The organism is Leifsonia sp. 10N434 (assembly GCF_056394405.1).
In genome coordinates this window covers 958408-1012145 of record NZ_JBFTHV010000001.1, presented here as the reverse complement: position 1 = coordinate 1012145, position 53738 = coordinate 958408, and the positions used below count along the sequence as shown (strand labels likewise).

The following is a 53738-nucleotide window of genomic DNA, read 5'->3' as shown; positions in this document are numbered from 1 at the left end:
CGTCCGTCGAGGCGGCCGCCTCGGTGGCCTCCTGATTGGCCTCGGTGATCGCCCGGATGACCTCGTCGCGCTGGATCCGGACGCCGCGTGGGGCGTCGATGCCGATACGGATGCCGTCGCCGCGCGCATCCAGGATCGTCACGACGATGTCGTCGCCGATGAGCACGCGCTCCCCGGGTTTCCTCGTCAGTACCAGCATTCGCTCAGCCTATCCCGACCGGCGCACCGCCGACGGGTGAACCGTCGAGCCAGCCGATCGGGATGCCGAGCCCGCGTGCAGAAGACGGGGTCGCGGTGAAGGCCGAACCCGAGACGACGAGCGCATCGACGGCCAGGATGCCGTCGACGGCGCGGACCCAGGCGGCGGTGTCCTCGGTCTTGCGGGAGACGTCGACCGCCGCCCAGACCTGGTCGGGGGCGATCGAGGCGAGCGCCTCCGCGAGCCCGGCGACCTGCTCCGCTCCTCCCGCCACGCCGAACGCGGCGACGATCGGCCGTTCGCGTCGCACGCCGTCGGCGCGTGCGCGGAGGGCGCCGCGCCGGTCGTCGACCCGCGGTGCCGCGGCGCGCGAGCATCCGCCCGGTCGCACCTCCGCATCGCCGATCGCTTCGGCGAGCATCCGGGCGGCGGTGAGCGCGTCGGTTCCGAGTCCGATGACGAGGGTGAGGTCGCCGCGGCCGCGGAGCAGAGCGGGCGGCGGCGCGACAGGTGCGGCCGGGGCGGCCACCGGACTAGCCGGCGCAGCCACCGCAGGAGCGGGCACCGCGACCGGATGGGCGGGCTCAGCGACCGTCGCCGGCCATTCGTCTGCGGGAGTGAGGCCGCCGACCGCGGGGGACGCGGGAGGCACGGGGAGATCGGGCTGCGCCGCGACGGACCCCGAGGCGACGGACGCCGCGAGCTCATCGTCGCCGACCGTCTTGACCAGGTCGTCGAGGATCGCCTGGAACGCCGAGCCCGACGTCGACACCGCCGGCAGCACGTCGTCGGGTTCCGCGAACTCCGCGGCGATCAGGCCCGCCGCGATCGACATCGACCCGAACTCGGCCGCCGCCTGCGCCGCCGCGTCGGCTTCCGCATCCGTCCCGCTCAGCCACTCAGGCTGCGATCGGTTCCGCAACGCGGACCACCCCCACCGTCTCGATCGCTGCCTGCACAGCCGTGACCTCCTGGTACGACAGCACCGGCAGCCCGCTCAGCTGCCCGGCCACGAGCCGCCGCACCGACGGCCGCAGCGCGGGAGCGCACACCAGGATCGCGCTCACCCCGGCGTCGTCGAGCATCGTCGCGGTCTGCTTGAGCGACCCGAGCACCGCCTCCAGGCGCACCGGATCGAGCACGATCTGCGTGCCGACCTCCGACGGGCGCAGCCCTTCGAGCATCGCCTGCTCGAGGCCCGGATCGATCATGATCACCCGCAGCGCGCCGCCGTCGAGGTGCGGCGCGACGATCGCGGGGCCCAGCGCCGCCCGTGCCGACTCCACCAGCCCCTCCGGATCGTTCGAGACCTTCGCCCGCAGCGCGAGCGCCTCCAGGATGCGCGGCAGGTCGTTGATCGGAACCTGTTCGACGAGCATCCCCTGCAGCACGCGCTGCACCTCGGCGAGCGTCAGCAGATTGGGCACGAGCTCATCGACCGCCGAGGGGTTCACCTGCTTGACGCCCTCGGTCAGCAGACGCACGTCCTCGCGGGTGAGCAGCCGTGCGGCGTTCGCGGTGATGATCGACGACAGGTGCGTGATCAGTACCGAGACGCGGTCGATCACGGTCGCGCCGCCGAGTTCGGCGCTGTGCCGCATCTCAGAAGGAATCCACTTGGCGCCCAGCCCGAACACTGGCTCGACGGTCGGGGTGCCGGGCAGGGCATCCAGGCTGTCGCCGAGCGCGAGCACCCGACCCGACGGTGCCTGCCCGCGGCCCGCCTCGACGCCGGCGATCTTGATCACGTAGGTCGACGGCGGCAGGTCGGCGCTGTCGCGCGTGCGCACCGGTGGGACGATGATGCCGAGGTCGAGCGCGATCTTGCGGCGCAGGGCGCGCACCCGGGCGAGCAGGTCGTCGGAGGCGCCGCTCACGATGTCGACGAGGTCGGGGGCGAGCGTGATCTCGAGGGCGTGCACGCGCATCTGCTCGAGCAGGTCGTCCGTGGTCTCGGTGCCGCCGGCCTTCGCCACCGCGGCCTTGGCGGCCTCCGCCTTCTTCGCGGCCGCCTGCGACGTCTTCAGTCGCTGAGCCGCCAGGATGAGGAACGCACCGACCAGCACGAACGGGATGGGCGGCATCCCCGGGATCAGGGCCATGACGATGGCCGCGCATCCGGCGATCGTGAGGGCGTTGCGCGACTGGCTCAGCTGGCCGCTCGCGGTGGTCCCGATGTCGCTCTCGGCATTGGACCGGGTGACGATCATGCCCGTCGACACCGCCATCAGCAGCGCCGGGATCTGCGTGACCAGGCCGTCGCCGATCGTGAGCAGCGTGTAGGAGTTGATCGCGTCGCCGATCGGCATGCCGCGCTGGATCATCCCGATGGCGATGCCGCCGACCACGTTGATGACGATGATCAGGATGCCCGCGATCGCGTCGCCCTTCACGAACTTCGACGCGCCGTCCATGGCGCCGTAGAAGTCGGCCTCCGCCGACACCTCTGCGCGGCGCGTGCGCGCCTGGTCCTCGGTGATCAGGCCGGCGTTGAGGTCGGCGTCGATCGCCATCTGCTTGCCCGGCATCGCGTCGAGGGTGAAGCGGGCGCCGACCTCGGCGACGCGCTCGGCACCCTTGGTGACCACGATGAACTGGATGACGATGAGGATGAGGAACACCACTGCGCCGATGATGATCGAACCACCGACCGCGACGTGGCCGAACGCCTGGATGACCTGGCCCGCATAGCCGTCACCGAGCACCAGTCGCGTCGAGGCCACGTTGAGGCCCAGCCGGAAGAGCGTGGCGACCAGGAGCAGCGACGGGAACACCGAGAAGTCGAGCGGCTTCTTGACGAACATCGTGGTGAGCAGGATGACCAGCGCCAGCATGATGTTGACGATGATGAGCGTGTCGAGCAGCCAGGCGGGCACCGGCACGACGAGCAGCATGATGATGCCGACGACGCCGATGGGAACGGCGACCTTCGCGGTGGTCGATTTCATTGCAGTCCTCCCAGAACGGGCGTCATCGTGTGGAATCCGTGTGCGGAGCCGCGTGCCTTCAGCGACATGACGAAGGCGAGCACGCGGGCCACCGCACTGTAGAGGTCGATCGGGATCTCGTCGCCGAGCTGGCAGCTCGCGTGCAGAGCGCGGGCGAGCGGAACGTCCTTGACCACGGGCACGCCCTCCTCCTGCGCCTTCTCGCGGATGCGGAGCGCGATCGCGCCAGCACCCTTCGCGACGACGCGCGGCGCCGACTTGCCCGGCTCGTACTTGATCGCGACCGCGATGTGCGTCGGGTTGACGAGCACGACATCCGACCCGCCGATCGCGGCGATCATGCGGTTGCGGCTCATCGCCAGCTGCCGGGAGCGGCGCTGCGACCGCACGAGCGGGTCGCCCTCGGCGTTCTTGTTCTCGTCGCGCACCTCGCGCTTGGTCATGCGCGTCTGCTTGCGGTTGCGGCGCATCACCACGAGCACGTCGAGGCCGGCGAGCACCAGGCCGGCGCCGACGGCCGCCTGGATCAGCCCGACCGCACCCCCGGATGCCGCGGCGAGTAGCGAGTTCAGCGACATGCTGCCGGCGGTCAGCAGCACCGGCATCAGCCCCTGCACGACGAGGTACAGGCCGACGGCGACCACGGTGGACTTCAGCAGCGTCTTGGCGCCCTCCCAGAGCGCGCGCATCCCGAAGATGCGGCCGAGACCGGTGACGACGTTGAACTGCTCGTACTTGCCTTCGAACTTCTTGAAGTGGATACCGCCCTGCACCGCCGCGCCCGCGATCACGGCGAGCGCGGTGACGACGAGCATCGGGGTGATGGTGGTCATGATGCTGCCGAAGGCCTCGCCGAACGCGGTCAGCGCCACGGCGGGATCCGGGTTGCGGATGACGGAGGTCACGGTGAACATCTGGTCGACGCCGGCACGGCTGGCGAGATCGATCGTGACCGGGAGCATCACCGCTGCGGCGCCGACGCCGATCCAGGCGGTGAGGTCGGTCGACTTGCCGAGGCGGCCCTTGGAGCGGGCCTCCTTCATCCGTTTATCGGTCGCCTGCTCGGTGCGTTCCTGCGCGTCGCTCATCGGCCCACCCCCAGCATCGTCTTGACCGCCGTGCCGGTGAGCCCCTCGACCACGCCGGGCAGCGCGACGAACAGCACGCCGGAGAGCACGACGGTGAGCATGATCTTGAGCGGGAAGCCGAGCGAGAAGGCGTTGAGCGCGGGCGCGACGCGGGTCAGCAGGCCGAGGCCCACATCGGCGAGGAAGAGCACGACGATGAGCGGTCCCGCGATCTGCACGGCGGCGAGGAACATCTGGCCGACTCCCGACACCATCTGCTTCACCGGATCGGCCAGATCGATGCCGGCCGCGAGCGGGATCGCGTCGAACGAGCGCACCAGGCCGCCGATGATGAGCTGGTAGCCGCCGGAGGCGAACAGCAGGGCGAGGGCGGTCATCTGGAACATCCGGGTGAACTGCGCGCCGTTGACCATCGACTGCGGGTCGTAGGCCTGCGCGAGCTGGAAACCGCCGAACAGGTCGACGAGGTTGCCCGCCGACTGCACGGCGGCGAACACCAGGTACACGAGGAAGCCGAGCGTGGCGCCGACCGCCAACTCCTTGAGGAGGTCGAGCACGAAAGCGCCGGTGTCGGCGGAGCGGTAGCCGGCGGCGACGTTGGGCGCGACCGCGATCGCGAGGCCGATGGCGAGCATCCCCTTGATCTGCGCCGGGATGCCGTTGTACGAGAACGGCGGGGCGATCACCAGGAAGGCGATCATCCGCAGCGACGCCAACGCGACCGCCTCGATCGTGCCCAGATCGATCGGGATGTTCATCAGCCGCCGCCCAGCAGCGAGGGGATCTTCTCGAACAGCACGTTCGTGAAGGTGATCATCTCGGAGATCATCCAGTGCCCGCAGATCAGCAGCGCCACCGCGACGGCCGCCGCCTTCGGGACGAACGAGAGCGTGACCTCCTGGATCTGCGTGATCGACTGCAGCAGCGAGATGGCGAAGCCGACGACGAGCGCGGTGATCACGATGGGCGCGGCGAGCTTCGCGGTGACCAGGAGCCCCTGCATCGCGATGTCGAGTACGGCATTGGCGTCCATCAGCCGCCGCCCTTGTAACTCGAGATGAGGGAGGTGATGATGAGCCCCCAGCCGTCGACGAGGATGAACAGCAGGATCTTGAACGGCAGCGAGATCATCACCGGCGGGAGCATCATCATGCCCATCGACATGAGCGCTGCCGACACCACCATGTCGATCACCAGGAACGGCACGAAGATCACGAAGCCGATGATGAACGCGGCGCGCAGCTCGGAGATCATGAAGGCCGGGATGAGCGTGAGCATCGGCACCGCGGCGGGCGTCGCGGGGTTGGGGCGCCCAGCGGCGCGGGTCATCAGCGCGATGTCCTCCTCGCGCACGTGCGCCAGCATGAAACCGCGCAACGGTGCCTCCGCCAGTTTCACCGCGGCCGTGAAGTCGATGTGACCGTTGAGGTACGGCTGCACGGCATGGCTGTTGATGTCGATCAGCACCGGGCTCATGATGAACAGCGACAGGAACAGGGCGAGGCCCGCGAGCACCTGGTTCGGCGGGATCGACGGGAGCGCGAGCGCGTTGCGGGTGAGCGCGAGCACCACGAAGATCTTCGTGAACGACGACATCATCAGCAGCAGCGCCGGGGCGACCGAGAGCAGCGTGATCCCGAGCAGGGTCAGGATGGCGGCCGACGGCGTGCCGTTCGGCCCGTTGATGTCGATGGTCACGCCACCGGTGCCACCGGTGCCGGGGCCGGCGGGGCCGCTCGGCGTCGGAACGGGGCTCGGCACCATCGGCAGCGGCGACGCGTGCGCGACGTTGACGCTGATCAGCACCATGGCGACGGCGGCGACCACTCCGAGGAGGATCATCACGCCGAGGCGCGGGGAGCGGGCGAGTCGCCCGACGGCCGCCCTCACTTCTTCGCGCGCACCGCCGAGCTCGCCTGTCTCCACGTGGCCGGTGACAGGATCGAGCCCTTGAGGGCCTCGTCGAAAACGGATGCGCGTCCGTGCGCACTCAGGTAATCGGCATCCTGCCTGTCTGACGTTCCGGGCTTCACGGCCCCGGAGACCGATACTGCTTCGCCCTCGACGACTGCGGGCTCCTCGACCCGGTCGAGGGACTTGGCGAAGGTCTGACGCACCGGCGCGAGCCGGGTGACCTCTGCATCGACGGGGCGGTCCCCGGAGTGCAGCACGTTGACCGCGCGCTCGGTGACGCCGAGCACGAAGCGGGTTCCATCGACGTCGACCACGACGACCGACGCCTTGGCGCCGACGCCCTGGCGGCCCACGACCGTCACCGCGTTGCCGCGTCGGGCGCCGCGCTTGCCCTTGGTGACGCGTCGCTGCACGTACCAGAGCACAGTGACGATCACGCCGAGTACGACGAGTACTCGGAGGGCGACGAAAACGGTATCCACGAAGAGGTCAGTCCAGGTCTTCTGCGGCGTCGAGGATCTTGGTGATGCGCACCGCGTAGTCCTGGTCGATGACCACGATCTCGCCGTGCGCGATCAGGCGTCCGTTGAGCAGCACATCGGCGGGCGAGCCGGCCGAGCGGTCGAGCTCGATCACAGCGCCCGGCTCCATGGCGAGCACGTCGCGCACGGGCATCCTGGTGCGGCCGATCTCGACGGTGAGCGCCATCTCGACGTTGCTGATGCGGCCCAGCTTGCCCGCGAGGCCGCCGGCGAGCGAGGCGCGCTCGGTGGTCGACTGCCGGATGCGCACCGCGAACCAGCCGGCGATGCCTGCCGGCGCGGCCAGTTCGAAGACGACGGTCTCCGGGTCGGAGAAGAGGTCGGTCGCGTCGTCGACGCGGGCGTCGTCGAGCACTCCGGCGCCCAGCGCCTCGCTGGCGGCCTCGAGCGCCGGCTGCAGCACGTCCTGGAGGGCGACGACCGGTGCGCCGTCGGTGGTGTCGTCGACCAGCTCGGGGGCGTCGAGCAGCACGACCGCGAGATCCGCGGAAACCGATCCGACGAACGTTGCGACGACGGCGCGCGCGGTCTGTCCCGCGAACCCGTCGGTCGTGTGCAGGCGCGGCGTCAGCGGCGCCCCGGTCGGAAGCACCCCGGCGAGGGCGCGCGCGGCCGCCAGGGGCAGCACGGTCGAGGTGGTGGTCATGCTCATCGTGGTCAGTCCTCTGTCTTCACGATCACGCAGGCCAGGCGGGAGCCGTTGGCTCCGAGCGCGGCGCCGGCGACGGGGTGGCCCCCGACGGCGAGATCGAACGGTCGGTGTTGCGGGTGCGGGATCGACAGCACGTCGCCGACGGAGAGCCCGAGCACGACGCTCGGCTTCACCTGGGCGGGCGTGAGGCGCAGCGACACGTCGACGGGGACGTGCGCGAGCTGCGCGTCGATGAGTTCGCGCGCGTTGTCGGCGCTGCTCGTGGGGTTGGTCTCGCCGAGCTGCGGCAGCAGCGCGAGGGCCGGGATCGCGACGGTGGCGGTCGACACGTTCTCGCCGACCCGCAGGTCGAAGCTCGCGACGATCATCAGCTCGGTGGTGGAGGCGGCCTGCGCGAACTGCGAGTTGTACTGGATGGCGTCGACGGCGATCGGCGCCACCAGCAGAGCGCCGAGCGAGTACCGCAGGTCTTCGAGTGCGTCGTCCATGAGGCGGCGGACGAGCGCGTGCTCGATCTGGGTGAACGTGCGCTCGATCGTGGTCGGCGTTCCCTGACCGCCCAGCATCGTGTTGACCCACGACAGGGCGGCGGTGGTCGGGAACTGGATGACGCCCTTCGGCGCCAGTCCGTCGAGCTCGCAGAGCACCATCGCGGTCGTCTGCGGAAGCGAGGCGGCGTACTCGTCGTAGGTCTGCATCGCGACCAGTCCGCACGTGACCTGGCTGAGCACGCGCACCTTGGCGGTCAGCTGGGTGGCCCACTGGCGGGCGAAGGTCTCGAACGCGAGCTCGAGCACGCGCGAGTGCTCCCTGGCCAGGGTGGTCGGCCGGCGGAAGTCGTACACCTGTGCCTCGGGAGCGCTGGTGTCGGCGAACAGGGTGGTCACGAGCCCGACTATCGGCCGCGTCGCCCCCCGCGTTAGGGAAAACCTGCGCGACTTGATGCGACTCCGAGTCTCCGGAGCTAGGCGGGGCGGACCTGCGTGTCGCCGGAGGCTTCCGGAGCTGCGACGGCCGGTGCGGCGGCCCGCGCGGGAGCGGCCGCCGGGGGCGTCGCCGGTGGACGTCCGGGGAGGAAGAACGAGAGCCCGATCGCGACGACCGTGAACCCGACAGCCCACCAGAACGCCACGTCGAACGCGTCCGCGATCCCCTCGAGACCGTGCGCCCCGATCGCCGCCGACTGCAGGATGACCGCGAGCAGCGCCACCCCGAAGGAGCCGCCGATCTGCTGGGCGATCCGGGTCAGGATGCTCGCGTGCGGCACATCCGCCCGGTCCAGCCCGATGAACGCGACGGTCATGAGCGGGATGGTCACCGCCCCGAGTCCGAACCCCCGCACGAGCAGCGCCGCCATCAGGATCCACTCGTTCGTCGTCGCGCTCGCGAGTGCGAACGGAACGGTGGCGGCACCGACGATCGCGAACCCGACCAGCGCCACCCAGCGGGCGCCGATCGTGTCGGTCAGCCGGCCGGCCGTCGCGCGGCTGATCAGCGTGCCGATGCCCTGCGGCACCAGCAGCAGCCCGGCTCCGAGGGCATCCGTGCCCCGCACCTCCTGGAAGTAGAGCGGCATCAGCAGCATCGCGCCGTACAGCGAGGCGCCGGAGAGGAACAGCAGGGCCGACGACGAGGCGACCGGACGGTGCCGGAAGAGCCGCACATCCACCAGCGCACGCTCGCCACGGCGGATGCCCCACACGACGAAACCGGCGAGCAGCAGCGCTCCGGCGATCAGGGGGATGAACACGTCGGCCCGGGCGAAGCCGCCGTCGCGCGCGACGTTGGAGAGACCGTAGAGGATGCCCACCATGGCGGGTGAGAGCAGGAGCAGCCCGACGACGTCGAGGCGTGCGCGCGTCCCCGGCGCATCGCGCGGGATCAGCCGCATCGCGAGGATCAGCCCCAGGATGCAGAACGGCACGTTCACCCAGAACAGCCAGCGCCAGTCGAACGCGCTGAGGATCGCTCCCCCGACGACCGGGCCGAGGATCGGCCCGAGGACCGCAGGCAGGCTGACGACCGACATGATGCGCCCGAGGTTCTGGCCGTGCGCCGCCTGCATCACGAGGGTGGACATGAGCGGCAGCATCATGCCGCCGCCGATCCCCTGCACCACGCGGAACGTGATCAGGCTCGGGGCGTCCCAGGCGAGACTGCAGAGGATGGAGCCCAGCAGGAAGATCGTGAGCGCCAGCATCCAGAGGCGCCGGCCCCCGACCCGTTGCTGCGCCCAGCCGACGATCGGGATGGTCACACCGAGGGCGAGCAGATAGCCGGTGCTGACCCACTGGATGGTGTCGACCGAGGTGTGCAGATCCGTCGCGAGCGTGTGCAGAGCCACCGAGACGATCGTGGTGTCGAAGATCACGGCGAGAGCGCCGGCGATCACGGCGATCGAGATCCTGAGCACTGCCGGATCGATGCGTTCCTTCTCGGCCATCGCCACTCCTTAAGATACGTGGATGTATCTTGTGATGCTACGCCGTCACGATAAGATACACAAATGGATCTCATCGACGAGGCGCCCGCCCGGCGCCGACGCGGGCAGGAGCTCGAGGACGCCCTCCTCGACGCCGCCTGGGACGAGCTCGTCGAGGCCGGCTACTCCGACTTCACGATCGACGGCGTCGCCTCGCGGGCCGGCACGAGCCGGCCCGTCGTCTACCGCCGCTGGCCGACGAAACCCGAGCTCGTGCGCGCCGCCATCGCCCACGAGAGCGCGAAGAGCAGGCGCCCGCTTCCCGACACCGGCACGCTGCGCGGCGATCTGGTCGCCCTCATGCAGCAGGCGAATGAGACGCGCCTCGGCTTCGCGGCCGTGCTGAGCGCCCACCTCGGCAGCTTCTACCGGGAGACCGGGAGCAGCCCGTCCGATCTACGCGACATCGTGCTCGCCGGGCGGGAGTCCACCATCGACACCATCTACGACCGGGCCATCGCGCGCGGCGAAGTGGATGCCGAGCGCCTGACACGCCGCATCCGCTCCCTGCCGAGCGACCTCTTCCGGCACGAAGTCCTGATGACGCTCAAACCGGTGCCGCAGCAGACGATCGACGCAATCGTCGACGAGGTGGTCATGCCGCTCTTACGATCCGGGCGCAGCGGCCGATAGTCGCCCTGTGACGGCTCACCCGGAGCCGAGACCAGGATTCGCGCCCATGATCGTCGTCACCCGATTGAACGACACCCAGTTTGCGGTCAACCCCGACCTCATCGAGCGGATCCACGCCAGCCCCGACACCACGCTCGTCATGGTGGACGGCGCCAAGTTCATCGTCACCGAGAGCATGGGAGAGGTGATCGAGAAGATCGCCGCCTACCGGGCACGGGTCATCGCGCTCGCCCACGACCTCCCGGCGTCGGGTCCGCGCCCCGTCGGCACCCCGCAGCTCGGTCTCGTCCCGCCCGCGGAGGGCGACGACGGCGAAGGCGACGATCTGGGCAGCACCCGTCGTCCCCTCACCGACCCCTCCCGCACCGTCCCCCTGCGCGCAAGGAAGAAGTGATGGATCCCGCAACCATAATCGGCATCGTCGTCGCGTTCGCCTCCGTCGTCGCGATGGTGACGATGGAGCACGCCCAGCTGAGCGCGCTGCTGCTGCCCGCCCCGATGGTGCTGGTCTTCGGCGCGACCATCGCCGTCGGCATCGCGAGCGGAACGGTCAAGGACTTCCTCGTCGCCGTGAAGGCGCTCCCGCGCGCCTTCCGCGGCAAGATCGACCCGCCTCAGAAGGTCATCGACCAGGTCGTCGGGCTCGCCGAGAAGGCCCGCGCGAACGGACTGCTGGCCATGGAGCAGGAGGCCGACGGCGTCAACGACCCGTTCCTCAAGCGCGCCCTGCAGAACATCGCCGACGGCACCGACGGCGACGAGCTGCGGGTCCTGCTCGAGGACGAGATCGCGACGCGCTCCAAGAGCGACCGCGTCGCCGCCAAGTTCTTCAGCAGCATGGGCGGCTACGCGCCGACGATCGGAATCATCGGAACCGTGGTGTCCCTGACGCACGTGCTCGAGAACCTGTCGCAGCCGGGTGAGCTCGGCCCGATGATCGCCAGCGCGTTCGTCGCGACCCTCTGGGGACTCCTCTCCGCCAACTTCCTGTGGCTGCCGATCGGCGCCCGCCTGCGCCGGCTCTCCGAACTCGAGGTCGACCGCATGACGCTCCTCATGGAGGGCGTGCTCGCCATCCAGGACGGCAGCCAGCCGCGCCTGCTCGGTGAGCGGCTGCGCGCGATGGTCCCGGATGCTCCGGCCAAGCTCAAGACGGACAAGCCGAAGGCCGACAAGCTCAAGGAAGCCGCCTAGCGATGGCCGCGTCCCGCCGGCGCAAGCACGAGCCCGAGGAGGAGCACGAGAACGAGGAGCGCTGGATGGCCTCCTACATGGACATGGTCACCGTGCTCATGTGCATGTTCATCGTGCTGTTCGCCATGTCCACGGTCGATCAGAAGAAGTTCGCTGAGCTCAAGGACTCGCTCGCCACCGGCTTCGGCCAGGTGAAGTCGCAGAAGATCGACACGGCGAGCGGCGTCATCGTGCCGCCGTCGCAGGTCGACGACAAGGGCGACAACACCGATCTGGCGCTGGCCGAGCAGGAGGCATCGAACCTCAAGGCGCTCCGCGACCGCATCATGCTCGCGCTGGGCCGTGACGGCCTGCAGACCGACGTGACGATGAAGATCGACGCCCGAGGTCTCACGATCGGCCTGGTCGGCAACGAGACCTTCTTCGCCTCCAACCGCGCCGAGCTCAGTGCAACGGCGGTCGCAGTGCTCAACGACATCGGCCCGGCGATCACGGGTGCGCCCTACCAGGTGTCGATCGAGGGGCACGCCGACCTGCGCCAGCCCGGCGCGCCGTACCCGACGAACTGGGAGCTGTCGGCCGGGCGCGCGACGAGCGTGCTGCGTCATCTCGTCGAGGTCAACCGCTTTCCGCAAGGGCGCATCGCGGCGGTCAGCTACGGCTCGGCCCGGCCGCTCGCCAACGCCACGGGAACCTCCGACCGCGATCTCGCTGCGAACCGCCGCGTGGACGTGGTGGTGCTGTCGAACCAGCCGGACAAGGTGCGCGCGCTCATCCCGCAGGCTCTGAAGACCCCCGCCGTCGGCGCCGGCTGATCTCCCGGAGTCAGCTGAGACGGACCGGACGCACCTTCACCGGCGCGAGCCAGTACGCGACCAGCACGGCGGTGATCGAGCCGGCGGCCATGATCGCGGCGAGCACGACCACCTGGAAGCGTCCGGCTTCGAGCGGCGATACCCCACCGAAGATGGCGCCGACGAACGCGCCGGGAAGCGTCACCAGACCGGTGGTCTTGGTCTGGTCGACCGACGGGATCAGCGCTCCGTAGACGGCCCCGCGCGCCAGCTCCAGCGTCGACTGCCGCGGCGTCGCTCCCAGCGCGAGCCAGCCCTCGACCTCGTCCCAGTGGTCGTTCACCCCCTCGGTGAAGCGGCGCCCGGCGAGGGTCGCGATGCTCATCGAGTTGCCGATGATGATGCCGCCGATCGCGAGCACGTAGCGCGACGAGAACGCGATCGCCCCGGTGGTGAACACGATCACGAGCGTCACGGCGATGCCGGCCGCCATCGCGGATCCCATCATGAGCGCGTGATCGCGGCTCCAGCCGATGCGTCGCGTCGCCGTCGCGGCCGCCACGCAGAACATGACGAGCAGGGCGGCGGCCACCCAGAGCGGGTTGGTGATGACGCCGGCCAGGATGAGGCTGATGACCGCCAGCTGCAACGCTCCGCGCAGGATGGCGAGCAACGGCGCCCACCGTCGCGGCACGCGGTAGGCGGCGAGCACCGCTGTCGCGACCGCGGCGAGCAGGAGCACGCCGAGGAGGGTCGGAGCGAGCTCGCTGAGAATGGGCATGCTCCGACCCTACGGTCGCGGAACGGTGAGTCGCATCAACTCGGCCTTCGCGGCGGATCGGAGCGCCGAGTCGATGCGACTCAGGCGGAGCGTCGAGCGTCGGCGTAAAGCGTCAACGCAAAGCGTCAGCGCTCGGCGATCGCGTCGAGGCGGGCGAGGGCCTCGACGGGCAGGGTCAGCTCGGCGGCCGCGACGTTCTCGCGCAGGTGCGCCACCGACGAGGTGCCCGGGATGAGAGCGATCGCCGGCGAGCGCTGCAGCAGCCAGGCGAGAGCGACCTGCTGGGCCGACGCACCGAGATCCGCCGCCACCTCGTCGAGAGTCGACGACTGCAGCGGGGAAAAGCCGCCGAGCGGGAAGAACGGCACGTAGGCGATCCCCTCCCGTTCGCAGCGCTCGATCAGCGCATCATCTCCGCGCCGCACCAGGTTGTAGTAGTTCTGGATCGTCACGACCGGAGCGACCGCGAGCGCCTCGTCGAGCTGCGCCTCCGTGACGCCGCTGAGCCCCAGGTGCCGGATGAGCCCCTGCTGCTGCAGGTCGGCCAGCGTCTCGAACTGCTCGGTGATCACCTCGTCCGTCGTCCCCTCGGCCGAGCTGAGGCGGAGGTTCACGACGTCGAGCGAGTCGAGCCCGAGGTGTTCGAGGTTCTCGTGCACCTGCAGCCGGAGGTCCTCGGGGTCGAGCACGTGCATCCAGGAGCCGTCGGGCCCACGGCGAGCGCCGACCTTGGTGACGATCCGGAGCTGCTCCGGGTACGGATGCAGCGCCTCGCGGATGATCTCGTTGGTCACCACCGGTCCGTAGAAGTCGGCGGTGTCGATGTGAGTGATGCCGAGCTCGACGGCCTCGCGGAGCACGGCGATGGCGGCGTCACGGTCGCGCGGCGGTCCGAAGACGCCGGGACCGGCGAGCTGCATGGCGCCGAACCCCATCCGGCTGATGGTGAGGTCGTCGGCGAGGGTGAGGGTGCCACCGGGAGCGGTTGTGATCATGGGAGTCCTTTCGACAGAGACGATCCTCACCCCGCGGGCGCGGCAGCGGGAGAGCCGCGGTGATCCTGGGACCAGGAGGGACAGGCTCCGCCCTCCGATCGACGCCGTGCGGGCGCAGAATGTTCTCGTGGAGACGAACAACGCCCTCGGTGAGTACCTGCGCGCCCGCCGCGAGCAGGTGCAGCCGGCCGACGTCGGCCTGGAGGTCTCCGGCGCCGGCCACCGGCGGGTTCCCGGACTGCGCCGCGAAGAGGTCGCGATGCTCGCCGGCATCAGCTCCGACTACTACCTGCGGCTCGAGCAGGGCCGCGACAGCCACCCGTCCACCCAGGTGCTCGACGCCATCGCGCGGGTGCTGCAGCTGAATCCGGAGGCGTCGGCGTATCTGTTCGAGCTCGCGAACCCCAAGCCGCCGCGCGCACGACGCCGGCGAGCCGAGCGGGTGCCCGAGGGCATCCTGGTGATGCTGGACGCGATCGACATGCCTGCCTTCGTCGAGGGCAAGTACACCGACGTGCTCGCCGTCAACCGGATGGCGACCGCACTGATCCCGACGATCGTGCCGGGCGGCAACCGGCTGCGTTCGACGTTCCTCGACCCCGTCGAGCAGGAGTTCTTCGAGGACTGGGAGAAGGGGACGGAGGGAGTCGTCGCCGCCCTGCGCGCCCGCGCGGCCGGGCAGCTCGACGACCCGCGCCTAGTCTCGCTCATCGGCGAGCTGTCGTTGCGCAGCGATCGCTTCCGCCGGCTGTGGGCGCGGCACGACATCCGGCGCATCGAGGGCTCGATGACGGCGGTGAACCATCCGCAGGTGGGGCGCATGGAGCTGTACCGCGAGAAGCTGGTGCTCGCGGCGGCGGACGGTCTCGTGATGGTGGTCTACCACGCGCATCCCGGCACGGAGTCGGAGCGGCTGCTGCAGCTGCTCGCGTCGGCGACGCTGCCCGCGGCGGGGGCCGGCGCGCCCTCGCGGGTCGTGCCATAACGCGACGCCGGCGCAGTGGGTGGTGCGGTATCGCACGATCGGGCGCGGGGCGTCGGGCGGCGCGGGTGAGCGCCGGTTACGCGGCGGAGCGCCGGTTACGCGGCGGCGGGCGCCGGCGGAGGCGGTGGCGTGGACGGCACGCCGACCGGCTGCTTCGACGGCTGCGCCCAGAAGATGATGAGCACGATGATGCCGGCGATCGGCACCAGGAGCCAGAAGATGTGTCCCCAGCCGTACCCGGCGTCGCGCAGGCGTCGCACCGCCACCGCCAGGTTCGGAAGCAGCACGCCGATGCTCCAGAGGCCGGAGAGCAGCGATCCGAGGTAGGCGTTGTCACCGATCTGGATGACGTTGAACAGGTTGAGCGCGCTCGTCACGAGCAGGTTGAAGAGCGCCCACCACCAGAATTCGGGCCGGGATGCCCGCCCCGTGAACTCCGCGTACTTGCGGAAGACGGTCTGGATCGCTTCGCCGAATGACATCTGCCTGCTCCTGCCGATCTGGTGGGCCTCAGCCTAGTGGGGTGCGGCGGCACCGGCGAGGGGTGCGAACCAGAGCGGAGATGAGCTAGTTTGAGGCGCATGAAGCAGACCGAGGATGGCTCCATCTTCACTCCCGGCTTTTGGACGTTGCTTCTCGGAATGGTCCTCGGCGCCACGTTCCTGCTCGCATCGACGTTGTTGGTCACAGCGTGGGTGAAGGCGGCGAGCTATGAGGGCGTAGGAGAGAGCGGCGTTCACGATCTGCTCATCTGGGGATTTTGGCTCGCGGTGATCAGCCTGGCCGGGACGGTCCCGGCCGCCGTCTGGCGTGTCACTGCGTGGCGCAGTCGTGCGAGCATCGTCCACGCTGCCTGATCAGCGGGACACAACTTCGGCAGCATCTTCGGGCGAGATGTGCGAAAAGTCCCCCATCCGCGCGGAATGAGGGACTTTTCGCACCGTTCGGCGCCAGGCGCCGCGCGGCGGCTAGCGCTTGAGGTTGGTGAGCTCCTGCAGCACCTCGTCGGAGGTGGTGATGATGCGGGCGTTCGCCTGGAAGCCGCGCTGCGCGACGATCAGGTTCGTGAACTCCTGCGAGAGGTCGACGTTCGACATCTCGAGCGAGCCGCCCTGCAGGGTGCCGAGGCCGCCCTCGCCCGGGCCGCCGAGCTGCGCGTTGCCCGAGTTCACCGACTGGCGGTAGGTCGAGCCGCCGGCCTTCTCGAGACCGCCCGGGTTCACGAAGGTCGCCAGCGCGATGCGGCCGACGGCCTGCTTGTCGCCGTTCGAGAACAGGCCGATCAGCGTGCCGTCCTTCGAGAGGGTGAACGACTGGAGCGTTCCCGCCTGCTTACCGTTCTGGTCCTTGAAGGCGACTGTGGTCAGGTCCGCGTAGCCGGTGACCGTCGAGAGGTCGACGCTCACGCCGCCGATCGCGAGCGTTCCGCCGCTGGTCAGCACGCCGTTGGTGAAGGCGAGTGCGCCGGTGGCGGTCGCGCCGTTCGCGTCGGAGCCCGCGACATCCCAGCCCGTGGCGCTCTTGGTGAAGGTCAGCGTGAGGTCGCGGGCCGCGCCGTTGGCGTCGTAGACCTTGACGTCGCGCACGAGCTGGTCGCCGACGGCCGCACCGGATGGCAGGTTGCCCGAGACGCTGGCGCCCGTCGTCGCGGAGGCCGGGGCGACCGCCTTGAGCGGGATGGTCACGTCGCCGAGCGCCCCGCCCTGCTGCACGACGCCGTTGACGGCGTTCCAGCCCTGCAGGATCGCACCGCCCGGGCCGACGAGACGGCCGTCGGCATCCGGGTCGAATGAGCCGGCACGCGTGTACTGGGTCTGGCCGCCCACGTTCACCACGAAGAAGCCGTCGCCGTTGATCATGATGTCGGTCGCGCGGCCCGTGGCCTGAGCGGCGCCCTGGGTGAAGTTGGTCGAGATGCCCGCGACGAGCACGCCGAGGCCGATCTGCGCGGGGTTGGTTCCACCGGTCTGCGCCTGCGGGCCGCCGGCGCCCTGGACGAGCTGCGAGAGCGTGTCCTGGAACTGCACGGCCCCCGACTTGAAGGCGGTGGTGTTGACGTTGGCGATGTTGTTGCCGGTGACGTCGAGCATGGTCTGGTGCGAACGGAGGCCGGAGATGCCGGAGTAGAGAGAGCGGAGCATGATGCTGCCTTTCGTGAGGAGAGGGGTGTGAGGTCTGCTGGAGGGATGCCGGGCGGCTCGGTGCCGGGCGGCTAGGTGGTGGTCGACGGGTCCGTCGTCGACGGCGTGGTGGGCGTCGTCGGTGTGGTGGGCGTTGCCGGAGCGGTCGGCGAGACCACCCCGGAGATCGAGTCGAGCGGGATCTTCTTGTCGCCGATGGTGACGACCGGCACCGAGCCGGCGAACGACACCGACGATGCGAGCCCCGTCTGGCTGTCGCCGTTGGAGTCGAGGTACTCGACCGTATGGCCGACCAGGTTGGTCGCGGCCATGCGCATCTGCAGCGCGAAGTTCTCGGTGTTGGTGGAGTCCATGCTCGTGAGCTTCTCCATCATCGCCAGCTGCGTGGTCTGCCCGATCATCTGGTTCGTGTCCATCGGGGAGCTCGGGTCCTGGTTCCGCAACTGCGTCACGAGAAGCTGCATGAACGCCTCGCCGTCGAGGGACTGCTTGGGCTGCCGGGTGGGCAGGGTGGTGTAGATGCCGCCGGTAGCGGCGGGGTCGGTTGTTCCGGTGACGGAATCGACGGCCACGGTGGCTCCCTTCTGTTCGGTCGTGCGTTTCAGGCGATGAGGTCGATGGTGTGGGCGAGTCCGTCGGAACGGACCCCAGGGTCGTGCTCGGCCGCGACCGCCGATCCGGATGCGCGGCGCGTGGCCGCGCGATCGTCACGCGGGGTGCCCTGGGCGTTCCAGCCGCGCTGCTCGTCGCTCTGCGAGGACGGCTGGTTCTGCGACGAGAGGTCGAGCGTTCCGCTCAGCCCGGCCCCGGAGAGGTCCTTGCGGAGGTCGGAGAGGATCGAGCGCAGTGCGTCGCGGCCGGCGTCCGTCGGGGCGAACAGCTCGACCCGGACTCCCTCGGCACCGACATGCGCGCGCACGGTGACCGGACCGAGGAGGTCGGGCGTGACGTGCACGGTCATGACGTGGTCGCCACGTCCAGCGGACGCGAGCGTGAAGATGGGACGCGCGAGCTGCGCCGGAAGCTGGGCGGCCGCACTCGACGAGTTCGACGGGGCGGCCGTGGTCGCCGCGCCGGACGCGGGGGCGGTCGGAGCGGCCTGCGTCACCCCGCTCGCACCCGCCGTCGCGCTCGCGCTTGCGCTCGCCGTCGCGCTCGCGCTCGAATCGAGGGGTCCGGACACGCCGGCCGCTGCCGCGCGAGACGGCGTGTCGGGACCCTTAAATCCGTCGGCACCGAGGGCGGAGGGGGTGGGGGCGGGGGATGCCGGGGTGGAGGTGGAGGTCGCGGGTGTGGTGGGGGCGGGGGCGGTGGGTGCGGATGACGACGCCGCGGCCGCGGGCTGCTGACCGGGTGAGGTCGGTGTCGAGGAGGCGCGACCGCCCGCCGCGGCCGGGTCCTGCTCGGTCGCGGCGACGGTGGCCGTCGCGGTCAGGTCTGCGGAGGTCGCAGCGGCGGTCGCGCTCGAGCCCGTCGCCGCGGGCGTGGTCGCGGACCCGGTCGAGGCGGCCGGGCGGCCGGAAGGACGCACCGGAGGCGTGGCCACGAGCGCGGCCGCGTCCTCCGCGGCACCGGCTCCCGGGGTCGTGCCGGCGATCTGGGAGGCCTCGGTGGTCTCGGAGGTCGCGACCGCGGCGGCCGACGTGGCGGCCGCGGCCGTCGGCGTGACTCCCGCAGGCGACGCTGATGCGCTCCCATCCGGTGCGCCGGCCGTTCCGACCACACCAAGGGTGGCGGCAACGCCGGTCGCGGCACCCGGCACGGCGATCGACGCCGGCTGCTGCGCATTCGAGACGGTCGCTCCCGTCTGCGTGGCCGGGCCCGTAGCATCGGGGGCCGCGGCCCCGGCGGTCGCGCTCGACGACCCGCCCTGGGCATCCGTCGCCGGAGCGGCCTCCGCCGTGGTGCCGGCCGCATCGTGGGCGGCGCGCTGATGGGGAGCCGTCGAAACCGGACCGGTCGTGTCGGCCGCCGGATCGCGATGCGTGTCCTTCGCCGAGGGCTTGCGCTTGTCCGCGCCCGACGACGCCGGTTCGGTCGCGCCCTTGAGGAACTGATCGAACGCCGAACCGTTCGACGGGTTCGAGCGCGACGTCGATCCGCTTGGGGCGGCAGGGGCCGCCGCAGGAGCGCTGGGCGCGATGGTCGGGCTCACAGGGATCCTCCGGACAGCAGTGATGAGAAGAGGGACCGCAGCATGGCGGCCTGGTCGGCCGACGAGGTGCTCGACCCCGCGGCGCTGGACCCGAGACCGCTGGACCCGAGACCACTGGACCCGAGCAGGCTTGCTGCGAGATCCGAGGAGCCGAGTCCGCTCGACCCGAGTCCGCTCGACCCGAGCAGGCTCAGCGCGGACATCGCCGACGCCATGGACGCCGCCGACGCCGAGCCGGAAGCCGCCGTCGAGGCGGTCGCCGTCGAAGCCTGCGGCACCACGCGCCGGATCGTGTCGATCTCCGAGTCGTCCATGTACGCCTCGACGAGGCTCACGTTCTTGCCCTCGCGCGGCGCGTGGATCACCTTGTGGTCGCCTGCGTAGATCAGGATGTGCTCCCCGCCTCCGGTCACGATGAGATCGCCTGGCTGGGCCTGCGCCAGCGACGGCACCTCCGTGCCGAGCTTCGCCTGGCCCGAGACGAGTCGTGGGACGTCGATGCCGAGGTCCTTGTAGACGCGCTGCACGAGCCCCGAGCAGTCCAGACCGCTCGACGTGGTTCCTCCGAAGACGTAGGGCACCCCGAGGTACTTCTTCGCATCCGCCACCACGTCGGCCCCGGTCACCGTTCCTCCGCCGAGCAGGGCGCCCGCGTCGGACGTGCCGGTCGTTGCGCCCGTGCCGGACGTCGATCCGGTGCCGAGCGCCTGCGAGAGCGCATTCGCGAAGTCCGTTCCCGTCGACGAGCTCGAAGCGGTCGACGACGTCGCCGACGTGAACGTCGGGTTGTCGAGCTGCACGAGCGTCGACTGGATCTGCGCGATCCTGCTCAGCGCATCAGTGATCGTCATCCTTCGCTTCCTTCCCGTTCGCGCACCCAGGCGCCGGTCGCTGCTTCGTCGAGGGCGGCCTGCTCGACCGTGAGGTCGTGCGCCACTAGCTCAGCGCGGTGGCGGCCTTCGAGCTTCTCGAGCCCGACCGAGCGGGCCTTCGCCGCGGTGAACGCGACCTGCGCCTCCGCGGCGTCCCGTTCGGCGCGCTCGGTGAGAGCCGCGAGGTCGGCCAGCATGCTGCGGCTCGAGGCTCGGGCCGCCGCGACGGCGAACAGCGAGGCCGCGTCGGTGGTCTCGAGCGAGACGTTGTGCAGGGCCGCGATCGCGCGCGCCTGCTGGGCGCCCGCATCCCGTCGCAGCGCGTTGGCCGCGGCGAGGTCGCTCGCCGCGTGCTCCTTCTCGATCTGGCGCAGCCGGAGCAGGCCGGCCAGCTGAAACGCTCGTGCCATCACACACCTCCCATGGTCGGCGCGGTCTGAGCGAGCAGACCGGTGAGATCGTCGAGTTGCCGCCACGCATCGGCGGCCGTCGCCGGCTCGCCCAGGTTCTGGCGCAGGAAGGCGTTGATCGCCGTCTCGTTGGCGACCGCCGCGTCCACGCGAGGGTTGCTGCCGGGCTTGTAGGCGCCGACGTCGAGGAGGTCCTGCGCCGCCACCTTGGCGGCCAGGATGCTGCGGAGGCCCACCGCCGCGGCGCGCTGCTCCGGTGTGGTCACCCGCGACGCGAGGCGCGAGATCGAGCCCAGAACGTCGATCGACGGGAAGTGCCCGACGACGGCCAGCCGCCGGTCCATCACCACGTGCCCGTCGAGGATCGACCGGGCCGCATCCGCGATGGGCTCGTTGTGGTCGTCGCCGTCGACGAGCACCGTGTACATGCCGGTGATCGACCCGACCTCGCCGGTCCCCGCACGCTCGAGGAGCTGCGCGAGCAGGGAGAACGTCGAGGGCGGGTAGCCGCGGGTGGCCGGCGGCTCCCCCACCGAAAGGCCGATCTCGCGCTGCGCCATCGCGACGCGCGTCAGCGAGTCCATCATGAGCATCACGTGCGAACCCTCGTCGCGGAACGACTCCGCGATGCGAGTGGCCACGAAGGCGGCGCGCAGGCGCATGATCGCCGGCTCGTCCGAGGTCGCGACGACCACGATCGAACGGGCGAGTCCCTCGGCGCCGAGGTCGTCCTCGAGGAACTCCCGCACCTCGCGTCCGCGCTCCCCCACCAGGGCGATGACCGAGACCTCGGCCTCGGTCCCGCGCGCGATCATCGAGAGGAGGGACGACTTGCCGACGCCAGAGCCGGCGAACAGGCCGAGGCGCTGGCCGCGCCCGACCGTCACAAGGGTGTCCAGCGCGCGCACACCGAGCCCGAGCGGCGTATCGATCCGCGCGCGGCGCATGGCCTCGGGTGCGCGGTGATCGAGGGAGACATAGCCGTCGGGCTCGATCGGGCCCTTGCCGTCGACCGGCCGGCCCAGCGCGTCGATCACGCGGCCGAGCATCCCGTGGCCCGTCGGCACGAGCATGGGGGCGCGCGAGGCACGGGCCGGGGCGCCGGCCGCGATGCCGGTGAGGCGTCCGAACGGCATGCACCGGATGCGGTCCTGCGTCGTCGCGACGACCTCGGCGTGCACCACCGGATGCTCGCCGATGGTCACCACGTCGCCGATCGCCGCGTCGATTCCGCTGATCTCCGCGCCGAGGCCGACGATGCTGGCCACCCGGCCGACACGCTCGGGCGCTGCGGCACGCAGCGCGGCGTCCCACCGCCGTGCGAGCACCGCGGGCCCCGTCACGAGAGCACCTCCCTCGCGCGGTCCAGTGCCGAGCGGATGCGCGCATCCAGCCAGCCGTCGGGAAGCTCGCCGATCGCGTCGCCGGGAGCCAGCCCCGGGTCGGCCACGAAACGGATCGACTCCTCGAGAGCGGCATCGCCGCACGCCTGCAGGACCGCGAGATCCGCGGCGTTGAGCCGGACGACGCTCACGCTGCCACGCGACTCGTCGCCGAGTGCGCGACGCACCGCGGCCCGCGCGGCGGAGAGCCGGTCGGCGAGCGCGTCGCCGACGACCGCTTCCGCGAGGCTGAAGGCGGCCTCCACCAGCGCCCCCTCGGCATCGTCGACGACGGGCAGGCTGCACTCGCGCAGCTCGACGGCGGCCGACCTCAGTGCGGAGACGAGCTGCGCGACCCGCCGGGCCGCCGCATCGCTCTCCGCTGCCCGTTCCGTGTCGGCCTCCGCCATCCACACGGCCTGTTCGGCCGCGGCACGCCTCAGGCCGTCGGCGTAACCGGCGGCGTATCCGCGTGACCGTGCCGACGCCGCGGCGGCGTGCTGGACCGCCGACTCCGCGAGCACCGGGATCGGGACGGGCGAGAACACGGTCTCACTCGACATACGCGTCGTCCTCCGTGCGCTGCACGGTGATCACGCCCTCGGCCTCGAGGTCGCGGATCGCGCGGACGATCTCGGCGCGGGCGTCCTCGATCTGCGACATCCGCACCGGTCCGAGCACCCGGATCTCGTCTTCCAGGATCTCCCGGTTGCGCTCGGAGAGGTTCGAGGTGATGATCTCGGTGACCTGCTCGGAGCTGCCCTTCATCGCGACGGCGAGCACCGACGCGTCGACTCCGCGCAGCACCTGCTGCACGTCGCGCGCTTCGAGCTTGACGATGTCGGCGAACGTGAGCATGCGCGAGCGGACCTCTTCGGCGAGCTCCGGGTTGCGTCGCTCAAGGGCCTCGAGCAGCGCCTTCTCGGTACTGGCGTCGGCACGGTTGATGATCTCGACGAGAGGCTGGACACCGCCCACGACGTCCGACGCCTCGCGGGAGCCCACGACGGCGCTCGCCCGCTGCTTCAGAGTGTCGGCGACGACGCGGACGGCATCCGGACTCGCGCTTCCCATCGTCGCGATCGCGTGCGCGACCTCGGTGCGGGTCTCCTCGTCGAGGCCGCCCAGCACCCGGGAGGCGTGATCGGCCCGAAGGTGGGCGAGCACGAGGGCGATCGTCTGCGGAAGCTCGCCGGCGAGCAGCATCTGGATCTGACCGGGCTCCACGACGTCGAGGAACTCGAACTGCTTGCCCGCCATGGTCGAGGCGACGCGGTTCAGTACCCCCGTGGCCTTCTCGGCGCCGAACGACGCTTCGAGCAGACCGACCGCGATGTCACGGCCGCCGCGCGTCGACATGCCGCCACGCACGGTGATGTCGTGGAACTCGCTCAGCGCCTTCTCGGCGACGGCGGGGTCGACCCGCCGCAGCCGCAGGATCTCCGCGGTGATCTCGTCGGCTTCTTCCTCGGAGAACTGCTTCATCACCTGCGCCGCGCGCTGCTGATCCATGTTCATCAGCACGACGGCCGCCTTCTGGGCGCCGGTCAGCGGGGTCTTGAGGTCGTTCATACGCCCGCCCGATCATCCATCAGGCTGCGCAGGAACTCAGCGGTCTTCTGCGGGTCGCGTTCGGCCAGCGCCTCGATCTCGGCACGGCGGCGGTCGGCCTCCATCTCAGGGCCCGACGGATCGGGCAGGGGGTCGAGCTGCATCGGGATCGTGGGCGCTGCCGGTTCGAGGGCGATCGGGAACGGTGCGGCCTCGAGCGCGATCGTGTCGGCATCCGCCTCCAGCTCGGCCTGTTCGGCCGCGCGCCGACGGCCACGGCGGAAGAGCGCGAAGACGATGATCGCCGCTGCGAGGATCGACGCCGCGATGATCGAGGTGCGGATGATCCCGTTCAGCTGGTCGGCGGTGGCGGCGTCCTTCGCCTGCTGCAGGGCCTTCGCCGCCTCGGTGGCGCCCGCCTTGCTGAAGTTGACCATCTCGACGCTCACCGAGTCGCCGCGCGCGGTGTTGATACCGGCGGCCGCGTTGACCAGGTTGGTGATCTCGGCCGAGCTGACGCCGCTCACGGCGTCCTTGTTCAGCGCGACCGACACGGTCTGGCGGTTGATCGAGCCGGCCGGGATCGTGCGCGTCTCCGTCACCTTGTCGACCGCGTTGTCCTTGGTCGTCGACTCGGAGTTGAACGAGCCGTTGCCGTTTCCGGTCCCGTTGGGGACAGCGATGTTGTCGGGACCGAGCACGCCGGCCGCGGACCCGCCGGTGCCGGTGTAGGTCTCTTTGGTGTTCGACTCGCTGAGCGATGGAGCATTCGTCGGGCTGGTGTACGACTCGGTGTTGCGCTGCGCGGTCTCATTGCTGAGGTCGGCCGCGACGACGACGGTCGCATTGCCCGGTCCGACGACCTTGTCGAGCATGTCCTGCACGGCCCCGCGAACCCGCGTCTCGTAGTCGCTCGCCTGCTTGTCCGCTCCCCCGGTCGCTCCGGTGCCGACCGCGCTGAGCACGGTTCCCGAGGAGTCGATCACAGCGACGTCGGTCGGCTGCATGCCGGTGATCGCCGCGCTGGTGAGGTGGACGATCGCCTGCACCTGATCGCCCGAGAGGGTGACGCCGTTCTGGGTCTCGACGAATACGGACGCCGTCGGGTCCTTCTTCTCCGACACGAACACCGTGTCCTGCGGGATGGCGAGACGCACCGAGGCGGCCTTGACCCCCTTCATGGCGCCGATGGTCGAGCCGAGCTCGCCTTCCATCGCACGCTTGTAGGTGACCGACTGCTGGAACTCCGACGACGTGACGCCCATCTTGTCGAGCAGGGAGTAGCCGCCCGTGTTCGACGACGGCAGCCCCGCCGAGGCGGCCTTCAGGCGCTCGTCGTAGACCTTCTCCTGCGGCACGAGGATCGTGCCGCCGCCGTCGGTGAGCTGGTACGGCACGTTGTCGGTCTTCAGCTGGTCGACGATGCTCGACGCGTCCGAGGCGGCGAGGCCGGAGAACAGGGGCGTGTACTGGGGCTGCGTCGCCCACATCGTCAGGCCCGTGATGCCGAGGGCGACGACCACGACGCCGATGATGGCGATGGTGCGCTGTGCGAACGAGAATCCGCGGATCGTGTCGCCGATCCGCCGGAAGAAGCTCGTGACCTGCTGAGGCATCAGGCCTGCATCCTCATGATCTCGTTGAACGCGTCGACGGCCTTGTTACGCACGCCGGCGACCAGCTCGAGGGTCACCTGCGCACGGGACGAGGCGAGCGTCGCGTCGTGGATGTCGGTGAGGTCGCCGGTGACGGCCTTGATCGCGAGCGAGTCCGAGGTGCCCTGCAGCTGCTGCAGGTTGTCGACGGCGCCCGTGAGGGCGCTGCCGAACGACGCTCCGCCCGTCGCGCCGGTGCCGGATGCGGCGGTCGCGCTGAGCGCGCTGGCCGGGTCGAGGGCTCCGACGGCTGCGGTGTTGCCGATGGCGGCGATGGGGGGCATCAGTTGCGTCCGATCTCGAGGGCGGCCTGGTAGGTCTCTTTGGCACGGTCGACGACGCCTGCGTTCGCCTGGTACCCGCGCTGCGCCATGATGAGCGCTCCCATCTGCGACGACAGGTCGATGTCGGGGTAGCGCACGTAGCCCTTCTCGTCGGCGACGGGGTTGTCGGGCTCGTAGACCATGCGACCCTCGGCGCTCCCGTACGCTGCGCCCGCGACGTAGACACCGGAGGTGCCTTCGCCTTCCTGGGCCTCGATGTACCGCGCCTGGAACGCCGGGCCGCTGGTGGGCTTCGCGGTGTTGATGTTGGCCAGGTTGTCGGAGATGGCGTCCAGCCACTTGCGGTGCAGGGTGAGCCCTGTGCCCGCGATCCCGATCGCGTCGAATGTCATCAGCTGGTCCTCAGGGCCGCGCGGATCGCCGTGAACTGGCCGCCGGCCGCCTGCGAGGCGAACTGGAAGCGCAGCACGGTGTCCACATTGGACAGGGTCTCGGTGTCGAGGTTGACGTTGTTGCCGTCGAGCCTGGTCGGCTCGAGCGAGCGCGCCGTGGAGGCGGAGACATGACCGTCACCGTTCGCGACCGACTGAGCGAGGGCATCCTCGAAGGACACCCGCTCGGCCGTGTAGCCGGGGGTGTTCACATTGGCGATGTTGTTGGCGATCGCGCGCTGACGCGCGGCGAGACCGTCGAGAGCGCTGGCCAAGGCCGCGCTGGTCACGGATTCGAGCACGGGGACACCCCATCGGTAGTCGTCTGTGGTGGACGGCCGATCCATGGCCAGTTCATCGAGCGATCCGTGCTCACTCAGTGCTATCGGCAGGGCGAGGGTATGCGTTAGGAGGTTGCGGAAAACTGCTTCGCGACGGCCGCTCGAGGGCGCAGAAAAGCTCATTTCCCCACAGAGTCATCCACAGCTCTTCACACGTGTGGAATTACACCGCGGTAATTTCGAACAGGCATTCGAAAGTCGGTCTCACGCAGCAAATATGCTGTTCAGAATGGGTTTTCAGTCCGACACTCCCGAATGCAGAACTGTATCCCGCGCGTGTCCTCCACATCTCGGAGGTCGTCATCCACCAGTTGTCCCCAACGTTATCCACAGGGTGACGGCCTGTGGGGAAGCGTGCTCATCCGAGCAGCGAAGAGGACGCTATCCGGCCCGGGTCGCGCGTTATCGCACTTCGAGGCGCGACGGCGTCGCCGAACCGCACGATCGACGACATATGCGCTCGGGGCACGGTGGCGAGAAGAAGTGGGAACGCGGGTTGAGCGGAGCGGCCCGAGGCCGGCAGCTAGCCGATGAGGTCGAAGTACACCGGGTGCGCGCTGGATTCCGCCGGGGGCACCGAACGCACCGCGGCGAGGTGCTTGGCCGTCGTCTGACGCACATCCTCCAGGTACCGGATGGTGTGCAGTTGCGCCTCGAGCAGGCGGGCCGCCCGTTCCACGAGCTCCGGCGGGATCGGCCCGAGGGCGATCGGCGGGCGCCACGGAACGGGATCGATCTGCGCGACGGCGCGCTGCAGGTCCTCTTCGACACGGCCGAGCGCATCGTGCCAGTCGCGCACGTGCACGGGTTCCTCGTCGGTGTACTCGAGCTGTGCGTCAGGCGATGCCAAGGTCGCGTCCCTCCCCTGTCTCCGACGAGGTCGCCGGCCAGCCGGCACGGGCTGCGCCGATCCCGGTCGATCCTGCGGAACCGGCAGCGGCAGCGGCAGCGACACCATCGGCCGGCAGCAGAGCCGCGGCCTCGTGCCAGGTGTCGCGCAACGGCTCCATGAGCGAGATCGCCTCGCGCACCTTCTCGGCGTCGCGGTCGATGTTCGCGGTGACGATCAGGTCGGCGACGTAGGTGTAGAGCTGCAGGAGGCCGTCGGCCCCGTCCCAGACGTCGACCTTCAGCGACGACGCCAGTTCGGCGACGATCTGGTCGGCGTGGCGCAGGTTGTCCCAGGCGACCGGCCAGTTCTGCTCGGTCAGCGCGGTCTCGCCGCGGGTGAGATCGAGCACCAGGCGGTCGTACAGCATCGTGAGGAGGCGCACCGGCGATGCGGAGAGCACCGAATCCCGGTTGTACGCGTTGAGCTTCGCGGCCGCGCCGCTCACCAGCGTCACGACGAACTCGAGGAGAGGCCGGCGAGCTGTCCGGTCAGCCACGAGGACTGCGACTGCAGCTGCTGGAGCTGGACTTCGAGGTTGGCATACGTCTTCTCCAGGGTCGCGCGGCGGTCCGCCAGGCGCGTATCCCAGTCGGTGATCTGGTCGTTGAGTCCCTTGACCGTCTTCGTCTCACCGGCGATCTTCGTCGTGACCGTGCCGTCGTACTTGTCGCTGATCTGGTTCGCGGCATCCGCGACCCGGCCCGCGATCGTCTGCACCGCGGCCTTGACCTTCTCGGGGTCCGCGGCGAGCGCGGCGCCGAACTTGTCCTTGTCGAACTCGATCGTGCCGTCGCGGGTGATGCTGATGCCGTACGTCGACGGAGAGATGCCGTCGATCGGCAGCGAGGCGGCCGAGAGGAGTTTCTGGTTGGCGTCGCGCACCGTCGAGTCGCCGGTGAAGGCGCCCGCGGTGACGACGGTTCCTCCGGCGGAGTCCGTCGATGTGGAGACCGCCGTCTTCGAGGTCACGAAGGAGAAGATGTCGTTGAGACTCGTGACGAGCGAGTTGGCGACATCCGAGATGGCGCTGTCGTTGCGCGCGACGGTGAGGCTGACGGGCGTCGTCGAGGCGGCGCTCACGGTCATCGAGACACCGGGGAGCAGGTCGGAGAACGTGTTGGTGGCCGAGGTGACGGTCTGCGCGGCGCCGGTTCCCGCCCACAGGGTGACCTGGGCGTCCTGAGCGGCTCGCACCTGGGCGGCACCCGGCTCGCTGAGCAGATCGGTGGCCGTGCCGGCGGTGACATCGGCCGGGGTCCCGCGGTAGGCGGTGAAGGAGCCGGCGGCGCCGGTCTTGGTGGAACTGAGCTGCAGCCGGTAGAGCGGCTGCCCCGACGGGTCGAGCCCGGCGGAGACGCGGGTGGCGCTGACGCCGACGCCCGCCTTGTTGATCGCGGCGGCGACATCGGCGAGCGATGAGCTCGACGCGGTCACCTGCTTCACGGTGCCGTCGGCGGCGACGAAGGTGAGCACAGGGGGCTGATCCGGCCACTGCGTGAGCGGTCCGGTGACGGACACCTGCGACTGGGCGAGCTTGTCGACCGTGAAGTCCAGCGTCCCGTCCGTGGCGCCGGGACCGGCGGTCGCGGTGACACTGGTGGAGCTGCTCGTCGCGGTGTGGAGGTCGACGCCGGCCGGCTTCGACGCGGCAGTCGCGGCGGTGGCGAGGGCGGCGACCTTGGTGTTGAGGGCCTGCATCGCGGTGATGTAGGTGGTGGAGTCGGTGACCTTGTTCTTCAGCAGGGTCTGCGGAATCGCCTCCGCCTGCATCAGGCTGTTGATCAGCGACGTCGTGTCGAGTCCGCTGATGAGTCCGTCGACGGCCATTCCCATGCGGTGGTCCCTCCCTCGAGACTGCGGTGGTGCGGGTGGATGGTGGGCGGCCGGGACGCGTTTGGGGTGCGCGCCCCGGCCGCCTGCCTGCTACTAGCGGAGCAGCTGCAGGACGCCCTGGCCGGACTGGTTGGCCTGAGCGAGCATTGCGGTACCCGCCTGCGACAGGATGTTGGAGCGGGTGTACTTCACCATCTCCTCCGCCATGTCGGTGTCGGTGATACGCGACGAAGCAGCCGACAGGTTCTCCTTGGAGACGTTGAGGCTGCGGATGGTGCTCTCGAAGCGGTTCTGGACGGCACCGAGGTTGGCGCGCGCGGTCGAGACGCTGGTGATCTGGGTGTCCAGAGCAGCGATCGAGGTCAGCGCGTTGGCCGCGGAGTCGAACGTGAGCGCGCCGACAGCGGTCGCGACCGTCGCGACGTTGGCACCCGTGAGGTCGACGTCGATCTGGTCGTTGGCGGCAACGGAGCCCGCGCCCACCTGGAAGGTCAGCTTGGCGTTGGAGCCGTCGAGCAGGTTGATGCCGTTGAAGTTCGCGTCACCCGAGATGCGGGTGAGCTCCTTCGTGAGCTGGTCGACCTCGGTCTTGATGGCGGCGCGCGAGTCGGCATTGTTCGAGTCGTTGCCGGCCTGGACAGCCAGGTCGCGCACGCGCTGCAGGATCGAGTGGACCTCGGTGAGCTGACCTTCAGCGGTCTGCACGACGCTGATGCCGTCCTGAGCGTTGCGAGCTGCGACGGTCAGACCGCCGACCTGCGACTTCAGGCCCTCCGAGATGGCCAGACCGGCCGCGTCGTCCGCCGCACGGTTGATGCGGAGGCCGCTGGACAGCTTCTCGAGCGACTTCGACAGGTCGCTCTGGGTGTTGTTCAGGTTGCGGTAGGCGTTGTTGGCCGCGATGTTGGTGTTGATCTGCATACCCATGATTACTTTTCCTCCATGATGTGGGCTGTTGCGACGCCCATCCGTGGGCGACATTGGGATCTATCGGCCGAGTTGCGCATCCCGTTAGGCATCCGGATCAGGACGCGGTTCAGGATGCGCTGCGGGCCGACGACTGGGCGGGGGGAGAGAGGCGGGCGACGTTGGCGACGGCGTGCTGTGCGAGGCGCGCCAGGTAGGCGCTGCGGCGGGCCTGCGAGGTCTTGGCCTCGATGATCTCGGGGTCGCCCTCGTCGGCGTAGTGCGTCGCCATGCCCTCGCGCATCAACCGGATGGCTTCCGACCGCTGCTGGGACACCGCGGAGTGCGTGATGCCCAGTTCCTCCGCGACCTCGGTGACCGTGCGGTCGTCGAAGTAGATCGCCTGCACGACGTAGCGCATCCGTTCCGGGAGGGCCTCGACCGCAGCCCGCACGTACGCGGTCTGCTCGCCGGCCAGCAGCGAGTCCTCGGGCGAGACGGTGTCGGCCACCAGGAACGATTCGGTGGTCTCGTCGATGGTGGTCACGGTGCGAGCCGCGTCCGACAGCCCCGCGGCCGCCGTCTCGCGGTCGACGCCGAGTGCGTTCGCCAGCTCGTCCACGCTGGGGGTGCGGCCGAGCGCTGCGGTCAGGCTCTCCTGCACGCTCATCGTCTCTTTGATGCGCTTGCGGGCCGACCGCGTCGCCCAGTCGCTGGCGCGCATCTCGTCGGCGAAGGCGCCGACGATGCGGGTGCGGGCGTAGGCGCCGAACGGGATGCCGAGGGTCGGGTCGTACGCGGTCGCTGCGGTCACCAGGGCGAGGGCCCCGGCCGAGGCGAGATCGTCGCGCGAGAGATGGGTGGCGCGTGCGCACAAGTCGGAGACCAGATAGCCGACGAGCGGCAGGTTCTCGACGACGAGCGTGTTGCGTTCGTTCCGGTTCACGCGGGCGACCCCTGTCTTTATCTGCTTGAGTACACGGCACCGACCTCCGATGGGTGTTCGGCGGCTAGTGGTGCTTTGTTTCTCGGGCGGTGCTGTGGATGCTCGGTCATGGTCGGGTACCGAACAGGCGCTAGGGGTCTTTCTCGGTGTTCACGGTAACAACGGACCACCGCGGAAAGCTTGTATTAATTGCCCCCACTACGGGGCTGCGCCTACCCCCAGTACGGGGAATGGAGGTCTCCCTGTGAAAAGCGATACGCGATTCAGGCATTTCACTGTCGCCGAGTCCTAACATCGGCCTTGACGGTGCCGATGGTGTTCCCTGACGGCGGGTGATCCGCCCGCTGAGAACCCGAGGGGACCAGGTGCGCACTTCGACTCACGAGGAAGTTGGTAGCGACATGGCCGCGAGCGAACTGTCAGCGCAACTCTGGAGGGAACGCGAGCTGCTCGAGCTGCTCCTGTTCAAGCTCGAGGAGGAGCAGCTGCTGTTGACCGCCGGCAAGTCGCGCTGGATCTCGCACGCAACCCGCGAGGTCGAGCAGGTCATGGAGCGCATGCGCGCCGTCGGCCTCGCCCGCACCGTCGAGGTCGCCTCGCTCGCCGACGAGTGGGGCATCAGCCCCGACTCCAGCCTGCGCGAGCTCGCTGCCGCCGCCCCCGACGGCATCTGGTCCGACATCTTCGCCTCCCACCTGATCGCGATGACCGAGCTCACCGCGCAGATCGCCGAGGTGCGCGACACCAACGAACGCCTGCTGCGCGACGCGGCCCGCTCGACCCAGGAGACGCTGAGCGGCCTCTCCGGCGCGGCCGGCGACCCCGGCATCTACGGCGCAAGCGGCGAGAGCCGTCCCGGAACGTCCGGCGCCCGCCTTTTCGACACCGAAGCGTAAGGACCCGGATGAGCACCTTCAGCGGCCTCAACACCGCGTACACCGGTCTCGTGGCGGCCAAGGCCGGACTCGACGTCGTCGGCCAGAACATCGCCAACGCGGGCACCGCCGGCTACACCCGCCAGCGGGTGACGACCTCCGGTGTCCCCGCCCTCAACACGGCAGGCCTGTTCAGCGGCGGCGTCCGCCCCGGCCAGGGCGTGAGCGTCGACGGCATCCAGCGTCTCGACGATTCGACGCTCGACGCCCGCGTGCGCAGCACCACCGCCCTCTCCGGCTACTCCGGAACACGCGCGACCGCGCTCGCCACGCTCGAGGCCTCGCTCAACGAGCCGGGGACCAACGGCCTCTCGACCCAGCTGCAGAAGTTCTGGGCCGCCTGGCACGACGTCGCGAACCAGGCGGGTGAGCAGGCGCCGGCCGGCGTGCTGCTCGGCCAGGCCGGGTCGCTCGTCACCCAGCTGCAGCAGGGCTATCGGGCCGTCGACGACCAGTGGACCGCCCTGCGCACGAACGTCGACGGCATGGTCGGCGACCTCAACCAGGCTGCGACCGAGGTGGCCGACCTGAACGGCCGAATCCGGTCGACCCTCGCCGCCGGCGGCAACGCCAATGAGCTGATGGACCGCCGCGACCTCCTCACCACGAAGATCGCCAACCTCGCGGGCGGGGTCGTCCGCCCTCTCGACGACGGCACCGTGGATGTGCTGGTCGGCGGCAACGCGCTGGTCAGCGGCACGACGGCGAACGCCGTACAGGCCGCAGGCGCCCGTCGCCTCGGCGACGCGACCGGCGACCCCGTGCGACTCGAGTGGGCCCACCGGCCCGGTTCGGCGATCGCCATGGAGGGCGGCGCCATCTCGGGTGCGCTGTCGACGCTCGCGCCGGCCGACGCATCCGGAACCGGCGGCGTGCTCGCCGAGGCGGCGGCCAGCTACAACGCGTTCGCCGTGACCCTCGCACAGAAGGTCAACGACGTGCACCGCACCGGTTCCACCCCGGGCGGCACGACCGGGCTCGACTTCTTCGCCATCGACGCCACCCAGCCGGCCGCGCTCGGCCTGTCGGTGGTGCCGACCTCCGTGAGCCAGATCGCCACCGGCACGCCGGGGGCAGGCGGCAGCGACGGCAGCATCGCCGACGCGATCGCCCAGCTGGGCACGGGACCGGATGCCGTCGACAAGCAGTGGGCCGCCTTCGTGGTGCGCGTCGGCGTCGCGAGCAAGACGGAGGGACAGCAGTCTGATCTCGCCGATCTGGCGTCCTCGGCGGCCACCAGTGCTCAGCTCTCGAACTCCTCCGTCGACCTCGACGAGGAGAACATGAACCTGCTGGCCTTCCAGCACGCGTACCAGGGCGCCGCCCGCGTCATGACCGCCGTCGACGAAGCTCTCGACGTGCTCATCAACCACACCGGATTGGTCGGGAGGTAACCGTGTTCACCCGCGTCACCAATGCCACACAGGCACTCAGCGCACAGCACGCACTGCAGTCGAACCTGCAACGGCAGACCGCGCTGTACGACCAGGCGACGAGCCGCCGGCAGATCACCAAGCCGTCGGACGACCCGACGGCCACGGCGAGCGCGCTCAACATCCGCTCCGACGCCGCCGCGACGAGCCAGTACGCCCGCAACGCCGACAACGGCGACGCCTGGCTGACAACGGCCGACTCGACGCTCACCTCGGTCGAGAGCATCATGGGGCGCGTCCGCGACCTCACGGTGCAGGGCGCCAACGACGGCGCCCTCTCCCCCGAGGCCAAGGAGGCGATCGCCACCGAACTCGACGGCCTCAAGAAGAGCCTGCTCTCGGCCGCCAACACGACCTACCTCGGCCGCACGGTCTTCGCCGGCAACTCGAGCGCCGGTGTCGCGTTCCAGCCCGACTACAGCTACACAGGGGTCGCCGGGAGTACAGTCGAACGCAGAATCGGGCCCGATACGACAGTGCGGGTGGATGCCGACGGCGCCGCGGTCTTCGGAACCGGCGCGACCTCGGTCTTCGCCCTCATCGACAACACGGTCAACGACCTGCGCACCGGGGTCAACGTGGGACCGAGACTCACTGAGATCGACGACCGGACGAAGGCAATCGTGGGAGAGCACGCAGAGATCGGCGGCCGTCAGACCCGCATCGACAAGGCGAAGGACACCCTCGCCGTCGCCGGCAACTCCCTCGAGGCGCAGCGCTCCTCCCTCGAAGACGTCGACCTCAGCAAGGTGCTCCTCGACCTCAAGACGCAGGACGTCAACTACCAGACCGCCCTCGCCGTCACCGCACGCGTACTCCAGCCGACCCTGATGGACTTCCTCCGATGAGCGCTCTGACCTTCCTCACGCCCCCTCCCGGACTCGAGCCGCTGAGCGAGTTCGAGCTCACGCCCGTCGCCGGGGCGGCCGGTCTGTACACGCTGCAGGCCGTCGAGCGTCCCGAGATCCGCATCTTCGCGATCGACGCGGGCACGCACCTCCCCGGCTACTCCCCCGAGCTGCCGGATGACCGTGCCGCCGAACTCGGCGTGACGAGCGCCGACGAGGTGCTCGCCCTCGTCGTCGTGAATCCGTCGCACGAGGGCAGCACGGTCAACCTGCTGGCTCCGGTGCTGGTCAACCGCGCCACCGGCGCGAGCCTGCAGCTCGTGCTCGAGGACGACTCGTTCCCCGTGCGCGCCGAGCTCGCCTCGCTCGCCCGGGCGTAGCCGGCGCTCCTTCTTCGCCGGCGCTACTTCTTCTTCGCCGGCGCCGCCTTCGGCGCGCACGGCGCGTAGGTGGCCAGCAGGGCGACCTGCTGCTTCTCCGACCACGGGAGGCTCGCGACGACCTTCGCACCCGCTTTTTTGGCTGGCACCTTGGCGACGATCGAGGCGAGCCGTTGGGCGAGGGCCTGCACATAGCCGGGGCCCGGGGTCGAGTTGTTGAGCGCAACCACGATCGTCAGGCCGGAGCTCGGGTCGCTGAACATCGCAGAAAGGGAGCCCGGCATCGCTCCGACGCTTCCGCGCAACGGACCGAGCTGCAGCATCCCGAGCCCGTAACGGTGCCACTGCGAGCCGATCGCCAGGCTCTTGTCCTGCTCAGCTGCGCTCTTCTCGGTGAGCAGCGAGCCGCTGGCGAGCGCCTGCACGAAGCTCTTGAGATCGGGGACGTTCGAGATGACCCCTCCGGCCGTCCACCCCATCGACGGGGACAACCTGCTGACGTCCGTCACCGGCTGGGTGCAGAGGGGCTGCCCCGCGCCGTTCAGCGGGCTCTGGTAACCGGCCGGATGCGGGCCGGGAACGGTCAGGTCGCCCGAGGCGGGGAACGAACTCGAGTTCATCCCGAGGCGGTTGAAGACGTACTGTGCGTAGAGGTCTTTCCAGCTCTTTCCCGCGGCGTTCTGCAGGGCCATGCCCAGCAGGATGTAGCCGGCGGACGACTGCCCGAACTTCTGACCCGGTGTGCCGTACGGCTTGGTGGCGAGTCCGTCGCTCACCAGCTCGAGCGCCGGCCACTCACGGGTGGGGTTGGCGATGAAGTTCGCGCGCAGCTGGGGAACGTAGTCGCCGATTCCGGAGGTGTGCTGACACAGCTCGCGCAGGGTGACTCCCGAGACGCCCACGAAGCCCGGCACGTACTTGGTGACGGGATCGTCGAGCTTCACCTTTCCGTCATCGACCATCGAGAGCAGCACCGAGCAGGTCATCGGCATCGTGTTCTCGGCGATCCGGAAGCCCATGTTCGGCGTGACCGGCGTCGTGCCCTTGACCGCGGTCGTGCCGATCCCCGCCGTCCAGCTGCCGGCCCACGGCGCCCAGACGCCCACCATGGCCGCCGTCGACCCGGACTGCTTCACGGCGTCGGTGACGGCGCCGGTGAGCTTGGCCGTCACGTCGGACGAGAAGCCTCCGGCCACCTGGTCGGGGACGCGCGCCGTGCCGCTCGCGTACGGGGTGCAGGCGGCGAGGAGCAGGACGAGAGCGCTCGCCAAACCGACGACGGTGACCCGCCGGACCCCGCTCGGTCGTCGTTGCATGTTCCATCCCCCGATGGTTCGTGGTGCGCTGTCCAAGGATTCTAACCTCCCGGTCGAGGGCGGCCTGGTCCGCGCGCCAGGACCGCGACATACGATCGTCGCCATGGAGAACTTCAGCCGGGAGATCGTCGACGCGGTCCTGCGCCACATGAACACGGACCATCGTGACGACAACGTCGTCATCGTGCGGGCGAACGGCGCACCGGACGCCTCGGATGCCGAGATGACCGCACTGGACACGGCCGGAGGGGTCTGGCGCGTGCCCGGCGGTGAGGAGCTGCGCATCCCGTGGACCGTCCCGGTGACCGAGCGGGCGGACATCCGGCGCGCCGTGGTGCTCCTCTACCGTGCGTCGTGCACCGCACTCGGTGTCGAACCGCGCACCGAGCAGGGGTAGCGGCGACGCGGCGACCGCCGACCAATCCGTTCCGCGCGGGCTTCCGAACACTGAGAGAACACGGCGCACGCCGTGTGTTTCCACTAGGAGGAACGAAATGCGCACATCACCGAACCGCCTGGTCGCCACGATCTTCGGCGCGGTCTATCTGGTCGTCGGACTGCTCGGCTTCGCCTACACGGGCGGCGTCGGCTTCGTCGCGACCAAGGGCGGCCTGATCCTCGGCATCTTCGAGGTCAACCCGCTCCACAACATCGCCCACCTGCTGATCGGCGCGGCCCTGCTGATCGCCGGACTCACGCGGGTCGCAGCGGCCAAGGCGGTCAACACCACCGTCGGCGCCGTCTACCTGCTGCTCGGCATCGTCGGATTCTTCCTGGTCGGCACCGGGGCGAACATCCTCGCGCTGAACACCCCCGACCACTTCCTGCACCTCGTGAGCGCGATCGTGCTCCTCGGTGTCGGTCTCGGCGCCGAGCGAACCGTGCGCGCGAACTCGGCCGTCGCCTGACCGACTGCCATGGCGAGCACACTGATGGGGACTTCTGTGGGGATGTCCGGAACAGTGACCGGCGCTGAGCGGACCGAGCCGATGCCGACGGTGACGTCCGTCGCCCCGGCCACCCGGGCCTGGCTCGCCGTGGCCGCGCTCGGGGCGGGACTGCTGCACGCAGCTCTCGCCCCGAGCGCACCCCTCCCGGCCCTGATCGTCCTCGTGGCGATCGGGGCCGCGGAGCTCACCTGGGCGGCGATGACCTTCGCCCGGGAGCGCCCACCCCTGCTGCAGGCGTCCCTCTACCTCGCGCTCCTCCCCGTCGCGCTGTGGGCGACCGTCGCCTCCGCCGGAGCCGCAACGGGCGCCGGCACGATCCTCGCGCTGCAGCCCCTCCCCCTCGCCGTCGCATCCGGCCTCGATCTCGCGGTCGCCGCGACGGTGGCCGTCGTGCTCCGACGCCGCCGGCCCGCGCGTGACTCGGGTGCCGTCCGGTTCGTGCTGACGCTGCTCGTCAGCGCCGCGGTCGTCTCCGGGGTGACCATCCCGGCCCTCGGCCTCACGAGCGCGGGCCTCTCCGCGGTCAGCGTGCATCTGCAGCACAGCGGCCACCACTGACCCGCAGCCGCCCGGATCTGCGGCTCCGCTCCGATCCGCGGCGGCCGACCATCCGTGTCGCCGCCCTCCCCTCCGCAACTCCGGAACTTCTGCCGCCTCGCGGCCGCCGTTCCGGAGTTGTGCGTTCACCGGCGGCGTGTCGGCCCGAGGTTCCGGAATTGCGGGCGCGCCAGACCTTCCTGGCAACCTTCTGGCCGCGGGTTCCGCCGTCGCCACCGCTCCCCTAAACTTAGGTAACCCTAAATCGGGCCGTCGACCTTTCGACCTCAGGAGCATCGTGGCCGATATCATCCCCTTCTCGCAGGCGTTGCGCGAGCGCACCCGCCCCGACCACGGGTCGAGCGAGGGCGCCGATTTCATGCAGAACCTCATGATCGGCAAGGGCACCCGCGACGACTACATCTCCCTGGTCGCTCAGCACTACTTCATCTACGACGCGCTCGAGACGGCAGCGACCCGGATGCTCGCCGATCCGGTCGCATCCGTGTTCATCACCCCCAAGCTCACGCGGCTGCCGGCGATCGAGTCCGACCTGGAGTTCCTGCTGGGCGGCGACTGGCGGGATCGCGTCGCACCACTGCCCACCACCGAGCGCTATGTCGCGCGCATCCGGGAGGTGGGGGAGTCGTGGCCGGGCGGCTTCATCGCGCACCACTACACCCGCTACCTCGGCGACCTCTCCGGCGGGCAGATCATCCGCACCCTGATGCAGCGGCAGTTCGGGTTCGAGACGAACGGTGTCGGCTTCTACCTGTTCGCCGAGATCGCAAAACCCCGCGAGTTCAAGGATGTCTACCGGGCGCAGCTCGACGCAGTGGACTGGGACGACGCCGAGCGCGAGCGGGTCATCGACGAGGTCATGCTCGCGTACCGCTTCAACACGGGGCTGTTCGAAGACCTCGCCGCCGCCAAAGCCGCCGCCTAGCCCGCTCCCCGCCCGGCCCGCTCCCGGCCCCGTCCCCGTTTCGTTGAGGGGCGGCAAATGCAGGTCCCTACGGCGTGTTTAGCTGACTTTGCCGCCCCTCAACGAAGCGCCCCCGACGAAAAGAGCCCGCGTCAGCGGGTGGTGAGGGCGAACGAGGCTTTGCCGAACTTCACGACGGAGCCCGGATCGACCTCGTGCCGCACGTTCGGGTCGCAGGAGTAGGCGCCGTCGCCCGGGTAGACGATCGTGGTGCCGTTGGCCGATCCGAGGTCGAGCACCCAGAACAGCCCGTCGTACTGCCCGAAGGCGAGGTGCGCGCGAGAGACCGACTTGGTCTCGTCCGCGATCTCGATCAGCTGCACGTGAGCCGGGTCGTCGAGTTCGGTGCCCGGCGTGTGCACCGCGGGATTGCGGCCGATCACGCCGTTGCCGGAGGTCTCGATGTGCTGGCCGTCACTGAAGTCGAGGATGAACGTCACCGCCATGTGCTTCTCCAATCCGGGTATGAGGTCAGGGCGAATCCGGGCACGAGGTCAGGGCACGAGGTCAGGGCAGGCTGGGCGTGCGCGGCCGGGTGCGCATGAAGCGCTCGACGTCGGGGTCGACCATGATGTCGCTCGGACGCAACGGGCGCGACAGGTAGAGCCCGTCGAGCGACGTGATGCGGCTGAGCGCCACGTAGGTCTGGCCGGGGCTGAACGCGCGGGTGCCGAGGTCGACGATCGCCGAGTCGTAGGTCTTGCCCTGCGACTTGTGGATGGTCACCGCCCAGGCCAGCCGCAGCGGGAACTGCGTGAACTCGGCGACGACGTCTTTGGTCAGCTTCTTGGTGGCGGGGGAGTACGAGTACTTGAACTTCTCCCAGATCGCCGGCTCGACCTCGTGGATCTCACCGTCGACGTCGACGTACACGTTCGAGTCGATGCGCGTCACCGTGCCGATCGTGCCGTTCACCCAGCGGGGGCCGTCTCCGCCCTGACCGACATCGTTGCGCAGGAACATCACCTGCGCCCCCACCTTGAGCTCGAGCGTCTCGTCTGCCGGATAGGCGCGGCCGCCGAAATCGCCGCTGACCTCGGCCTTGGCCGTGAGCGCGCGGCCGGGCAGCCGTTCGAGCGCCTGGGCGTTGATGCGGTTCACCGCGTCGTTGCGGCTCGCCAACGTGATGGTGCCGTCGCTCGGCGCCGGCCGCGCCCCCATCTCGTTGAGGCGGTCGGCGATCTCCTTGGTGACCTGACCGTGCCGCACGGCGTTCAGCATGTACTTGAAGTCGGACTCGTGCTGCCGGTGGATCTCCACCAGCTCCACGATCTTCAGGTCGGCTTCCAGCCAGATGCGGGCGTCGAAGAACCACATCGACCGGTAGTTGTCGCCGAAGTAGGCCCGCTCCTCGGGGTCGCCGGGAACCGGTGCGAGTTGGTACGGGTCGCCGAACAGCACGATCTGCGCCCCGCCGAAGGGCTCCTTCGGTCGCTGCCTCGCCTGACGCAGGCTGCGGTCGATCGCATCCATCAGGTCGGCGTTCACCATCGAGACCTCGTCGATGACCAGGGTGTCGATGCTGTTGAGGAGCTTGCGCAGTTCCGCGCTCTGCTCGATGTCGTGGTCGGCGATGACGCCGATCGGCAGCCGGAACAGCGAGTGGATGGTCTGGCCGCCGACGTTCAGCGCCGCGACGCCGGTCGGTGCGCTGATCACGAGGGACTTCTCGGTGTTCCACGCGAGATGGTTGAGCAGCGTCGATTTTCCGGTGCCGGCGCGGCCGGTCACGAAGACGTGCTCACGGGTGTTCTCGATCAGTTCGAACACCGCCTGCTGCTCGGGCGAGAGGGTGAGGCGGCCCATCCGAGTCCCTTCGTTCGCACGACGTAGCCGAACTACTCTAACCCGCTCACGGATGCCGGAGGCCATTGTCCACAGGACCATAGGATGGCCTCATGGGTGGGGATGAGACGGACGGTTCGCCGGCACATCCCCTCGCCGCCCTGTCGCCGCGCACCCGCGTCGCCCTCCTCTGGTCCGGCATCGCCGTTCTTCTCCTGCTCGCGTTCTTCGCGGCGGTCGGTGCGCTGCAACGCGGCCCGTACAGCGCCGGCGGTTTCGTCTCGGCCTACCTGGACTCCCTCGCCGATCACGACGTGAACGCCGCCCTGTCCATGCCGGGCGCCGACCCCACGGCCCCCTCCCTCCGCGCCCAGGGTCTGCCGAGCGCGCCCTCCCGCGAACTGCTCCGGTCCGACGTGCTGCCGTCGCTGACGGGCATCCGGATCGTCTCCGACGACGACCTCGGCACGGGGGAGCACCTGGTCGCGGTGCAGGCGAAGGCCGACGGGCACCCGGTCGCCGCGCGCTTCAGCGTTCGTCAGACAGGCGCCGTTCTCGGTCTGCTCCCCACCTGGCGCTTCGCCGCGACGCCGCTCACGGTGGCTCGCATCACCGTCGAGCACGCCGACACGTTCACCGTCGGCGGCCACACGCTCGAGCCGCGCGCCGCCGCAGACCTGCCTCCCGACGCCTTCAGCGTCGCGGCCGACTACCTGGTCTTCGCGCCGGCCGTGTATTCGCTCGGCCACAGCGACCAGTACACCGAGGCGAAGCCGGTCACCCTCACCGCACGCATGCCGGGCAGACAGGTCGAGGTGAGCGTGGTGGCCCAGCCGAACGCCGCGTTCGTCGAGAAGACCGAGAAGCAGCTCGACGCCTACCTCGACGGCTGCGCCGAGCAGCACGTGCTGCAGCCGACCGGATGCCCGTTCGGCGTCGTGATCGACGATCGGGTCGAGGGCGTGCCGACGTGGAAGATCGTGAAGTACCCACCGGTGACGATCACGGCGGGGGAGCGCGGCTGGATGATGCCCGACAGTCAGGGGATCGCCCACCTCTCGGTGACGGTGCGGTCCCTGTTCGACGGGACGGTGACGAAACGGGAGAGCGACGAGCCGTTCGCCGTCTCGCTCTCGACGATCACCATCCGCGACGACGGCGGCCTCGACATCACCGTGGCGGACTGACCGCCGCGAGCGCGGCCGCAGCCGCCGGCTAGCGGGAGGCGCCGTCGCGCGTCGCCAGCTTGGCGAGGCGCTCGTTGTACGCGTTGAGCTCGGCCTCACCGGTGCGGTCGGCGTTGCGATCGCGGCGCTTGGTCTCGCGGTCGTCGTTCCTGCCCCACTGCACGGCCACGATGATCGCCAGGATGACCGTGGGGATCTCGCCGACGCTCCAGGCGATCCCTCCGCCGGTCTGCTGGTCGACGAGCGGCAGCGCGCCCCAGGTGCGGCCCATCGAGCCGAACCAGTCGGCGAGCAGCAGCCCCTGGGTGGTCATGATCGAGAGTCCGAAGAACGCATGGAACGCCATGGTTCCGAGCAGGAGGATCAGCCGGAACGGATACGCCAGCCGGTACTTGACCGGGTCGATGCCGATCAGCGACTGCACGAACAGGTAGCCCGTGATCAAGAAGTGCACGATCATCCACTCGTGCCCGATGTGATCCGTTGTCGCCCAGCGGAAGAGCGGCGTGTAGTAGAAGGCCCAGAGCGAGCCCGCGAACAGCACGGCGGCCACGATCGGGTTCGAGATGACCGCGGCGAAGCGCGAGTGCACCGCAAGCAGGATCCACTCCCGGCCGCCGCGCGAGCCGTCGTTCCGCTTGCGGATGGCCCGCACGGCGAGCGTCACGGGCGCACCGGGAACCAGCAGCAGCGGCACCATCATGGTGAGCACCATGTGCGCCAGCATGTGGGTCGAGAAGAGGTACTTCTCGTACACGTTGATGCCGCCGGACGTGATGTAGAACAGCAGCACGAGGCCGGCCAGCCAGAGGATCGTGCGGTGGATCGGCCAGCGGTCGCCGCGCTTGCGCAGGCGCCACACTCCGGCCAGGTAGAAGAAGGCGGCGAAGGCGCAGCCGAGCACCCACAGCAGGTCGAAGTTCCAGCTCGTGACGAGCCGTCCCCAGGTGAGCTCGGGCGGCAGCTTCTCCCCGGTGAGGATCTCCGCCGGGGTCGGGGTGGTGCCGAGCTTCTCGGCGACCGGCGTCGCGGTACGGGCGAGGGCGGCCGCCACACCGGAGGCGATCCCCATGAAGGCGAGCTCGGCGGTGACCAGCCACCAGAACGCGCTGCGGGATCCGCCGGCAGAGAGCCGCCCGATGAGGTAGCGGCGCTGCAGCACACCGAACAGGCCGAGCGCCCCCAAGGCCGCCACCTTGATCAGCACCAGGATGCCGTACGGCGTGGCGAGCTGCGCGAGAGTGCCGACGCGCAGCTCGGCGTTGACATAACCGGATGCTGCCACCACGATGAACGCGATCAGCGCCAGCGTCGAGTAGCGCTCCAGCACCGTGACGAGCCGCCCGCCCTCGAAGCGGCGGCGGAGGACGATCATCGTGACCAGACCACCCAGCCAGATGGCTGCGAACAGCACGTGGAGACCGAAGGAGGTCACCGCGGCGTCGTGGCCGGCGGCATCCGCGCTGTGGCCCTGCTGCGCCATCGGGATGATCGAGGCGATGGCGAGCGCGGTGACGAAGATGAGTGCGGTGTGGTTGCGCACCGCGAAGCAGAGCACGGTCACCGCGGCGGCGATGAGCGTGATGCCCAGCCAGGCCTGCCCGAGAGACACGCTCGTGATGAACGAGCTCAGGCCGTTGGTGAACGTCGCGTCGAACGACAGCGGCACATTGGAGGCGCTGACGAAGGTGAAGAGACCGGTCACCGCGGACGCGACGGTCATGACGGCGGCGGAGCCGGCGGCGAAATCGAGGGAGGCGCCGAACTCGGGCTTGCCCGGGCTGAACGCGAAGCAGGCGAGCACGAGGGCGCCGATCGCGCCCGCCGCGCTCAGGTTGACGATGAGCGTCGCCGTGGGGAGGCCCCAGCGCACGAGAGCGCCCGGATCGGCCAGCAGAGGGGCGGCCGCGCCACCACCGAACGCGAGTGCCGCGACCATCGCGAGGACGGCGACGATCAGCAGCACGGCTGGGCCGGCTATCCGGACGATTCGGGGCACCGGACAAGCCTACGTCGAGGCCGCTGAGAGGCTGCACACAGCCGGTCCCGATGCGCGTGCCCGCGCCCGCGCCCGTGCGCGTGCGCGTGCCCGAGCGGGAGGCTCACGCGGATGCGACGAGGGCGGCACCGCAATCGCGGCACCGCCCTCGAGGAAGCAGGTGAGACTACTTGACAGCAGCCTTGAGCTTCGAACCAGCGGTCAGCTTGACGCGGTGGCCGGCCGGGATGTTGATCTCGGCGCCGGTCTGCGGGTTGCGGCCGGTGCGGGCAGCGGTCTCGGTGCGCTCGGCGGCGAGCCAGCCCGGGATGGTGACCTTGCCACCGTTGGAGACGGTCTCCGCGACGGTGGCGAAGAATGCGTCGAGCACGCCACCGACGGCAGCCTGGCTCTGACCCGACGATGCGGCGATCGCGGCAACGAGCTCGGTCTTGTTCAGCGACTTGTCAGCCATTGAGTGTCCTCCTCGGACCTTGTGCTGTCTTTACAGCTTCTTAGTGGAACGGTTGAGGCCACGCGGGCCGTTACGTTTGGTCGGTTCGACCGCCTCGAATGTATCAGAATCCCGCGAGAACACGCGGATTCCCGGCGTTTTTCGCCAACTAGGTCGATGAATCCACAGACTCGGGTACGACGAAGGGGTGCCCGGCCGAAGCCGGACACCCCTCACGAGTGTTCGTCGCGCTGATTACCAGCTGGACTTGGTGATGCCGGGCAGCTCGCCACGGTGTGCCATGTCACGGAAGCGGACACGCGAGATCCCGAACTTGCTGAGGTTTCCGCGCGGGCGGCCGTCGACGGCGTCGCGGTTGCGCACGCGGATCGGCGAAGCGTCGCGGGGGAGCTTCTGCAGGCCCAGGCGGGCCGCTTCGCGCGACTCGTCGGTGCCGTTCGGGTCGACGAGGGCCTTCTTGAGCTCGGCACGCCTCGCGGCGTAGCGCTCGACGATTACCTTGCGCTGCTCGTTCTTGGCGATCTTGGACGTTTTAGCCATGTCTTAGCGCTCCTCTCGGAAGTCGACGTGCTTGCGCACTACGGGGTCGTACTTCTTGAGCACGAGACGGTCGGGGTTGTTGCGACGGTTCTTCTTGGTCACGTAGGTGTAACCGGTTCCAGCCGTCGAACGAAGCTTGATGATCGGACGGACGTCCTGCTGCTTTGCCATTAGATCTTCTCCCCACGGGCCAGGAGGTCCTTGACCACGGATTCGATGCCACGGGCGTCGATGACCTTGATGCCCTTGGCGCTCAGGGTCAGGGTGACGTTACGGCGAAGCGACGGAACGAAGTACGTCTTCTTCTGGATGTTCGGGTCGAAACGACGCTTCGTGCGTCGGTGCGAGTGCGAAATGTTGTGTCCGAAGCCGGGAACGGCTCCAGTCACCTGGCACACTGCTGCCATTGCTGTTCTCCAATACCGCGGAGCCGAATGCTCCGCCCAAGGTCACTTGTCGGCACGCTCAACGCCCGTCATCCGAGGAGTTGGGGGTTTGCGTACGATCGAAGTGGGAGAGGCCCACTCGACCAAACATCAATACTACGCGACGGACGGCCGCCGCGCCAATCACGCCGTCAGGCGGGGCGCGAGCAGTTCGCGCACAGCCCGAACACGTCGACGACGTGCTGCGCCTGCGTGAACCCGTGCGACGCCGCAGCTGCCTGCGCCCACTGCTCCACCGCATCCGCCTCGATCTCGACCGTGAGCCCGCAGTTGCGGCAGATGAGGTGATGGTGGTGACCCGTCGTGCACGCCCGGTAGAGGCTCTCGCCGTCGGGCGACTGGAGGGAATCGGCGTCGCCCTCCGCGGCGAGATCGGCGAGCGCCCGGTAGACGGTCGCGAGGCCGATCGGGGAGCCCGTCTCGTGCAGGCTCAGGTGAAGCCCTTGCGCGCTGATGAAGCCCTCCGTCGAGGTCAGAGCCTCGCGGACGGCCTCTCGCTGCCAGGTGTTGCGTTTCACGTCATCCAGGCTATCCCGCCAGCCTCACGGGACGCCGGGAACCCTGACGGGCTCCGACGATCCGGCAGATGACGTAGATGACGAACGAGATCGTGGTGACGTAGGGGCTGATCGGCAGCGACCCGCCGAGGGCGAGCATGATGCCGCCCACCACGGAGACGAGCGCGAACGCCACGCTCAGCAGCGGCACGGCCAGCGGCGACGACGAGATGCGCATCGCGGCGGCGGCCGGCGTGACGAGCAGGGAGAGAACGAGCAGCGCGCCCACGATCTGCACCGACACCGCGACCGCGAGCCCGAGCAGCACCATGAAGGCCAGCGCGACGAAACGCACCGGTACGCCGCGGGAGGCCGCGACATCCGCATCCAGGCTGTCGAAGCTGAGCGGGCGCCACATCAGCAGCAGGCCGACCACGACGACGGCGCCGATCACCATGAGCCAGCCGAGCTGCGGATCGTCGACCGACACGATCTGACCGGTGAGGAGTCCGAACTTGTTCGCGCTGCGCCCCGGATACAGGGCCAGGAACAGGATGCCGAGTCCGAGCCCGAACGGCATCAGCACGGCGATGATCGAGTTGCGATCGCGCGCCTTGGCACCGAGGATCCCGATCAGGATGGCCGCGATGAGCGATCCGGCGAGCGAGCCGAGCACGACATTCACGCCGAACAGCAGGGCGGCGGCGGCACCGGCGAACGAGAGTTCGCTGATCCCGTGCACGGCGAACGCCATGTCGCGCTGCATCACGAAGACGCCGATCAGTCCGCCGACGATGCCGAGCACGGCGCCCGCGAAGATCGAGTTCTTCACGAGCGCGAGCAGTTCGCCGTAGTTGGCGAAATTGAACAGCTGCGACCAGAGATCGGGGGAGTCGGCGAGGTGGGCGATCATCGTGCCGCCTCCCGGTGGTCGTCGTGGGCGTGGTCGTGCGTCTCCGCATCCGGGATGCCCACCACGACGATGCGGCCGTGGGTGCGGATCACGTCGACGGGAGTGCCGTAGAGGTCGGTCAGCACGTCGCTGCGCAGCACCTCTTCCGGCGTCCCCTCGCGGAACCGGCCGCCGGCGAGGTAGAGCACCTTGTCGACCATCCCGAGCACGGGGTTCACATCGTGGGTCACGAACACCACCGCGCTGCCATGGTCGCGCCGGCGCCGGTCGATGAGCTCGCTGACCCCGCGCTGGTGCTGCAGGTCGAGCGAGAGGAGGGGCTCGTCGCAGAGCAGGAGGGCCGGGTCCCCGGCGAGCGCCTGCCCCACCCGCAGGCGTTGCTGCTCGCCGCCGGACAGCGACCCGACCGCAGCGTTCGCGTACCGGCGGGCGCCGACGGCATCGATCAGCCGTTCGACCTGATCCCGGTCGGAGCGCGAAGGGATCGGCAGCCCCCAGCGGTGGCCGTTCACGCCGAGCGCCACCAGGTCGCGGGCGCGCATCGGAGTGCCGGGAGAGATGAGCTTCTGCTGCGGGATGTAGCCGATCCTGCGGTCGCCGCGGCGAACCGGATGCCCGTCGAACTCGATCGTGCCCGCGTCGAGCCGCTGCTGACCCAGGATCGTCTTCAGCAGACTCGTCTTGCCGGAGCCGTTCGGCCCGAGCACCGCGACGAACTCGCCGGCATGCACGTCGAGGTCGAGCCCGCTCCAGAGCGTGCGGTCCCCGAAGCCGAGGTCGGCGTTGCGGAGGCTGAGCACGATCGGACCCTCGGACGGGTCGGGGACCCGATCGAGGGGTTCGGTCTCGGGACCACCCGGGTTGGTCGTCACGCGCCGAGGGCTTTCGCCACGGCGTCGATGTTGCCCGTCATCCAGCTGTCGTAGTCCTTGCCGCTCGGGAGGGTCTCTGTCACCGGCACGATCGCTACGCCGGCCTTCTTGGCGGCGGAGAGCACTCTCTCGGTCTCCGGCCCGCTGGTCTGCTCATTGTAGGCGAGCAGTTTCACGGCCTTGCTGTCGAACAGGTCGACGGTCTTCTTGAGCACTGCGGGGGAGACGTCGGTGCCGGCCTCGATGGCCTCGCTGAACGCGGCGGGGGTCTTGTCGACCAGGCCGATCGCCTCGAGCAGGTAGAGCGGCACGGGTTCGGTGATGGCGGCGCCCTCGCCGGCGTGCGTCTTCTTCAACTCCGCCGTTCTGGCCTCGAGCGCGGTGAGCTCGGCGGCGAAGGCCTGCCCATTCTTCGCGAACGTCGTCGCCTGGGCGGGATCGGCCTCGGTGAGCGCCGAGACCAGTCGGTCGGTGAGCTTCTGCATGGTCGGGAAGTCGTACCAGACGTGCTCGTTCAGCTGCCCATCGACAGCCTTCTTGCCGGAGATGTCGACCGCGTTCAGCACGGTGGCCTTCGATTTCGACGAGGCCAGCATGGTGTCCATGAAGTCGTCGTAGCCTCCGCCGTTCTCGATGACGATGTCGGCCTTCGAGATCGCGAGCTGGCTCTGGGCGCTCGCCTCGAACGAGTGCGGATCCTGCGCGGGGTCGGACATGATCGAGGTGACGGTCACGGCGTCGCCGGCGATGCTCTGGGCGATGTCGCCGTAGACATTGGTGCTGGCGACCACCGAGAGCGTGTCGGACGTGCGACCGCCCGAGGCGCCGGCGGAGCCGGTCGAGCATCCGGCGAGCGCGAGCGTCACGGCGGCTGCGGCGGAGAGGGCGAGAGTGGAGACGAGGGTGCGCGTCTTCATGGGGGGACCTGTCTAAGTCGTGATGGACGGCCGATTGCGGCCACACTCGACGTTAGCTGTTATTGATAATGATTGTCAAAACCACGAGGACGCCGTCAGTCGAAGCGCACGAAGGCGCGCAGCACGCCGCCGTGCACTTCGCGGGTGTCGCCGAAACCGAGCGACTCGTAAAAGGCCTTCTGCGCGGGCTCGTCGTCGGTCAGCAGCACCTTCTGGCGCACATCCGGATACGCGTCGAGCAGCGCCGACACCAGGCGGCGGCCGAGGCCGGTGCGCTGGGCATCCGGGTGCACGAGCACGTCCTGCAGGTACAGGATGCTCGCCCCGTCGGTCACCACGCGGGCGAGGCCGACCAGGCGGTCGCCGTCGCGGGCGGTCGCCACCAGGGTCGATCCGGCGAGCGCGCGTACGAGTCCGTCAGGGTTCTTCGTGTACGCGCTCCAGCCGACCGCCTCGTAGAGGGCGAGCGCCTCATCGCGCCCGACAGCCCCCGCAACGCCCCCCGCGTCGATCACGACCACGCTGCTCCCGCTCCCGCTCCCGCTCATCCCGCCAGCCTAGGCCGAGGCCAACGCAATATGGGCGGCGGGGTGGGCTAGGGCGGGGCGGGCGACGGCGGGTGGGTGCACAATGGGCGGATGGCCCGAGCGGCGGGAACGAAGACGGGGGAGCGGCGCGGCGCGTGGCGCACGCCGCAGCTGCGGGACGACGGCGACCAGCGCCATCCCGTCGGCTGGCTGGAGCTGTTCTTCGACCTCGTCTTCGTCGTCATCGTCGCCGTGCTCGCGAGCGGCGTCGACGAGACCCACGATCTGGTCGCCTTCACCGTGCAGTTCATCGCGGTGTTCTGGATCTGGAACGCCTTCACCTACTACACCGAGCGTTTCGAATCCGACGGGATCGAGACGAGGGTCTTCACCTTCATCGCCATCCTGAGCGTCGCCGGCCTGGCCATCTGGGGACGCGACGGACTCGGCTCGAACTACCTCGGCTTCGCGTTGTCGTACCTGCTCGCCCGCAGCCTGAACATCGCCCTCTGGCTGCGTGCCGGGTATCACGTGCCGCGTTTCCGCCGCGCCGCGTTCGGCTTCTTCGGCGGATTCCTCGTGTCGGCCCTGCTGATCGTCGTGAGCTTCTTCGTTCCGCACGACGTGAGACTCGTGCTGTGGACGGCGGCCGTGCTGCTCGAGATCGCCACCCCGGCGATCACCGCACGCTTCCAGGCCGGGCTCCCGCCGATCACCGAGGACAAGTTCCCCGAGCGCTTCGGGCTGTTCACGATGATCGTGCTCGGGGAGACGGTGGCGGAGGTCATCCAGTCCGTCGCCGCGGCGAACACTCTCGAGCGGCTCTCGGGCCTGACGATCGCGGATGCTGCACTCGGCCTCGCGGTCGGCTTCGGGATGTGGTGGGTCTACTACGACTTCGTCGCGCGCCGGCCGGTGCGGCAGCGGTTCGGCATCGTGCTCGCGTGGGTGTACCTGCACATGATCATGCTGATCGGGATCGTGCTGGCGGGGGTGGGCATCGCCCTCGGGTTGCACGACACGGCCGCACCCATGGAGCCCTTCGACCGCTCGCTGCTGCTCGGCGGCGTCGCCCTGGTGCTCGTCACGATCGCCGTCATCGAGACGACCCTGGCGCGTGGCCCGGATGAGCCGACGGCTCCCGTGCTCAGCCCGGCGCTCAAGGCGGGAGCCGGAGTCGTGCTCGTCCTGCTGGCGATCCTCGGGCTCCCACTCGCGCCCACCGCCGTGCTGCTGATCACCATCGCGGCCCTGGCGGTGCCCGCCGTGTACGGCGCGGTCGTCTGGTACCGCGAGCACTGAGCGGTCGAGTCAGAGGAAGACGACCGCGCTCGGCTCAGTCGAGCAGCAGCGCCGGCTCTTCGATGATGCTCGCGACGTCGGCGAGGAAGCGCGACGCGACATCCCCATCGACGATGCGGTGATCGAACGAGGCGCCGAGCGTCGTGACGAAGCGCGGGCGCACCTCGCCGTCAACGACCCACGGCTTCTGCTTGATCGTGCCGAGCGCGACGATGCCGACCTCGCCCGGGTTGAGGATCGGCGTACCGGTGTCCATCCCGAACACGCCGATGTTGGTGATCGTGATCGTGCCGTTGGCCATGTCGGCCGGCGAGGTCTTGCCGTCGCGCGCGGTGATCGTGAGCTGCTCCAGCGCGGCCGCCAGCTCGAGCAGCGACATGTCCTGGGCATCCTTGACGTTCGGCACGATGAGCCCGCGCGGCGTGGCCGCGGCGATGCCGAGGTTCACGTAGTGGCGGATGATGATCTCCTCGTCGGTCCACGACGAGTTGACCGTTGGGTTGCGCCGCACCGCCCAGATGATGGCTTTGGCCATGATCAGCAGCGGCGACACCTTGACGCCGGCGAAGTCGGGCGAGTTCTTGAGCCGCTTGACGAACTCCATCGTGCGCGTCGCATCCACGTCGACGAACAGGCTGACGTGCGGGGCGCTGAACGCGCTCGACACCATGGCGTTCGCGATGGCCTTGCGCACTCCCTTGACCGGGATGCGCTCCTCACGGTCGTTCGGCCACTCCGGCGTCTGCAGGTTGCGGAACACCGTGGCCTGCGTCGCCTCGCGCAGCACGTCGTCGCGGGTGATGTCGCCAATCGGGCCCGTGGGAGTCACCTGCGTGAGGTCGACGCCGAGGTCTTTGGCGAGCTTGCGGATCGGCGGCTTCGTGATGACGGGAGGGTGCGGCGTCGTCGCGATCTCCGGGCGCACCGTGAGCGGCGCCGCCGAGGCAGCGGGGGCTGCGGAGGCCGTCGGCGCCGAAGCGGCAGGCGGGGTCGGCGCAGCCGGAGCCTGTGCCGCAGGTGCCGCAGCGGCCGGAGCCTCGGCGGTCGCTGCAACGGTCACGGGGACGGCGTTGGTGCCGGGGTGGCTGACCCGGCGGCGGCGGCTGGAACCGTGGCCCGACGCCCCGTAACCGACGAGCGGGGCCTCCGCCTTCTCGGCCGCGGGAGCAGCATCCACCTCGTGCGAGACACTCGCGGCGGTGTCCGTCGCGGCCTCCTGCACCTCGGTCACCGGTTCGGAGACAGGAGCGTCAACTGCTCCTCCGGCGTTCGAGACCGTGATGATCGGGGTTCCGACGTCGACCGTCTGCCCCTCCGACACCAGCAGTTCGCCGACGACGCCCTCGAACGGAGAGGGAAGCTCGACGAGTGATTTGGCCGTCTCGATCTCGACGATCACCTGGTTGACCGCCACAGAATCACCGGGGCCGACCTTCCAGGAGACGATCTCCGCCTCGGTCAGGCCTTCGCCGACATCCGGGAGGAGGAACTTGGAATCGCTCATGCTGCCACTTCTTTCGGTCCGGTCAGTAGGAGAGGCTGCGATCCACGGCTTCGAGCACGCGGTCTGCATCCGGAAGGTACATCGCCTCGACCTTCGACGGCGGGTAGGGGGTGTCGAACCCGGATACCCGGATGACCGGTGCCTCGAGCGAGTAGAAGGCGCGCTCGGCGACCGTGGCCGCGATCTCCGATCCCACGCTGGCGTTGCCCTGGGCCTCCTGCACGACGACCAGGTGTCCCGTCTTGCGAACCGAGTCGAGCACAGGGCCGTAGTCGATCGGCGAGACGGAGCGCAGGTCGATCACCTCGAGGCTGGTTCCCTCCTCGGCCGCCAGGTCGGCGGCGTGCAGCAGGGTCGACACCATGGCGCCGTGCGCGACCACGGTCACGTCGGTGCCGGCGCGGGCGACCCGCGCGGAGTGCAACGGTGACGCGTTCTCGGCGAGGTTGACCTCGCTCTTGACGAAGTAACGGCTCTTGGGCTCGAAGAACAGCACGGGGTCGTCGGAGGCGATGGCCTCCTGGATCATCCAGTACGCGTCGTGCGAGTTGCTCGGGCTGACGACGCGCAGGCCGGGAGTGTGCGCGAAGTACGCCTCGGGGCTCTCCGAATGGTGCTCGATCGAGCCGATGTGGCCGCCGTACGGCACGCGGATCACGATCGGCATCGTGACCGTTCCCTCGTGGCGGTTGCGCATCCGGGAGAGCTGGGTGGTGATCTGGTCGAACGCGGGGAAGATGAACCCGTCGAACTGGATCTCGCACACCGCGCGGTAGCCGCGCATGGCGAGACCGATCGCGGTGCCCAGGATGCCGGACTCGGCGAGCGGGGTGTCGAGCACGCGCTGCGGCCCGAACTCGGCGTGCAGGCCCTCGGTGACGCGGTAGACGCCGCCCAGCGGGCCGATGTCCTCGCCCATCAGCAGCACCTTGGGGTCGTTCGCGAGCGCATCGTGCAGGCCCTTGTTAATGGCCTTGCCGAGCGGCATCGAGACGATGGGGTTCGCTGGGACGGCAGGGGCCGCGGACTCGGCGACCGGCTGCGCGGCGGCGGCCGGCTGAGCGGCAGCGGCCGGCTGTCCGGCGGCCGGCACTACTTCCTGCTCGGTAGCCTGCGGTACTTCGGGTGCTTCGGGTGCTTCGGGTGCGTCGACCTCGACGGCCTCGGCGACCTCGTCCGCCTCCGCCTCCGCCTCCTCCTCGAACTCCGACTTCGGAACGTCGCCCTGCTCGAGGTCGGGGTCGGCGTTCACCTGGAACGCCGCGGTGATGTCGACGGGCGCAGAGCCCTCGGCGACCGTGTCGGGCTCGGGCTCGACGATCAGCACGTCCTCGGTCGGCGTGGCATCGCCTGCGCCATCCTGAGCGCCGTGCTGGGAGTCGGGGGCGGTGGTGGTCTCGTCGACGAGCTCGGCCTCATGCACTTCGAGCTGCTCGTCCTCGTCGCCGACACGGTCGGCGATCACGGGGAAACGCTGGTTCAGGTCGCTCATGCGCGCTCCTCATCGAAGGACGCCTCGTAACGCTGCGCCCATTCCTTCTGCTCGGCAATCAGCGGGTGCGGCTCGGCATAGACGTGGTCGAAGATCACGTCCATGGGCGGCGGGACCACCTCGAGCAGCCGGCGCCGGGCGTCGGCCGCGAGGTCGGCGGCCTCTTCGTCCACCGACGAGAAGAAGGAGTCGCCGACGCCGAGGTCGGAGAGGTACGTGCGGTAGCGCGCGATCGGGTCGCGGGCGATCCATGACTGCAGCTCGTCGTCGGTGCGGTACTTCGTGGGGTCGTCGGCGGTGGTGTGCGCGCCGACGCGGTAGGTCACGGCCTCGATGAGGGCAGGGCCTTCGCCTGCACGCGCCTCGTCGAGCCACTTCTTGGTCACGGCATAGCTCGCGAGCACGTCGTTGCCGTCGACGCGTGTGCCCGGGATGCCGAAGCCGCTCCCGCGCAGGTACAGCGGTGTGCGCGACTGGCGCTCGACGGGCACCGAGATGGCCCACTGGTTGTTCTGCAGGAAGAAGACCTGGGGCGTGCGGTAGCTCGCGGCGAAGACCAGGGCCTCGCTGACATCGCCCTGCGACGATGCGCCGTCACCGAAGTAGACGACCACCGCCTCATCCTTCTCCGGGTCGCCCGTTCCGGCCTTGCCGTCGAGCTGGATGCCCATCGCGTAGCCCGTGGAGTGCAGGCTCTGCGAGCCGAGCACCAGGGAGTAGAGGTGGAAGTTCCCGTTCTCTGCTGGGTTCCAGCCGCCGAGCGTGACGCCGCGGAGCATTCGCAGGATGTCGACGGGGTCGAGACCGCGGATCATGCCGACGACGTGCTCGCGGTACGAGGGGAAGATGTGGTCCTGGGGACGCGCCGCGTGGCCGGAGCCGACCTGGGCCGCCTCCTGGCCGTGGCTGGGCA

63 protein-coding genes (2 of these 63 only partly in view) are annotated in these 53738 nt (G+C 69.6%); 16 read left to right on the top strand and 47 right to left on the bottom strand.

The window, feature by feature from the left end; translation table 11 throughout:
- The 11 genes from csrA to AC1DB1_RS04870 all read right to left on the bottom strand — a co-directional run.
- A protein-coding gene (gene csrA, locus AC1DB1_RS04920) for a carbon storage regulator CsrA (protein ID WP_271177602.1) crosses the window boundary here: on the bottom strand, nt 1-199 show its 5' portion. It extends 38 nt beyond the left edge of the window; only the first 199 of its 237 coding nucleotides appear in the window; its start codon is at nt 197-199; its stop codon lies off the left edge, out of view.
- Nucleotides 200-203: 4 nt separating this feature from the next.
- Nucleotides 204-1121, bottom strand: a complete 918-nt coding sequence (locus AC1DB1_RS04915) for a hypothetical protein (RefSeq protein WP_477199963.1) — start codon at nt 1119-1121, stop codon at nt 204-206.
- Nucleotides 1099-3147 (bottom strand): flagellar biosynthesis protein FlhA, encoded by a 2049-nt coding sequence (locus AC1DB1_RS04910; RefSeq protein WP_477199962.1) that lies wholly within the window; start codon nt 3145-3147, stop codon nt 1099-1101. The genes AC1DB1_RS04915 and AC1DB1_RS04910 overlap by 23 nt, the downstream gene beginning before the upstream one ends.
- Nucleotides 3144-4235 carry an EscU/YscU/HrcU family type III secretion system export apparatus switch protein gene (locus tag AC1DB1_RS04905; protein WP_271177605.1) on the bottom strand — a complete coding sequence of 364 codons (1092 nt, stop codon included), beginning with the start codon at nt 4233-4235 and terminating at the stop codon, nt 3144-3146. The genes AC1DB1_RS04910 and AC1DB1_RS04905 overlap by 4 nt, the downstream gene beginning before the upstream one ends.
- Entirely contained in the window at nt 4232-4993 is a 762-nt protein-coding gene (locus AC1DB1_RS04900; protein WP_477199961.1) for a flagellar biosynthetic protein FliR, read from the bottom strand. Before AC1DB1_RS04900 ends, AC1DB1_RS04905 begins: the two co-directional genes overlap by 4 nt.
- A complete protein-coding gene (gene fliQ / locus AC1DB1_RS04895; RefSeq protein WP_271177607.1) occupies nt 4993-5268 on the bottom strand; it encodes a flagellar biosynthesis protein FliQ in 276 nt (91 codons plus the stop codon). The genes AC1DB1_RS04900 and fliQ overlap by 1 nt, the downstream gene beginning before the upstream one ends.
- Nucleotides 5268-6077 (bottom strand): flagellar type III secretion system pore protein FliP, encoded by an 810-nt coding sequence (gene fliP, locus AC1DB1_RS04890; RefSeq protein WP_477200083.1) that lies wholly within the window; start codon nt 6075-6077, stop codon nt 5268-5270. The genes fliQ and fliP overlap by 1 nt, the downstream gene beginning before the upstream one ends.
- 44 nt (nt 6078-6121) lie before the next feature.
- Nucleotides 6122-6631 carry a FliO/MopB family protein gene (locus AC1DB1_RS04885; RefSeq protein ID WP_271177608.1) on the bottom strand — a complete coding sequence of 170 codons (510 nt, stop codon included), beginning with the start codon at nt 6629-6631 and terminating at the stop codon, nt 6122-6124.
- Nucleotides 6632-6638: 7 nt separating this feature from the next.
- The gene (gene fliN, locus AC1DB1_RS04880; protein WP_477199960.1) at nt 6639-7343 is read right to left on the bottom strand and encodes a flagellar motor switch protein FliN; all 705 of its coding nucleotides are present in this window, start codon (nt 7341-7343) and stop codon (nt 6639-6641) included.
- Nucleotides 7344-7348: 5 nt separating this feature from the next.
- Nucleotides 7349-8230 (bottom strand): flagellar motor switch protein FliM, encoded by an 882-nt coding sequence (locus AC1DB1_RS04875; protein ID WP_271177610.1) that lies wholly within the window; start codon nt 8228-8230, stop codon nt 7349-7351.
- A gap of 77 nt (nt 8231-8307) precedes the next feature.
- Nucleotides 8308-9786, bottom strand: a complete 1479-nt coding sequence (locus AC1DB1_RS04870) for an MDR family MFS transporter (RefSeq protein ID WP_477199959.1) — start codon at nt 9784-9786, stop codon at nt 8308-8310.
- Nucleotides 9787-9849: 63 nt separating this feature from the next.
- On the opposite strand from AC1DB1_RS04870, the gene AC1DB1_RS04865 reads away from it, so the two are divergent.
- From AC1DB1_RS04865 to AC1DB1_RS04850, 4 genes are read left to right on the top strand one after another with little or no spacing between them, the layout of a single operon-like run.
- A complete protein-coding gene (locus AC1DB1_RS04865; RefSeq protein WP_271177612.1) occupies nt 9850-10458 on the top strand; it encodes a TetR/AcrR family transcriptional regulator in 609 nt (202 codons plus the stop codon).
- Nucleotides 10459-10504: 46 nt separating this feature from the next.
- A complete protein-coding gene (locus tag AC1DB1_RS04860; RefSeq protein ID WP_271177613.1) occupies nt 10505-10852 on the top strand; it encodes a flagellar FlbD family protein in 348 nt (115 codons plus the stop codon).
- The gene (locus tag AC1DB1_RS04855; RefSeq protein WP_271177614.1) at nt 10852-11652 is read left to right on the top strand and encodes a motility protein A; all 801 of its coding nucleotides are present in this window, start codon (nt 10852-10854) and stop codon (nt 11650-11652) included. Before AC1DB1_RS04860 ends, AC1DB1_RS04855 begins: the two co-directional genes overlap by 1 nt.
- A gap of 2 nt (nt 11653-11654) precedes the next feature.
- Nucleotides 11655-12467: an OmpA/MotB family protein gene (locus AC1DB1_RS04850; protein ID WP_271177615.1), complete on the top strand. Its 813-nt coding sequence runs from the start codon at nt 11655-11657 to the stop codon at nt 12465-12467.
- Nucleotides 12468-12477: 10 nt separating this feature from the next.
- Here the strand turns inward: AC1DB1_RS04850 and AC1DB1_RS04845 are convergent, their stop codons facing one another.
- Nucleotides 12478-13227: an ABC transporter permease gene (locus AC1DB1_RS04845; RefSeq protein ID WP_271177616.1), complete on the bottom strand. Its 750-nt coding sequence runs from the start codon at nt 13225-13227 to the stop codon at nt 12478-12480.
- A 125-nt stretch (nt 13228-13352) separates the two neighbouring features.
- Complete coding sequence (locus tag AC1DB1_RS04840; protein WP_271177617.1) at nt 13353-14222, bottom strand: oxidoreductase; 870 nt, start codon at nt 14220-14222, stop codon at nt 13353-13355.
- A gap of 127 nt (nt 14223-14349) precedes the next feature.
- Between AC1DB1_RS04840 and AC1DB1_RS04835 the strand changes: the two genes are divergently transcribed.
- Nucleotides 14350-15207 carry a helix-turn-helix transcriptional regulator gene (locus tag AC1DB1_RS04835; protein WP_477199958.1) on the top strand — a complete coding sequence of 286 codons (858 nt, stop codon included), beginning with the start codon at nt 14350-14352 and terminating at the stop codon, nt 15205-15207.
- A 95-nt stretch (nt 15208-15302) separates the two neighbouring features.
- On the opposite strand, the gene AC1DB1_RS04830 is transcribed toward AC1DB1_RS04835, so the two are convergent.
- On the bottom strand, nt 15303-15689 hold the full coding sequence (locus AC1DB1_RS04830; RefSeq protein ID WP_271177619.1) for a DUF805 domain-containing protein: 387 nt from the start codon (nt 15687-15689) through the stop codon (nt 15303-15305).
- 99 nt (nt 15690-15788) lie between these two features.
- On the opposite strand from AC1DB1_RS04830, the gene AC1DB1_RS04825 reads away from it, so the two are divergent.
- Nucleotides 15789-16064, top strand: a complete 276-nt coding sequence (locus tag AC1DB1_RS04825; protein WP_477199957.1) for a hypothetical protein — start codon at nt 15789-15791, stop codon at nt 16062-16064.
- A 111-nt stretch (nt 16065-16175) separates the two neighbouring features.
- Here the strand turns inward: AC1DB1_RS04825 and AC1DB1_RS04820 are convergent, their stop codons facing one another.
- The 17 genes from AC1DB1_RS04820 to AC1DB1_RS04740 form a co-directional block, all read right to left on the bottom strand.
- On the bottom strand, nt 16176-17348 hold the full coding sequence (locus AC1DB1_RS04820) for a flagellar hook protein FlgE (protein WP_477199956.1): 1173 nt from the start codon (nt 17346-17348) through the stop codon (nt 16176-16178).
- A 71-nt stretch (nt 17349-17419) separates the two neighbouring features.
- Complete coding sequence (locus AC1DB1_RS04815) at nt 17420-17920, bottom strand: flagellar hook assembly protein FlgD (RefSeq protein ID WP_477199955.1); 501 nt, start codon at nt 17918-17920, stop codon at nt 17420-17422.
- A gap of 29 nt (nt 17921-17949) precedes the next feature.
- On the bottom strand, nt 17950-19503 hold the full coding sequence (locus AC1DB1_RS04810; RefSeq protein WP_477199954.1) for a flagellar hook-length control protein FliK: 1554 nt from the start codon (nt 19501-19503) through the stop codon (nt 17950-17952).
- Nucleotides 19500-20354: a C40 family peptidase gene (locus AC1DB1_RS04805; protein ID WP_477199953.1), complete on the bottom strand. Its 855-nt coding sequence runs from the start codon at nt 20352-20354 to the stop codon at nt 19500-19502. The genes AC1DB1_RS04810 and AC1DB1_RS04805 overlap by 4 nt, the downstream gene beginning before the upstream one ends.
- The gene (locus AC1DB1_RS04800) at nt 20351-20785 is read right to left on the bottom strand and encodes a hypothetical protein (RefSeq protein WP_271177625.1); all 435 of its coding nucleotides are present in this window, start codon (nt 20783-20785) and stop codon (nt 20351-20353) included. The genes AC1DB1_RS04805 and AC1DB1_RS04800 overlap by 4 nt, the downstream gene beginning before the upstream one ends.
- Entirely contained in the window at nt 20785-22128 is a 1344-nt protein-coding gene (locus AC1DB1_RS04795) for a FliI/YscN family ATPase (protein WP_477199952.1), read from the bottom strand. The genes AC1DB1_RS04800 and AC1DB1_RS04795 overlap by 1 nt, the downstream gene beginning before the upstream one ends.
- Complete coding sequence (locus AC1DB1_RS04790; RefSeq protein ID WP_477199951.1) at nt 22125-22730, bottom strand: FliH/SctL family protein; 606 nt, start codon at nt 22728-22730, stop codon at nt 22125-22127. The genes AC1DB1_RS04795 and AC1DB1_RS04790 overlap by 4 nt, the downstream gene beginning before the upstream one ends.
- Nucleotides 22720-23739, bottom strand: coding sequence for a flagellar motor switch protein FliG (gene fliG, locus AC1DB1_RS04785; RefSeq protein WP_271177628.1), 1020 nt, complete (start codon nt 23737-23739; stop codon nt 22720-22722). Before fliG ends, AC1DB1_RS04790 begins: the two co-directional genes overlap by 11 nt.
- A complete protein-coding gene (gene fliF / locus AC1DB1_RS04780; RefSeq protein ID WP_271177629.1) occupies nt 23736-25334 on the bottom strand; it encodes a flagellar basal-body MS-ring/collar protein FliF in 1599 nt (532 codons plus the stop codon). The genes fliG and fliF overlap by 4 nt, the downstream gene beginning before the upstream one ends.
- Nucleotides 25334-25657 carry a flagellar hook-basal body complex protein FliE gene (gene fliE, locus AC1DB1_RS04775; RefSeq protein WP_477199950.1) on the bottom strand — a complete coding sequence of 108 codons (324 nt, stop codon included), beginning with the start codon at nt 25655-25657 and terminating at the stop codon, nt 25334-25336. The genes fliF and fliE overlap by 1 nt, the downstream gene beginning before the upstream one ends.
- Nucleotides 25657-26049, bottom strand: coding sequence for a flagellar basal body rod protein FlgC (locus AC1DB1_RS04770; RefSeq protein ID WP_271177631.1), 393 nt, complete (start codon nt 26047-26049; stop codon nt 25657-25659). The genes fliE and AC1DB1_RS04770 overlap by 1 nt, the downstream gene beginning before the upstream one ends.
- Complete coding sequence (locus tag AC1DB1_RS04765; protein WP_271177679.1) at nt 26049-26390, bottom strand: flagellar basal body rod protein FlgB; 342 nt, start codon at nt 26388-26390, stop codon at nt 26049-26051. The genes AC1DB1_RS04770 and AC1DB1_RS04765 overlap by 1 nt, the downstream gene beginning before the upstream one ends.
- A gap of 562 nt (nt 26391-26952) precedes the next feature.
- Nucleotides 26953-27279 (bottom strand): hypothetical protein, encoded by a 327-nt coding sequence (locus tag AC1DB1_RS04760; protein WP_271177632.1) that lies wholly within the window; start codon nt 27277-27279, stop codon nt 26953-26955.
- Complete coding sequence (gene fliS, locus AC1DB1_RS04755; protein ID WP_477199949.1) at nt 27266-27775, bottom strand: flagellar export chaperone FliS; 510 nt, start codon at nt 27773-27775, stop codon at nt 27266-27268. Before fliS ends, AC1DB1_RS04760 begins: the two co-directional genes overlap by 14 nt.
- Nucleotides 27772-29154 carry a flagellar filament capping protein FliD gene (fliD, locus tag AC1DB1_RS04750; RefSeq protein WP_271177634.1) on the bottom strand — a complete coding sequence of 461 codons (1383 nt, stop codon included), beginning with the start codon at nt 29152-29154 and terminating at the stop codon, nt 27772-27774. Before fliD ends, fliS begins: the two co-directional genes overlap by 4 nt.
- Before the next feature lie 93 nt (nt 29155-29247).
- Nucleotides 29248-30081, bottom strand: a complete 834-nt coding sequence (locus tag AC1DB1_RS04745; protein WP_271177635.1) for a flagellin N-terminal helical domain-containing protein — start codon at nt 30079-30081, stop codon at nt 29248-29250.
- Between the two features lie 109 nt (nt 30082-30190).
- Nucleotides 30191-31006, bottom strand: a complete 816-nt coding sequence (locus AC1DB1_RS04740) for a sigma-70 family RNA polymerase sigma factor (RefSeq protein ID WP_477199948.1) — start codon at nt 31004-31006, stop codon at nt 30191-30193.
- A 401-nt stretch (nt 31007-31407) separates the two neighbouring features.
- On the opposite strand from AC1DB1_RS04740, the gene AC1DB1_RS04735 reads away from it, so the two are divergent.
- From AC1DB1_RS04735 to AC1DB1_RS04720, 4 genes are read left to right on the top strand one after another with little or no spacing between them, the layout of a single operon-like run.
- Nucleotides 31408-31902: a flagellar protein FlgN gene (locus AC1DB1_RS04735; RefSeq protein ID WP_271177637.1), complete on the top strand. Its 495-nt coding sequence runs from the start codon at nt 31408-31410 to the stop codon at nt 31900-31902.
- Between the two features lie 8 nt (nt 31903-31910).
- On the top strand, nt 31911-33335 hold the full coding sequence (gene flgK, locus AC1DB1_RS04730) for a flagellar hook-associated protein FlgK (RefSeq protein ID WP_271177638.1): 1425 nt from the start codon (nt 31911-31913) through the stop codon (nt 33333-33335).
- Nucleotides 33336-33337: 2 nt separating this feature from the next.
- Complete coding sequence (flgL, locus tag AC1DB1_RS04725; protein ID WP_477199947.1) at nt 33338-34222, top strand: flagellar hook-associated protein FlgL; 885 nt, start codon at nt 33338-33340, stop codon at nt 34220-34222.
- A complete protein-coding gene (locus tag AC1DB1_RS04720; RefSeq protein ID WP_271177640.1) occupies nt 34219-34602 on the top strand; it encodes a flagellar assembly protein FliW in 384 nt (127 codons plus the stop codon). Before flgL ends, AC1DB1_RS04720 begins: the two co-directional genes overlap by 4 nt.
- Nucleotides 34603-34625: 23 nt before the next feature.
- On the opposite strand, the gene AC1DB1_RS04715 is transcribed toward AC1DB1_RS04720, so the two are convergent.
- Nucleotides 34626-35918 carry a serine hydrolase domain-containing protein gene (locus tag AC1DB1_RS04715; RefSeq protein ID WP_477199946.1) on the bottom strand — a complete coding sequence of 431 codons (1293 nt, stop codon included), beginning with the start codon at nt 35916-35918 and terminating at the stop codon, nt 34626-34628.
- A 103-nt stretch (nt 35919-36021) separates the two neighbouring features.
- Between AC1DB1_RS04715 and AC1DB1_RS04710 the strand changes: the two genes are divergently transcribed.
- From AC1DB1_RS04710 to AC1DB1_RS04695, 4 genes are all read left to right on the top strand, one after another.
- Nucleotides 36022-36315 (top strand): DUF2470 domain-containing protein, encoded by a 294-nt coding sequence (locus tag AC1DB1_RS04710; RefSeq protein WP_477199945.1) that lies wholly within the window; start codon nt 36022-36024, stop codon nt 36313-36315.
- A gap of 97 nt (nt 36316-36412) precedes the next feature.
- Complete coding sequence (locus AC1DB1_RS04705) at nt 36413-36826, top strand: DUF4383 domain-containing protein (RefSeq protein ID WP_271177643.1); 414 nt, start codon at nt 36413-36415, stop codon at nt 36824-36826.
- 42 nt (nt 36827-36868) lie between these two features.
- Nucleotides 36869-37426, top strand: a complete 558-nt coding sequence (locus tag AC1DB1_RS04700; RefSeq protein ID WP_477199944.1) for a hypothetical protein — start codon at nt 36869-36871, stop codon at nt 37424-37426.
- Between the two features lie 277 nt (nt 37427-37703).
- The gene (locus AC1DB1_RS04695; RefSeq protein WP_271177645.1) at nt 37704-38351 is read left to right on the top strand and encodes a biliverdin-producing heme oxygenase; all 648 of its coding nucleotides are present in this window, start codon (nt 37704-37706) and stop codon (nt 38349-38351) included.
- A gap of 131 nt (nt 38352-38482) precedes the next feature.
- Here AC1DB1_RS04695 and AC1DB1_RS04690 read toward each other — a convergent pair whose 3' ends face one another.
- Together AC1DB1_RS04690 and AC1DB1_RS04685 are read right to left on the bottom strand one after the other, a co-directional pair.
- Nucleotides 38483-38836 (bottom strand): FHA domain-containing protein, encoded by a 354-nt coding sequence (locus AC1DB1_RS04690; RefSeq protein ID WP_271177646.1) that lies wholly within the window; start codon nt 38834-38836, stop codon nt 38483-38485.
- 61 nt (nt 38837-38897) lie between these two features.
- Entirely contained in the window at nt 38898-40196 is a 1299-nt protein-coding gene (locus tag AC1DB1_RS04685; RefSeq protein ID WP_271177647.1) for an ATP-dependent DNA helicase, read from the bottom strand.
- A gap of 92 nt (nt 40197-40288) precedes the next feature.
- On the opposite strand from AC1DB1_RS04685, the gene AC1DB1_RS04680 reads away from it, so the two are divergent.
- Nucleotides 40289-41362: a hypothetical protein gene (locus AC1DB1_RS04680; protein WP_477199943.1), complete on the top strand. Its 1074-nt coding sequence runs from the start codon at nt 40289-40291 to the stop codon at nt 41360-41362.
- A gap of 28 nt (nt 41363-41390) precedes the next feature.
- Here AC1DB1_RS04680 and AC1DB1_RS04675 read toward each other — a convergent pair whose 3' ends face one another.
- From AC1DB1_RS04675 to AC1DB1_RS04630, 10 genes are all read right to left on the bottom strand, one after another.
- Nucleotides 41391-43301: a bifunctional copper resistance protein CopD/cytochrome c oxidase assembly protein gene (locus tag AC1DB1_RS04675; RefSeq protein WP_373877144.1), complete on the bottom strand. Its 1911-nt coding sequence runs from the start codon at nt 43299-43301 to the stop codon at nt 41391-41393.
- Nucleotides 43302-43527: 226 nt separating this feature from the next.
- Nucleotides 43528-43815 (bottom strand): HU family DNA-binding protein, encoded by a 288-nt coding sequence (locus AC1DB1_RS04670; RefSeq protein ID WP_271177650.1) that lies wholly within the window; start codon nt 43813-43815, stop codon nt 43528-43530.
- 234 nt (nt 43816-44049) lie between these two features.
- The gene (rpsN, locus tag AC1DB1_RS04665) at nt 44050-44355 is read right to left on the bottom strand and encodes a 30S ribosomal protein S14 (protein WP_477199942.1); all 306 of its coding nucleotides are present in this window, start codon (nt 44353-44355) and stop codon (nt 44050-44052) included.
- Between the two features lie 3 nt (nt 44356-44358).
- Nucleotides 44359-44526 carry a 50S ribosomal protein L33 gene (gene rpmG / locus AC1DB1_RS04660; protein WP_085367414.1) on the bottom strand — a complete coding sequence of 56 codons (168 nt, stop codon included), beginning with the start codon at nt 44524-44526 and terminating at the stop codon, nt 44359-44361.
- Nucleotides 44526-44762: a 50S ribosomal protein L28 gene (gene rpmB, locus AC1DB1_RS04655; RefSeq protein WP_055857759.1), complete on the bottom strand. Its 237-nt coding sequence runs from the start codon at nt 44760-44762 to the stop codon at nt 44526-44528. Before rpmB ends, rpmG begins: the two co-directional genes overlap by 1 nt.
- Before the next feature lie 170 nt (nt 44763-44932).
- Entirely contained in the window at nt 44933-45319 is a 387-nt protein-coding gene (locus AC1DB1_RS04650; RefSeq protein ID WP_271177652.1) for a Fur family transcriptional regulator, read from the bottom strand.
- Nucleotides 45320-45329: 10 nt separating this feature from the next.
- The gene (locus tag AC1DB1_RS04645; protein ID WP_271177653.1) at nt 45330-46211 is read right to left on the bottom strand and encodes a metal ABC transporter permease; all 882 of its coding nucleotides are present in this window, start codon (nt 46209-46211) and stop codon (nt 45330-45332) included.
- Nucleotides 46208-47014 carry a metal ABC transporter ATP-binding protein gene (locus AC1DB1_RS04640; RefSeq protein WP_477200082.1) on the bottom strand — a complete coding sequence of 269 codons (807 nt, stop codon included), beginning with the start codon at nt 47012-47014 and terminating at the stop codon, nt 46208-46210. Before AC1DB1_RS04640 ends, AC1DB1_RS04645 begins: the two co-directional genes overlap by 4 nt.
- Before the next feature lie 65 nt (nt 47015-47079).
- Complete coding sequence (locus AC1DB1_RS04635) at nt 47080-48000, bottom strand: metal ABC transporter solute-binding protein, Zn/Mn family (protein WP_477199941.1); 921 nt, start codon at nt 47998-48000, stop codon at nt 47080-47082.
- Nucleotides 48001-48095: 95 nt separating this feature from the next.
- Nucleotides 48096-48548: a GNAT family N-acetyltransferase gene (locus AC1DB1_RS04630; RefSeq protein ID WP_477199940.1), complete on the bottom strand. Its 453-nt coding sequence runs from the start codon at nt 48546-48548 to the stop codon at nt 48096-48098.
- A gap of 90 nt (nt 48549-48638) precedes the next feature.
- On the opposite strand from AC1DB1_RS04630, the gene AC1DB1_RS04625 reads away from it, so the two are divergent.
- A complete protein-coding gene (locus tag AC1DB1_RS04625; protein ID WP_477199939.1) occupies nt 48639-49829 on the top strand; it encodes a low temperature requirement protein A in 1191 nt (396 codons plus the stop codon).
- 34 nt (nt 49830-49863) lie between these two features.
- Here the strand turns inward: AC1DB1_RS04625 and AC1DB1_RS04620 are convergent, their stop codons facing one another.
- The 3 genes from AC1DB1_RS04620 to AC1DB1_RS04610 form a co-directional block, all read right to left on the bottom strand.
- Nucleotides 49864-51333 carry a dihydrolipoamide acetyltransferase family protein gene (locus AC1DB1_RS04620; protein ID WP_477199938.1) on the bottom strand — a complete coding sequence of 490 codons (1470 nt, stop codon included), beginning with the start codon at nt 51331-51333 and terminating at the stop codon, nt 49864-49866.
- 22 nt (nt 51334-51355) lie between these two features.
- The gene (locus AC1DB1_RS04615) at nt 51356-52321 is read right to left on the bottom strand and encodes an alpha-ketoacid dehydrogenase subunit beta (RefSeq protein WP_271177681.1); all 966 of its coding nucleotides are present in this window, start codon (nt 52319-52321) and stop codon (nt 51356-51358) included.
- Between the two features lie 500 nt (nt 52322-52821).
- On the bottom strand, nt 52822-53738 hold the 3' portion of the coding sequence (locus AC1DB1_RS04610; protein ID WP_477199937.1) for a thiamine pyrophosphate-dependent dehydrogenase E1 component subunit alpha. It continues 220 nt past the right edge of the window; the window shows 917 of its 1137 coding nt (coding positions 221-1137); its start codon lies beyond the right edge, outside the window; its stop codon occupies nt 52822-52824.

Bases quoted from the DNA above. Each gene is read 5' to 3' on its own strand.
- AC1DB1_RS04735 (WP_271177637.1), top strand. From the start codon at position 31,408: ATGGCCGCGAGCGAACTGTCAGCGCAACTCTGGAGGGAACGCGAGCTG.
- fliD (WP_271177634.1), bottom strand. From the start codon at position 29,154: ATGGGAATGGCCGTCGACGGACTCATCAGCGGACTCGACACGACGTCG.
- AC1DB1_RS04645 (WP_271177653.1), bottom strand. From the start codon at position 46,211: ATGATCGCCCACCTCGCCGACTCCCCCGATCTCTGGTCGCAGCTGTTC.
- AC1DB1_RS04850 (WP_271177615.1), top strand. From the start codon at position 11,655: ATGGCCGCGTCCCGCCGGCGCAAGCACGAGCCCGAGGAGGAGCACGAG.
- AC1DB1_RS04845 (WP_271177616.1), bottom strand. From the start codon at position 13,227: ATGCCCATTCTCAGCGAGCTCGCTCCGACCCTCCTCGGCGTGCTCCTG.
- AC1DB1_RS04830 (WP_271177619.1), bottom strand. From the start codon at position 15,689: ATGTCATTCGGCGAAGCGATCCAGACCGTCTTCCGCAAGTACGCGGAG.
- flgK (WP_271177638.1), top strand. From the start codon at position 31,911: ATGAGCACCTTCAGCGGCCTCAACACCGCGTACACCGGTCTCGTGGCG.
- AC1DB1_RS04790 (WP_477199951.1), bottom strand. From the start codon at position 22,730: ATGTCGAGTGAGACCGTGTTCTCGCCCGTCCCGATCCCGGTGCTCGCG.
- AC1DB1_RS04615 (WP_271177681.1), bottom strand. From the start codon at position 52,321: ATGCCGCTCGGCAAGGCCATTAACAAGGGCCTGCACGATGCGCTCGCG.
- AC1DB1_RS04860 (WP_271177613.1), top strand. From the start codon at position 10,505: ATGATCGTCGTCACCCGATTGAACGACACCCAGTTTGCGGTCAACCCC.
- fliQ (WP_271177607.1), bottom strand. From the start codon at position 5,268: ATGGACGCCAATGCCGTACTCGACATCGCGATGCAGGGGCTCCTGGTC.
- AC1DB1_RS04910 (WP_477199962.1), bottom strand. From the start codon at position 3,147: ATGAAATCGACCACCGCGAAGGTCGCCGTTCCCATCGGCGTCGTCGGC.
- AC1DB1_RS04840 (WP_271177617.1), bottom strand. From the start codon at position 14,222: ATGATCACAACCGCTCCCGGTGGCACCCTCACCCTCGCCGACGACCTC.
- rpsN (WP_477199942.1), bottom strand. From the start codon at position 44,355: ATGGCTAAAACGTCCAAGATCGCCAAGAACGAGCAGCGCAAGGTAATC.
- AC1DB1_RS04710 (WP_477199945.1), top strand. From the start codon at position 36,022: ATGGAGAACTTCAGCCGGGAGATCGTCGACGCGGTCCTGCGCCACATG.
- AC1DB1_RS04685 (WP_271177647.1), bottom strand. From the start codon at position 40,196: ATGGGCCGCCTCACCCTCTCGCCCGAGCAGCAGGCGGTGTTCGAACTG.
- AC1DB1_RS04855 (WP_271177614.1), top strand. From the start codon at position 10,852: ATGGATCCCGCAACCATAATCGGCATCGTCGTCGCGTTCGCCTCCGTC.
- fliF (WP_271177629.1), bottom strand. From the start codon at position 25,334: ATGCCTCAGCAGGTCACGAGCTTCTTCCGGCGGATCGGCGACACGATC.
- AC1DB1_RS04705 (WP_271177643.1), top strand. From the start codon at position 36,413: ATGCGCACATCACCGAACCGCCTGGTCGCCACGATCTTCGGCGCGGTC.
- rpmG (WP_085367414.1), bottom strand. From the start codon at position 44,526: ATGGCAAAGCAGCAGGACGTCCGTCCGATCATCAAGCTTCGTTCGACG.
- AC1DB1_RS04630 (WP_477199940.1), bottom strand. From the start codon at position 48,548: ATGAGCGGGAGCGGGAGCGGGAGCAGCGTGGTCGTGATCGACGCGGGG.
- AC1DB1_RS04700 (WP_477199944.1), top strand. From the start codon at position 36,869: ATGTCCGGAACAGTGACCGGCGCTGAGCGGACCGAGCCGATGCCGACG.
- AC1DB1_RS04670 (WP_271177650.1), bottom strand. From the start codon at position 43,815: ATGGCTGACAAGTCGCTGAACAAGACCGAGCTCGTTGCCGCGATCGCC.
- AC1DB1_RS04800 (WP_271177625.1), bottom strand. From the start codon at position 20,785: ATGGCACGAGCGTTTCAGCTGGCCGGCCTGCTCCGGCTGCGCCAGATC.
- fliN (WP_477199960.1), bottom strand. From the start codon at position 7,343: ATGAGCATGACCACCACCTCGACCGTGCTGCCCCTGGCGGCCGCGCGC.
- AC1DB1_RS04690 (WP_271177646.1), bottom strand. From the start codon at position 38,836: ATGGCGGTGACGTTCATCCTCGACTTCAGTGACGGCCAGCACATCGAG.
- AC1DB1_RS04900 (WP_477199961.1), bottom strand. From the start codon at position 4,993: ATGAACATCCCGATCGATCTGGGCACGATCGAGGCGGTCGCGTTGGCG.
- AC1DB1_RS04865 (WP_271177612.1), top strand. From the start codon at position 9,850: ATGGATCTCATCGACGAGGCGCCCGCCCGGCGCCGACGCGGGCAGGAG.
- AC1DB1_RS04745 (WP_271177635.1), bottom strand. From the start codon at position 30,081: ATGGGTATGCAGATCAACACCAACATCGCGGCCAACAACGCCTACCGC.
- AC1DB1_RS04680 (WP_477199943.1), top strand. From the start codon at position 40,289: ATGGGTGGGGATGAGACGGACGGTTCGCCGGCACATCCCCTCGCCGCC.
- fliG (WP_271177628.1), bottom strand. From the start codon at position 23,739: ATGAACGACCTCAAGACCCCGCTGACCGGCGCCCAGAAGGCGGCCGTC.
- AC1DB1_RS04770 (WP_271177631.1), bottom strand. From the start codon at position 26,049: ATGACATTCGACGCGATCGGGATCGCGGGCACAGGGCTCACCCTGCAC.
- AC1DB1_RS04820 (WP_477199956.1), bottom strand. From the start codon at position 17,348: ATGCTCCGCTCTCTCTACTCCGGCATCTCCGGCCTCCGTTCGCACCAG.
- fliP (WP_477200083.1), bottom strand. From the start codon at position 6,077: ATGATCCTCCTCGGAGTGGTCGCCGCCGTCGCCATGGTGCTGATCAGC.
- fliE (WP_477199950.1), bottom strand. From the start codon at position 25,657: ATGCCCCCCATCGCCGCCATCGGCAACACCGCAGCCGTCGGAGCCCTC.
- AC1DB1_RS04620 (WP_477199938.1), bottom strand. From the start codon at position 51,333: ATGAGCGATTCCAAGTTCCTCCTCCCGGATGTCGGCGAAGGCCTGACC.
- AC1DB1_RS04635 (WP_477199941.1), bottom strand. From the start codon at position 48,000: ATGAAGACGCGCACCCTCGTCTCCACTCTCGCCCTCTCCGCCGCAGCC.
- AC1DB1_RS04625 (WP_477199939.1), top strand. From the start codon at position 48,639: ATGGCCCGAGCGGCGGGAACGAAGACGGGGGAGCGGCGCGGCGCGTGG.
- AC1DB1_RS04825 (WP_477199957.1), top strand. From the start codon at position 15,789: ATGAAGCAGACCGAGGATGGCTCCATCTTCACTCCCGGCTTTTGGACG.
- AC1DB1_RS04905 (WP_271177605.1), bottom strand. From the start codon at position 4,235: ATGAGCGACGCGCAGGAACGCACCGAGCAGGCGACCGATAAACGGATG.
- rpmB (WP_055857759.1), bottom strand. From the start codon at position 44,762: ATGGCAGCAGTGTGCCAGGTGACTGGAGCCGTTCCCGGCTTCGGACAC.
- AC1DB1_RS04675 (WP_373877144.1), bottom strand. From the start codon at position 43,301: ATGGTCGCGGCACTCGCGTTCGGTGGTGGCGCGGCCGCCCCTCTGCTG.
- AC1DB1_RS04805 (WP_477199953.1), bottom strand. From the start codon at position 20,354: ATGACGATCACTGATGCGCTGAGCAGGATCGCGCAGATCCAGTCGACG.
- AC1DB1_RS04870 (WP_477199959.1), bottom strand. From the start codon at position 9,786: ATGGCCGAGAAGGAACGCATCGATCCGGCAGTGCTCAGGATCTCGATC.
- AC1DB1_RS04715 (WP_477199946.1), bottom strand. From the start codon at position 35,918: ATGCAACGACGACCGAGCGGGGTCCGGCGGGTCACCGTCGTCGGTTTG.
- AC1DB1_RS04720 (WP_271177640.1), top strand. From the start codon at position 34,219: ATGAGCGCTCTGACCTTCCTCACGCCCCCTCCCGGACTCGAGCCGCTG.